The following is a 57671-nucleotide window of genomic DNA, read 5'->3' on the forward strand; positions in this document are numbered from 1 at the left end:
TCCCCCCCCCTTACCCCAGCGCCGCACACCCCGCCCGAAGGTGGCCTGCGCGAAGCCGTCGACGCCTACCAGCGCCAGGTGATCGACGCCTGCCTGCAGCGTCATCAGGACAACTGGGCAGCCGCCGCCCGCGAGCTGGGCCTGGACCGCGCCAACCTCAGCCGCCTGGCCCGGCGCCTGGGCCTTCGCTAGTACTTTCGTACCAAAGGATTAACCCATAAAGCCTCTGGTTGCTTCCCACCGGGCTGCTATATCTCCCTAAACACCGGTAGCAGGGCCGTTACACGGCCAAGCTGCGCGCACCCAGCCCCACTCGCAGGGCAGGGTGCGCCAGCCGGGGTCGCAGAAGCGATCCGTACCGCACACCAGCAGGGAGCATCCATGGACAACATCGTCGTCGCCGACAAGCAATCCGCCGTCGCCACCCAGAGCGCCTGGGGCAACATCACACTGAAAAGCCCAGGTGTCGTGCAGATGCCGGTGGCCCCCGACCAGGTGGCCACCGTCACCCGGCATGGCCAGGACCTGATCGTCACGCTCAAGTCCGGGGAAAAAATCACCGTCGGCAACTTCTTCGCCGTGGACCAGGCGGGCGTGGGCAGCGACATGGTGTTCGTCGGCGAAGACGGCACCCTGTGGCACGCCAACTATGACGCCACCGCCTTCACCGGTTTCACCTTCGACGAAGTGTCCTCGCTCGATGAGCTGGTGGCCGGTATCGGTGTCGCCGGCAGTGCCACGCCCACCTGGGCCATTGCCGGCCTCAGCCTGCTTGGCGTCGGCGGTGCGGCCGCGGCGGCCGACCACAGCGGTGGCGGCGGTGGCGGTGGCTCTGGCGATACCTCGCCGCCGGCCAGCGCCATCGACCTGCTGGTTTCAGCCGATGGCCTGCGCATCACCGGGCGCGGCGAAGCAGGCTCCACGGTCACGGTGCGCGATGCAGCGGGCAATGTGATCGGCACCGGCACGGTGGGTGCCGATGGCACCTTCAACGTGCCGTTGAGCACGCCCCAGCTCAATGGCGAAAACCTTGGCGTCACCCTCACCGATGGCGCCGGCAACAGCTCGCAGGTGGGCGTCATCACTGCGCCGGACACCACACCACCACAACCGCCCAGTGACCTGACGATCAACCCGCAAGGCACCACCCTCACCGGGCGCACCGAACCCGGCGCCAGCGTGCAAGTGCGCGGCCCCGACGGCACGCTGCTGGGCACCGGCGTTGCCGGCGCCGACGGCACCTTCAGCGTCACCTTGCAGCCACCCCAGACCGATGGCCAGGCCCTGCAGGTCACCGCCCAGGACCCCGCCGGCAACACCTCGGCGCCAGCAGGGGTCAACGCACCGGATGACGGGATCGGCAACCCTCCCGATACCACCGCGCCCGATGCGCCGACCGGCCTTGCGGTCAGCGCCGATGGTCGCGTGCTCACCGGGCGCGCCGAACCTGGCAGCACCGTGCGCATCATCGCTGCCGACGGCACCACCGTGCTGGGCACCGCCGTGGCGGGTGCCAACGGTGAGTTCAGCGTCACCCTCGACCCGCCTCAGGTCAGCGGCGAACAGCTGCAAGTGACCGCAACCGACGCTGCCGGCAATACCTCGGTGCCAGGCAACGTCACCGCCCCAGATGTCGACGGTGGCGACACCACGCCCCCCGATGCCCCCAGCAACCTGGTGCTCGGCCTGGCCGGTGCACAACTGAGCGGGCGCGGCGAAGCCGGCAGCACGGTGCAGGTACGCGACGCCGCCGGCAACGTGATTGCCACCGGCACGGTCGGTGCCGACGGCACGTTCCAGCTCACCCTTGCTCCACCTGTGAACAACGGCAGCACGCTGCAGGTAGTGCTCGTCGATGCGGCGGGCAACGTGTCGCCGCCCACCCCGATTACGTCGAGCGACCTGCAGCCGCCCGCGCAACCGACCGACCTGGCACTGGCCGGTGGCATCACCCTCACCGGCCATGGCGAGCCGGGCTCGACCGTGCAGGTGCGCGATGCCAATGGCACCTTGATCGGCACTGGCCAGGTCGCTGCCGACGGCACCTTCAGCCTCACCCTCAACCCCGCCCAGGCCAACGGCGAAACCCTCGACATTCGCCTGGTGGATGCCGCCGGCAACCGCTCCGCCGTACTTGAATTCCAAGCCCCGGACACCACCCCGCCGGGCCTGGTCAGCAATATCGTGGTTGGCAGCGGCGGCCTGCAACTGGCCGGCCGTGGCGAAGCCGGCGCCACCGTCGAGGTGCGCGATGCCAACGGCAACCTAATCGGCAGTGGCGTGGTCGGTGCCAACGGCACCTTCCTGATCGACCTCGACCCGGCCGTGCAGCCGGGCGCGCAACTGGACCTGGTGCAGATCGACAGCGCCGGCAACAGCTCCCCCGTGCTGGACTACCAGGTGCCGCTGACGGCAACCCCCGACAGCCCGAGCAACCTGGTCATCGCCGGCGACGGCAGCAGCATCAGCGGCACTGCCCCGGCCGGTAGCCGGGTGGAAGTGCACGACGCCAACGGTACCCTGGTGGGCACCATCGTAGTGGGCGCCGATGGCACCTTCACCGTTGCCCTGGTACCCCCGCAAGCTAATGGCCAGGTGCTCGACGTGATCGCGGTCGAAGGCAATGCCTCGTCGCTGCCGGTGCCGGTGTCCGCACCGGACATCACCGCCCCGGCCACCCCCGCCGAGCTGACCATCAGCGCCGATGGCAGCGTCGTCAGCGGCCGCGCCGAACCGGGCAGCACCGTGCGCATTCTCGCCGCCGATGGCACCACCGTGCTCGGTAGCGCGGTGGTAGGTGCCAGCGGCGCCTTCAGCATCACCCTGACGCCGCCGCAGGTCGACGGCGAACACCTGCAAGTGACCGCCACCGACCCCGCCGGCAATATCTCCACGGCCGGCAACGTCACCGCACCGGACATCGACGGCGGCGACACCACCCCGCCCGATGCCGCCAGCAATTTGGTGATCGGCTTGGCTGGCGCGCAACTCAGCGGCCGCGGCGAAGTGGGCAGCACCGTGCAGGTGCGCGATGCCGGCGGCAACCTGATCGCCACCGGCACAGTGGGCGCCGACGGCACCTTCCAGCTCACCCTTGCCCCGCCGGTGAACGACGGCAGCACCTTGCAGGTGGTGCTCGTCGATGCGGCGGGCAACGTGTCGCCGCCCGCCCCGGTGACCTCCAGCGACCTGCAGCCGCCTGCGCAACCGAGCGACCTGGCACTGGTCGACGGGATCACCCTCAGCGGCCGTGGCGAACCCGGCGCAACCGTGCAGGTGCATGATGCCAATGGCGCCCTGATCGGCACCGGCCAGGTCGGTGCCGACGGAACCTTCAGCCTCACCCTCACCCCCGCCCAGGCCAATGGCGAAACCCTCGACATCCGCCTGGTCGATGCCGCCGGTAACCGCTCTGCCGCGCTCGACTTCCAAGCCCCGGACATCACCGCGCCGGGCCTGGTCAGCAATATCGTGGTCGGCAGCGGCGGCCTGCAGCTGGCCGGCCGTGGCGAAGCCGGTGCCACGGTCGAGGTGCGCGATGCCGATGGCAACCTGATCGGCAGTGGCGTGGTCGCGGCCAACGGCACCTTCCTGATCAACCTCGACCCGGCCGTGCAGCCGGGCGCGCAACTGGACCTGGTGCAGATCGACAGCGCCGGCAACAGCTCCTCCGTGCTGGACTTCCAGGTGCCGCTGGCGGCAACCCCCGACAGCCCGAGCAACCTGGTGATCGCCGCTGACGGCAGCAGCATCAGCGGCAATGCCCCGGTCGGCAGCCGGGTCGAAGTGCATGATGCCAGCGGCAACGTGGTCGGCAGCATCGTAGTGGGTGCCGACGGCACCTTCACCGTTGCGCTGAACCCGGCGCAAGCCAACGGCCAACTGCTCGATGTGGTCGCGGTCGAAGGCAACGCCACCTCGCTGCCGGTGCCGGTGTCCGCACCCGACATCACCGCCCCCGCCGCCCCGGCCGACCTGACCGTCAGCGCCGACGGCAGCATGGTCAGTGGCCGTGCCGAGCCGGGCAGCACCGTGCGCGTGCTGGCTGCCGACGGCACCACCGTGCTGGGCAGTACCGTAGTGGGCGCCAATGGCGCCTTCAGCATCACCCTCACCCCGCCGCAGGTCGATGGCGAGCAGTTGCAGGTGACCGCTACCGATGGCGCCGGCAATACCTCCACGGCCGGCAACGTCACCGCGCCGGACATCGACGCTGGCGGTGGCGACACCACCCCGCCTGCGCCGGCCAGCAACCTGGTGATCAGCGCCGATGGGCGTACCGTGTCGGGCCGGGGCGAAATCGGCGCCACGGTCAAGGTGCTCGACGACCAGGGCCAGGTGATAGGCACCGGTACCGTGCAGGCAGATGGCAGCTTCAACCTGCAACTGACTGCCCCGGTGGTGAATGGCTCGTCGCTGCAAGTGACCCTGACCGACGCCGCCGGCAATGTCTCGCTCCCCAGCCCGCTGACCGCCCCGGACCTGATAGCCCCTGGCCAACCCAGCGGCCTCAGCCTGACCGACGGCCTGACCTTGGCGGGCAACGCCGAAGGCAACGCCCGTGTCGAAGTACGTGACGCCAACGGCACCCTGATCGGCAGCGCCATCGTTGCCGCGGACGGCACTTTCAGCCTCACCCTCAACCCGGCCCAGGCCAATGGCGAGATCCTGGACATCCGCGTGATCGATGCGGCGGGCAACAGCTCGGCGCCGCTGAGCTACACCGCCCCGGACATCACCCCGCCAGGGCTGGTCACCGATGTGCTGGTCGGCGCCGGCAGCGTGGCGCTTGCCGGCCGTGGCGAAGCGGGGGCCAAGGTTGAAGTGCGCGATGCCGACGGCAACCTCCTCGGCACCGGCACGGTAAATGCCAACGGCACCTTCCACATCGACCTCGACGGCCCTGTCAGTGCCGGTGAGGTCCTGGTCCTGGTGCAAACCGACGCCGCTGGCAACAGCTCCGTGGGCGCCAGCGTCATCGTGCCGCTCACCCCGCTGCCGCAAAGCCCTGCCGACCTCACCGTGGCCGCCGACGGCTCCAGCATCAGCGGCAGCGCCCCGGCCAACAGCCTGGTAGAAGTACACGATGCCGCCGGCAACCTGCTGGGCAGCGTCCAGGCGGGCGCCGATGGCCGCTTCAGCATCGTGCTCAACCCACCCCAGGCCAACGGCGAAGTGCTCGATGTAGTCGCCATCGTCGGCGGCAGCACCTCGTTGCCGACCCCGACCACGGCGCCCGACATCACCCCGCCCAACGCCGCCACCAACCTGCAGCTTGCCGCCGATGGGGTAACCCTCACCGGCCGCGGCGAACCCGGCGCCACCGTGCACGTCAGCAATGCCCAGGGCGACTTCCTGGGCGTCGCCGTGGTCGGCACCAACGGCGTATTCACCCTCACCCTGACGACGCCGCAGACCGACGGCCAGGTGCTGGACATTGTCCTCACCGACGGCGCCGGCAACAGCTCCACCGCCAACCTCACCGCCCCCGACCTGGACGGCCCGCTGCAACCCTCGGCGCTGGCCATCGACACGGCCGGCCTGCACCTCACAGGCGTTGGCCAGGTGGGCTCGACCATCACCGTGCGCGCTGCCGATGGCAGCGTGCTGGGCACCGCCGTGGTGGGCGCCGACGGGCGCTTCGACGTGACCCTCAACCAACCCCAGCGCAATGGCGAAAGCCTGAGCGTGGATGCCACCGACAGCCTCGGCAACAGCGCCGGCCCGGTCAGCTTCACGGCGCCGGACAGCACCCCGCCGCAAGCCGTGGTCGATCCACTCATCAATGCCAGCGGCACCACCGTCACCGGCACCGGCGAGCCAAACGCCACCGTCACCGTGCGCGGCCCGGACGGCAGCGTGCTGGGCACGGCGCAGGTCGCAGGCGACGGCAGCTTCAGCGTTACCCTTGCTACGCCACAGACCAACGGCCAGGCATTGACCGTTGAACAGAAAGACCCTACCGGCAACGTCTCTGCGTCTACCGCGCTGACCGCGCCGGACAGCGTGGCGCCCGGCACCCCTGGCGGCCTGAGCCTGTCGGCCGATGGCACGGTCGTTTCCGGTAGCGGCGAACCCGGCGCCCGGGTGCAAGTCACCGGCACCGGCGGCGTGCTGCTGGGCACTGCCGTGGTGGCGGCCGATGGCAGCTTCCACGTCACCCTCACCCCTGCGCAGCTGAACGGCCAGACCTTGTCGGTTACCCAGGCAGACGCCGCCGGCAACCTCTCCGGTGCCGGCACCCTGACCGCCAACGACCTGCAGGCACCCGAAATTGCCCATGACCTGGCCCTGAGCGCTGGCGGCTCTGTGCTCGGCGGCCAGGGTGAAGCCGGCGCCACGGTGACCGTTCGCAACGCCGCCGGGCAAGTGCTGGGAAGCGGCACGGTCGATCCGGACGGCACCTTCAGCATTATCCTGACGCCGGCCCAGGCCAACGGCCAAGCGCTGTCGGTGGTGCTGCAGGATGCCGCTGGCAACAACTCGCCATCCGCCACCATCACCGCCGCCGACACCACCGCGCCCACCACCCCGACCGGCCTGCAGGTCAGCGCCGATGGCACCCAGCTGCACGGTACCGGCGAAGTCGGCTCGACCGTGCAGGTGCGCAATGCCAATGGCGATTTGCTGGGCACCGTGGTGGTGCCTGCCGGTGGCAACTTCACCGTGACACTGGCGCCTGCACAGGTGGATGGCCAGCAACTGCAGGTCACCCTGACCGATGCGGCCAACAATGTTTCCACCGCTGGCCAAGCCACTGCCCCCGATCACACACCGCCGGCCCTGGTGGATGTGACCGTCAGCCCGGACGGCACCACCGTCAGCGGCAGCGCACCGGGTGCAAGCACGGTGACCATCACCAGCCCCAACGGCACCACCGCCGATGTACCGGTGGACGCCGATGGCAGCTTCAGCGTGACGCTCACGCCGCCACTCACCAATGGCCAGAGCGTCACCGTGGTGGTTTCGGATGCCGCCGGTAACGACACCACCACAACTATCAATGCCCCCGACACCACCCCACCTGCCCCTGCCAGCAACCTCACCGTGAGTGCAGATGGCAAGACCGTCGGCGGCACCGCCGAGCCCGGTAGCACCGTCACCGTGGAGAAGGGCGGCGTCGTGCTGGGCACTGCCACGGCAGGCCCGGACGGCACCTTCGTGATCGCCGTCGATCCGCCGCTGGTCACCAGCGATACCGTGCAGGTCGTGGTCACCGATAAGGCCGGCCTGGACTCCTCTACCGATCTCAACGGCCCTGCTGGCAACGAAGTGGCCACGCCAAGCGACCTGCAGATCAGTGCCGACGGCTTCCTGCTCACTGGCGAAGGTACCGTGGGCTCGCTGATCACCGTGACCTCTGGTGGCACCACGCTGGGTACCGCCGTGGTCGGCAGCGATGGCTTCTTCCGCGTGTTCTTCAGCAACGCCCAGCTCAACGCGCAAACCCTGCAGGTCACCGCCCGCGACGCACTCAGCGGCAAGCCCTCGGTGCCCGCCACCGTGGTGGCAGCGGACACCACCGCACCAGACGCACCGACCCAGCTGACCATCGACCGCGTCGGCAGCACCCTCACCGGCCATGGCGAAGTAGGCGCCACCGTGCGCGTGGTGGATGCCCAGGGCACAGTGCTGGGGACCGCGACCGTGGGCAGCAACGGGCTGTTCAGCGTCAGCCTGGTGCCCCCGCAGGCCAATGGCCAGACCCTCACCGTGACCCAGGCCGACGCGGCCGGCAACGTCTCACTCGCCGCAACCCAGCAAGCATTCGACCTGCAGGCGCCAAACGCGGCCACAGGCCTTAGCCTGAACAACGCCGCCACCGTGGTCAGCGGCCAGGGTGAAGCCGGCGCTACGGTCACCATCCGCGATGCCAGCGGCGCGATCCTGGCCACCGGCACGGTCAACCAGAGCGGCCAGTTCCAGATCACCCTGCCCAATGCACAAACCACCGGCAGCGCGCTGCAAGTCACCCTGACCGATGCCGCCGGCAACACCTCCGGCCCGGCCAGCGTGGCGACTCCCGACCGCACGCCTCCGGCAGCGGTCAGCGACGTTGCCCTCAGCGCCGATGGCAAGCAGTTGTCCGGCAGCGGCGAAGTGGGCGCCACCGTGCAAGTGCGCGATGCCGCCGGCAATGTGGTCGGCAGCGCCAGTGTGGGCGCCGACGGGCGCTTCACGGTGAGCTTCGACCCACCACAGAACAGCGGCCAGGCAATTGGCGTGAGCCAGGTGGACGCCGCCGGCAACACCTCGCCTGCCTTCACCCTGAGCACCCCGGACCTGACGCCGCCAGCGGCGCTGACGAACGTGGCGCTCAACAACAACGGCCTGACCATGACCGGCCTGGGCGAAGCCGGTGCCACCGTGACCGTGCGCGGCCCGGACGGCACCATCATCGGCACCGGCCTGGTGGCCGCCAACGGCAGCTTCACCCTGACCCTCACCAGTGCCCAGCTCAATGCCCAGCACCTGAGCGTGACCCAGACCGACGCCGGCAACAACACCTCGGCCGCCGTCGCCGTCACCGCGCCGGACCTCACCCCACCGGCCGCGCCAACCGCGCTGACCCTGGCCGGCAGCGGCCTGCAACTGAGCGGCCAGGCCGAAGCGGGCAGCACGGTCAATGTGCGCGACGCCGCAGGCAACCTGCTGGGCAGCGCCGTGGCCAACGCCAACGGCACCTTCCAGGTCACCCTCAACAGTGCCCAGACCAACGGCCAGACCTTGCAGGTGACCGCCACCGATGCCGCCGGCAACGTATCGGCCAGCGCACCCTACACCGCTGCCGACACCACCCCGCCCGCCGCAGTCGCCAACCTGGCCGTAGCGGCCAATGGCACGACCCTGACCGGTACCGGTGAAGCCGGTGCCACGGTCACCGTGCGCGCGCCCGATGGCAGCTCCCTGGGCACCGCCACGGTCGGCAGCGATGGCCGCTTCAGCGTCAACCTCTCGCCGGCCGCGTCTGCCGGTGAAAACCTCAGCGTGACCCAGACCGATGCGGCCCAGAACGTGTCGCCGCCGCAATCGGTCACCGCGCCCGGCAACCTGGCGCCGGATGCCCCTGACAACCTGGTGCTGTCGGCCAACGGCCTGGTGGTCACCGGCAGCGCGGCGCCGGGCAGCACGGTGAGTGTCTATGGCCCTGGCGGCGTGTTGCTGGGCATGGCGCCGGTCGGTAACGGCGGCACCTTCAGCGTCACCCTCGGCAGCGCCCAGGCCAACGGCGAAGTGCTCTCCGTCAGTGCCACCGGCCCTGACGGCAGCGCCTCGCTGCCGGCCACCTTGCAGGCACCGGACATCACCCCACCGCAACCGCTCACCAACCTGGTGCTGGGCAGCGACGGCCTGACCCTCAGCGGGCGCGGCGAAGCAGGCGCCACCGTCACCGTGATCGGTGAGGGCGGGACCGACCTGGGCACCGCCGTGGTCGATGCCAACGGCAATTTCAGCATTACCTTGAGCACCCCGCAGATCAACGGCGAGCGGCTCAGCGCCAGCCAGACGGACGCCGCGGGCAACGAGTCGAACAGCATCAGCCTCATCGCCCCTGACCACGTGCCACCCGCACCCGCCGCCAACCTTGCCTTCAGCGCCGGCGGCAGCCTGCTCAACGGCACCGGCGAAGCCGGCAGCACGGTGAAAGTGCTGGCCGCCGATGGCAGCGTGCTGGGCACGGCGGTGGTCCGTGGCGACGGCACCTTCCAGGTCAGCCTCGGCTCGCCCCAGGCCAACGGCCAGCAAGTGCAGGTGGTGTTGACCGACGCCGCCGGCAATCAGTCGCTGCCAAGCCCGATCACCGCGGCAGACACCACGCCACCCGCCGCCGTAACGGCGCTGGCGATTTCCAGCGACGGCGTTACCCTCACCGGCCGCGGCGAAGTGGGCGCGCTGGTGACCGTGCGCGATCCAGCCGGCAACCCCATCGGCACGGCGCTGGTCGATGCCAGCGGCCACTTCACCATCACCCTCAGCCCGGCGCTGGGCAACGCGGAGATCCTGAGCTTTACCCAGACCGACGCGGCCGGCAACGTGTCGGCCGTAGCGACCTTGCAGACCCCAGACTTCACCCCGCCGGCCCTGCTCACCAATGTGGCGATCAACGCCGATGGCAGCGTGGTCACCGGGCGCGGTGAAGTGGGTGCGACCGTCACCGTGACCAATGCCGCAGGCGCGGTACTGGGCACTACCGTGGTGCTCGCCGATGGCAGCTTCAGCGTCCAGCTGACGCCGCCGCAGATCAACCAGCAGGTGCTGTCGGTGCAGCAGGCCGACCCACCCGGCAACATCAGCCTGCCGGTCACGGTCGATGCCCCGGACCTGACGCCGCCTGCCGCGGCAGTGGGGCTGCACCTGAACGCTGGCGGCGACCAGCTCAGCGGTACCGGCGAAGCCGGCAGCACCGTGCGTGTCTACCTCGGCGCCGTGGAAGTCGGCACCGCCACGGTTGGCGCCAATGGCACCTTCGTCGTCAACCTCAACACACCGAAGCTCAATGGCGAACTGCTGCAAGTGAGCCTGACCGACGCCAGTGGCAACGTCTCGACGATCAGCACCATCACGGCGGTCGATATCACCCCACCGGCGGCCGTGGTTGCCTCGCTCAATGCCAGCGGCACGCAGCTTGTCGGCACTGGCGAAGCCGGCACTCGCGTCACCGTGATGAACAATCAGGGCGACCTGGTCGGCCAAGGTGTGGTCGATGCCAACGGCACCTTGGTGATTCACCTCAGCACGCCGCAGATCAACGGCCAAGTGCTGACCGTGATTGCCCAGGATGCCACCGGCAACCCTTCCCTGCCGCTGCAACTGACCGCGCCCGACCTGACCCCGCCGGTAGCACCCGGCAACCTCACCCTGACCGGCAATGGCACGTTGCTCAGCGGCACGGCAGAAGCGGGCACCGTCATCACCGTGCGCAACCCTGCCGGCACCGTAGTCGGTAGCATCACGGTAGGAGCAGAAGGTGAGTTCAACGTCGTACTGAGCCCGGCGCAGAACAACGGCCAGCTGCTGACGGTGATTTCCACCGACACGGCAGGCAATATCTCGCTGCCAGCCGAATACCAGACCATCGACACCTCCCCGCCCGCCGCCGTCACCAACCTTGCCATCAGCAATACCTATGACACCCTCACCGGGCGTGGCGAAGTGGGCGCGACCGTGACGGTCAGCTTCGGCGGCGCAGTGATTGGCACCGGCCGCGTCGACGGCGGCGGCAATTTCTCGATCAGCCTGCAACCGTCACCGGGCTCGGCTGCGACCCTGGCCGTTACCCAGACCGATGCCGCCAGCAACACCTCGGCGGTGGCCAGCTATGTCACGCCACTGGTGCCGCCACCGGAACCACCGATCAATGTGCTGCTGGCCGCCAACGGCCTGACCCTGACCGGTACTGCCGCCGCTGGCGCGTCGATCCGCGTCTACGATGCTGGCGGCAACCTGCTTGGCACTGGCCTGGCAAACCTCATCAACGGCGGCTTCTCGTTGACCCTCAACAGCGCCCAGCTCAACGGGCAACACTTGACCGTGACTGCCGTATCGCTGCTCGGTGGTGAGTCGCAGCCGGTGTTCGTCACCGCGACCGACACCACGCCGCCCCTCAACCCACTGGTTACTGCGCTGTCGGCCAACGGCCTGCTGCTCAGCGGTACCGGTGAGGCCGGCGCGACTGTCACCGTGCGCGATGCCTCCGGCAACGTGCTCGGCACTGGCCTGGTCAACGGCGCAGGGGCGTTCAGCATCAACCTCAACAGCGCCCAGCTCAACGGCCAGGTACTGAGCGTGAGCCAGGCCGATGCCGCGCAGAACGTGTCCGGCAGCACCAGCTTCACGGCACCGGATGTGCAGGCACCGATCCCGCCGAGCAACCTCATCCTCACCGGCGGCGGCGCCGTACTGACCGGTACTGGTGAGCCGGGCGCGACCGTCACCGTAACCGGCCCGGGTGGCTCGCTCGGCACTGCCGTGGTGCAAGCCAACGGCAGCTTCAGCATCACCCTCAGCAGCCCGCAGAACGATGGCCAACTGCTCACCGTGCTCCAGGCCGACGCCACTGGCAACAAGTCCGGCAGCGTCTCCATCACCGCGCCGGACACCACCCCGCCCGCCGCCCCCGTGGCAGCGATCAACGCCAACGGCACCACGGTGACCGGCTCCGGCCAGATCGGCAGCACGGTCACCGTGCGCAACAGTGCCGGCACCGTGCTCGGTACCGCCATCGTGGGCAGCAACGGCCTGTTCGTGGTCAGCCTGGCCGCGGCGCAGATCGACAACCAGGCGCTGAGCGTCACCCTCACCGACGGTGCGGGGAACGTCTCGACCGGCACGGCCCTGACCGCACCCGACCTCACCCCGCCTGCAGTCGCCGGCAACCTGGTGATCAGCGCCGACGGCAGCACCCTCACCGGCACCGGCGAGCCGGGTGCCACCGTCACCGTGCGCAGCGCCAGCGGCACCGTGCTGCAGACCGCGACCGTGCAGGGCAACGGCACCTTCACCGTGACCCTGAGCCCAGCCCAGGACAACGGCCAGGTGCTGTCGATCACCCTCACCGACCCACGCAACAACGTCTCCGGCAACGTCAACATCACCGCGCCCGACGTCGATGCCAACCTGCCGGTGATCGCCAGCGACAACCTGGCCACCGCCACGGTCAACCTGGCACCGGTGGTCGGTCACCAGACCTACAACGACAGCTTCACCACCTTGCTGTCCGGCTTCACCAAGACCTACACCTGGACGGTGGGTGCGGGCACCACGGTGGACCCGACCCTGACCCTGACCACCAACAGCGCCCTGGCGCTGCTCAATAACGCCACCTTCACCTTGCAGGTGAAAAATGCCGCCGGCGTCTGGGTGACCCTGGCCACCGGCAACAGCCAGGGCCTGCTGGACCTGATCCTGCTGCCGCTGGGCCAGGGCATCCGCGTCGATATCGGCGTGCTGCAGGCCGGCGACTACCGCCTCACCGTCGGCAGCGGCGGCATTGGCCTGGTGACCAACGTCACCACCACGCTGGACATCGATACCACCAGCCTGACGCAGTTCACCGGCACCGGCACGCCGCTGACCGGCAACGTCATCAGCGACCCTGGCGTGGATGGCAGCACCGACTCCCGTGGGCCGGACAACGGCGCCGTGCTGCAGGTATTGAAGAACGGCAGCTACGTCAACGCCGGCAGCGCCACCGAAGTGCAAGGCCTGTACGGCACCCTGGTGATCCGCGCCGACGGCACCTACACCTATACCCCCAACGGCACGCCATCGAGTGTCGGCAAGGTGGATGTGTTCAGCTACCAGCTGGTGCACAGCAACGGCCTGTCCGATAGCGCAACCCTCTATGTGCGCATCGACAGCCCGCAAGCCACGGAGATCTGGAACAGCAACAACCTTGGCGCGCCGGCCACGGTGGTGGATGCGGTCAACGATGTCGACAGCACCCACATCACCCTGGCCAACCGGGTCGACAGCAGCAGCAGCACCCTGGGTACGCTCAGCCTGCCGCTGATCGGCGGGCGCCAGGCCAACTACGACACCACGATCGCCGCCAACACCAGCGCCGACCTGCAAGTGGTGGTCAACTCCACCAACCTGCTGACCCTGCTCGGCAGTACCACCATCGCCCTGTACAAGCTCAACGCCAGCGGCCAGTACGTGCTGGTGCAGTCGGTACCGGGCAGCTCGCTGCTGACCCTGCTCGGCGGTGGCGCTGGCTACACCTTCACCGGCCAGGGCGCCGGCAGCTACCAGGTGCGCGTCAGCGCCAGCGGTATCGGGCTGCTCAGCTCGATCACCACCAGCCTCAACACCACCACCACGCACCTCACCGAGTTCGTGGTCAGCAACTACACCGCCGTCAGTGGCAACCTGATCACCGACCCCAACGGGGCCGACAACCTCGGCTCGTCGCTCACCGTGCTGAGCGTGCTGGTGGCCGGCAACACCTACGCCATCCCGGGCTACAACGGCATCACCGTGGCCGGCACCTATGGCTCGCTGCTGGTGCATGCCGACGGCAGCTACACCTACACCCTCAACAGTGGGCTCACCTCGGCGGTGGTCGGCCAGCACGACACCTTCACCTATGAGCTGACCCACCCCAACGGCACCAGCGACACCGCCACCCTGACCATCAACCTGGACAACGCGGCCGGCTTCACCGCTACCACCTCGATGCTCGCCGACAGCCTCGACGACGGCGTGGCCCTGGCCGCGGCGGCCGCAGCCAGCGACGTCATCGCCGGTACCGACGGCAACGACCACCTGGTGGGCAGCCAGGGTGGCCACATCACCCTGCAAGGCGGGGCCGGCGACGACACCCTGGTGGTGGTCGACCAGCAGTTCGCCAGCGTCGATGGCGGCACCGGCACCGATACCCTGCTGTGGGGCGGCGGCGATACCAGCATCGACCTGGGCAACCTGGTCGGGCGGGTGCACAACATCGAAGTCATCGACCTCAACGACACCAGCTCGGTCGCGCTGACCCTCAACCTGGCTGACGTGGTGGCCATCACCGAAACCGGCAAGGACACGCTGATCATCAAGGGCGATGACAAGGATTCGGTGCACCTCACGGACAACTGGGCGCTTACCGGCAACCAGGTCGCCGACGGCATCGACTATAACCAATACACGGCCCAGGAGGACCCAAGCCACCACCTGTGGGTACAAAACGGCATCCATGTCGTCTGAGGCCGCAGTAACCCGCCGGGCGCCACGCCCGGCGGCAAGGACGAACAGGCAGTAAGGGAATTTCGTGAAGCGACGCAGTCTGCTGTCTCCACTGATGACGGGAGCCTTCGGGCTCCTGGTACTGAACCTGCACCCGGTTGCCCACGCAGCCGATGATATAGACCCCGCACTGCGCAGCATCGGCCCGTCGCTGTTGCGCGATGCCCCCGACGCCATCCCTGCCCGCCCGCCGTCGGGCCTTGCTGCCAGCCCGGGCGACCGGCTGGGGCTGGCCGAGGCGGTGCTGGCCGCCGCGCAGTGGCACCCAAGCATCGCCGAGGCCATCGGCAACCTGTACAAGCAGGGCGAAGGCATCAACGTTGCCAAGGCCGGTTACTACCCGCAGATATCCGGCGGCATCCGCACCGGTTACGACACCGGGTACGGCGGTGATCGCAACAGCCAGGCGCTGAACCTCTCGCTCAAACAGATGCTCTACGATTTCGGCAAGGTCGACAGCGCCGTCGACGCCGCCCACGCCGCCGCTGCCCGGGCCCAGGCCAACATCCTGCTGGTGGTCGACGACCTGGCGCGTGACACCGCCTACGCCTGGATCGAAACCCGCCGCTACGAGCAGCTGATGGTCATCGCCCGCGATCAGATCCGCGGCGTCGACGACATCGCCGGCATGGCCCGCCAGCGCAGCGACATGGGCGCCAGCACCCGCTCCGATGTGGTCCAGGCCGAATCGCGGGTGGAAGGCGCCCGGGCCACCCTGGAGGAATACCAGGCGCAGTACCAGCGCTGGCGCTCGATCCTCGCCGCCCTGCTGGGGCGCGTGTCGCCACCGGCCCTGGCCGAAGAAACCCCGCCCGAGCTGAACCAGGCCTGCAAGCGCCCAGGCGCCGGCGACGACCGCCTGCCCGCGGTGCTCATGGCCCTGGCCCTGCGCGCGCAGTCCAAGGCTGAGCTGGCCCAGGCCAAGGCCGAGGCCTACCCGACCCTGTCGCTGCAACCGCAGGTCAACCATTACCTGGACAACGACTACGACCGCGACAACCGCAGCCTCGACCGCACCCAGGCGGGCATCTACCTGAACCTGGAAGTGCCGATCTACCAGGGCGGCGCCATCAGTGCCCGCAGCCGCGCCGCAGGCTATGCCCTGACCGCAGCCGACTCGGCCGAAGACGCCGCCCGCCTGCAGGCGCGCCGCGGCCTGGCCGAAGCCATGGCGCAGACCTCCGGGCTGGGCCGCCGGCTCAATTCGCTGGAAGCGCGCCAGGTCAGCATCCAGGAGGCGCGCATGCTCTACGGCCGGCAGTACCTGGACCTGGGCACGCGGCCGCTGCTCGACCTGCTCAACGCCGAGCAGGAAATCTACCAGTCACGCTTCGAACTCGCCGGCACGCGCTCCGACCTGCTGCGCCTGGATGTCGACTGCCTGTACAACACGGGCGCCCTGCGCAGCGCCCTGGGCCTGGAAGGGCGCAACCTGCAAGGGGTGGAAATCGAGCCATGAACGATACCGTCAATCTGAGCCAGGCCAGTCAGCAGCAGCCCCCCGAACAGGCGGTGGCCCATCGGCCCGACCTCGGGCCGTGGCTCGAAGTCATGCTGCAGGTCGCCCATCACTACCGCCTCGACGTCTCGCCCCAGCGCATTCGCCTGGCGGCCGTGGAAGATGCCCGCCCGCTGGACGAGATCCTGCGCCATATGGCGCGCCAGGCGGGCCTGGCGCTGCGCTTCGTGCGCTTCGACGCCAAGGCCCTGAAGCAATGGCGCACGCCGCTGGTGCTGGAGCTCGACGACGGCCAGCTGGCCGTGGTCGAAGCGGTGACCGAGGAAAACGAGCTGGCCGTGGTGTTCGCCGGCGACCAGCGGCTGACCTCGCGCCTGCCCCGCTCGGCACTCGAAGGGCGTATCAACCGGGTGGCCTTGATGCGCCCGGCGCGGCCGCTGCGCGATGTGCGCACCGACGACTACACCGCCCCCTACGACCGCCACTGGTTCGCCCGCATCGTGCTGCGCGACCTGCGCCCTTACGGCCAGGTGATGGTCGCCTCGCTGGTGGCCAACGTGCTGGCCCTGGCGGGCGTGCTGTTTTCCATGCAGGTGTACGACCGGGTGATCCCGGCCGAATCGCTGCCCACCTTGTATGTGCTGTTCGGCGGGGTAGTGCTGGCGCTGGTGTTCGATTTCAGCATGCGCCTGCTGCGCCTGAAGGTCACCGACCTGCTCGGCAAGCGCGCCGACCTGCGTGTGTCGGACCTGGTCTACGGCCATGCCCTGCGCCTGCGCAACTCGGCGCGGCCGAAATCCACCGGCTCGTTCATCTCGCAGTTGCGCGAGCTGGAGTCGATCCGCGACCTGATCACCTCCAGCACCGCCACGGCCCTGGCCGACCTGCCGTTCTTCCTGCTGTTCCTGTTCGTGTTCTGGCTGATTGGCGGGGTGCTGGTGCTGATCCCGCTGGTGGCACTGCTGGCGATGGTGCTGCCGGGGCTGCTCGCGCAACGCCGGCTGGCGCGCCTGGCCAACGCCTCGATGCGCGAGTCGTCGCTGCGCAATGCCATGCTGGTGGAAAGCATCCAGGGCCTGGACGAGATCAAGGCGCTGCAGGCCGAAGCGCGTTTCGAGCGGCAGTGGAACCAGTACAACGCCGCCTGTGCCCACACCAACCTGCGCCTGCGCACCCTGACCAACGGCCTGGTGACCTGGACCCAGAACGTACAGGGCGCGGTGTTCGCCGTGGTGATCGTTATCGGTGCGCCCATGGTGATCGCCGGCGACCTCACCACCGGTAGCCTGGTGGCCGCCTCGATGCTGTCGTCGCGGATGATGGCGCCGCTGGCCCAGCTCACCCATGTGCTGACCCGCTGGCAGCAGGCCAAGGTGGCGCTGCAGGGCCTGGACAAGCTGATGCAGTCGCCGGTCGACCACCCCGAGGGCGAAGCCCGCGTGCACCTGCCGGCCATCCGCGGCGAGTACAGCCTGCGCCAGGCCAACTTCCGCTACGACGCCGAAGCGCCACCGGTGCTGAACATCGGCCAGCTCGACATCCAGCCGGGCGAACGCATCGCCGTGCTGGGGCGCAACGGCGCCGGCAAGTCGACCTTGCTGCAGGCCCTGGGCGGGGCCATGGACCTGGTCGAAGGCGAAGTCACCCTCGACGGCATTGCCCTGGCCCACCTCGACCCGGCCGACCTGCGCCGCGACGTCGGCCTGCTGCCCCAGTACGCACGGCTGTTCCACGGCACCCTGCGGGAAAACCTCACCCTCGGCGCCGGCCAGGCCAGCGACCAGGAGCTGGTGGCAGCGCTGGCCGCCACTGGCGCCCTGGACTTCGTCCGGCGCCTGCCCAAGGGCCTGGACCACCTGATCCTCGAAGGTGGCATAGGCCTGTCGGGCGGGCAGCGCCAGGCCCTGGTGCTGTCACGCCTGCTGGTGCGCCAGCCGCAGGTATTGCTGCTGGACGAGCCCACCGCCTCGCTGGACGACATGACCGAACGCAAGCTGCTCGACAACCTCGACCGCTTCTGCCAAGGCCGTACCCTGGTGATCGCCACCCACCGCTTGAGCGTGCTGCAGCGGGTCGATCGGATCATCGTGCTGGATGGCGGGCGCATCGTCATCGACGACAGCCGCGAAGCCGCCCTGGCAAAACTGCAAGGAGGCCAGGCATGAGCAACCACGAACTCCCCGCGTCCTACCTGGACGGCCAGGATGACCAGGCGGTGCTGCGCGCCGGGCGGGTCATCCTGCTCTGCGCGCTGATGCTGGCGGCGTTCCTCGGCTGGGCCGCCTGGTTCGAGGTGACCGAGGTGTCCACCGGCACCGGCAAGGTGATCCCCAGCTCGCGCGAGCAGGTGATCCAGTCGTTCGAGGGCGGCATCGTCGCCGAGATGAACGTGGCCGAGGGCGATCTGGTCGAGCGCGGCCAGGTGCTGGCCCAGCTCGACCCGACCAAGACCGCCTCCAGTGTCGGCGAGAGCGAGGCCAAGTACCGCGCGGCCAAGGCCAGCGTGGCGCGGCTGCGCGCCGAGGTCACCGGCAAGCCGCTGAGCTTCCCCGAGAGCCTGCGTGATTCCCCCGAGCTGATCGACGCCGAAACCGCCCTCTACGAAACCCGCAGGCGTGGCCTGGAGCAGACCCTGGCAGGTATCGAGGACTCGCTGCGGCTGGTGCGCAGCGAACTGAAGATCACCGAGAACCTGGCCAAGATGGGCGCTTCCAGCCGGGTCGAGGTGATCCGCCTGAACCGCCAGCGCTCGGAGCTGGAGCTCAAGGCCAACGAAGCCCGCTCCGACTACCTGGTGCGCGCCCGCGAAGAGCTGGCCAAGGCCAGCGCCGAGGCCGACAGCCTGTCGGAGGTGATCCGCGGGCGCAGCGATTCGCTGTCGCGCCTGACCTTGCGCTCGCCGGTGCGCGGCATCGTCAAGGACATCGAGGTCAACACCTTGGGCGGCGTGGTGCAGCCGGGTGGGCAGGTGATGAAGATCGTGCCGATGGACGAGCGGCTGCTGATCGAAACCCGCATCGCGCCACGGGACATCGCCTTCATCCACCCCGACCAGGCGGCCAAGGTGAAGATCAGTGCCTATGACTATTCGGTGTATGGCGGGCTGGACGGCAAGGTGGTGGGGATATCGCCCGACACCCTGCAAGATGAGGTGAAACCGGAAATCTACTATTACCGGGTGTTCATCCGCACCGAGCAGGACAGCCTGCAGAACAAGGCCGGCAAGCGCTTTGCCATCGTCCCGGGGATGATTGCCACGGTGGATATCCGCACCGGCGAGAAGACCATCCTCGACTACCTGATCAAACCGCTGAACCGCGCCCGCGAGGCCCTGCGCGAGCGCTGAGGGCCGCTGCGCGGCCATCGCCGGCAAGCTGGCTCCCACAGGGATTGGGGTGTGCTCGGTACCTGTGGGAGCCGGCTTGCCGGCGATAGGGCCCTCAACGGCTCGACCACGCTAAAGCCCCAGGCAAACAGGCCGATAACCCGTTATCCCCTGTTTCCCACCACGAAGGTCCCCATGGCCACGCAAAACGCTCGCGCGGACTCGCTGTCGCTGCTGCTGTTCACCCTGCGCAGCGGCAAGCTGATGGCAATCAACCTGCTCAAGGTCAGCGAGATCATCCCCTGCCCGCCATTGACCAAGCTGCCCGAATCGCACCCGCATGTGAAAGGCGTGGCCACCCTGCGCGGCAACTCGCTGTCGGTGATCGACCTGTCACGCGCCATCGGCGAACGCCCGCTGGCCGACCCCGACGGCGGCTGCCTGATCGTCACCGAGATCAGCCGCTCGCGCCAAGGCCTGCACGTGCAGGCGGTGAGCCGCATCGTCCACTGCCTGAGCACCGACATCAAACCGCCGCCCTTTGGCTCGGGCAACCGCTCGTACATCACCGGTGTGACCCGGGTGGACGACAACCTGGTGCAGGTGCTGGACATCGAGAAAGTCATCCACGCCATCGCCCCGCCCCAGCCCGTGGCGCACCCTGGCGAACTCGGCGAGGAAGACGCCAGCCTGCTGGCTGCCGCCAATATCCTGGTGGTGGACGACAGCCAGGTGGCCCTGCAGCAGTCGGTGCACACCCTGCGCAACCTCGGCATCGAGTGCCACACCGCGCGCAGTGCCAAGGATGCGATCAACGTGCTGCTGGAGCTGCAAGGCACCGCGCAGGAAATCAACATCATCGTCTCCGACATCGAAATGTCGGAAATGGATGGCTACGCCTTCACCCGCACCCTGCGCGAGACGCCGGACTTCCAGCACCTGTACATTCTCCTGCACACCTCGCTGGACAGCGTGATGAGCGGCGAGAAGGCCCGCCTGGCCGGGGCCAATGCCATCCTCACCAAGTTCTCCTCGCCCGAGCTCACCGACTGCCTGGTGGTCGCCGCGCGCACCGTGGTGTTTGCCGAGCGCTGAACAACCGTGTTGTTATATTCAGCGACAAACTCCTCGGCCCACGGCCGGGGATGACTCGGGCATAATTCGCGCCCCTCGGATCATTCGTCGGAACCGCGTCATGAAGTCCTACAGCTCCCTCCTCATCGCTTGCGCACTGTTCAGCGGCATTGCCCAGGCCTCCACCAGCCAGGCCTGGAACGAGCAGCGCCAGCAGATGCTCAAAGCCTGCCTGGCCGCCAGCCAGTTCAAGGATGCCCACGCTCGTGGCAAGCCGGCCGAATTCGATGACCAGGTCGGCTTCAGTGCCCTGCTGGTCGAAGGCGTCTACCCACAGAAGCACATGCAGCAGCGCACCGGCACCGAGCTGTGCCTGTACGACCGCCGCCAGCAACGCGCCTTCGTCAGCGAATGGAACCCTGACGCCAAGTGAACGAAAACCTGCGTTTTGCCTGTACCGGCTGCGGCAAGTGCTGCACCGGCCACCACGTGCCGCTGACCCTGGCTGAGTCGCGCCAATGGGCAGCTGCCGGCGGCCAGGTGGTGGTGTTGATCGAAGGGTTCGTGGCCGATGGCCCGGGCATGCCGGCCGACCAGCGCGAGCATGTGCTGCGCCGCTCGCACCCGGTGCCTTGCGGTGCGGGCGAGGTGCGCGTGGCGGTGACCTTCGCCGCGTTCAACCCCGGGCGTTGCCGCAACCTCGATGACAACGACCTGTGCACCATCTACGAAAACCGGCCACTGGTCTGCCGTATCTACCCGGTGGAAATCAACCCGCACATTCCACTGCGGCCCGAGAACAAGGACTGCCCGCCCGAAGCCTGGGAACAAGGCCCTGAGCTGATCCACGGCACGCAGCCGGTCGACCCGCAGCTGGCCGCCCTGGTGCAGGCCTCGCGCCAGGCCGACCGTGACGATATCGCGGCCAAGGTGGCGGTGTGCCAGGCGTTGGGGATGACCTGCAGTGCGCTCAAGGGCAATGGGTTTACCGCTTATTTGCCAGAGATGGCGGCGTTCGCGGCGGCGTTGCAGCAGGTGGCGGTGGCCGACGGTGCAGTGTGGACTTTGCATGTGAGCGATGGAGGTTTGGCAGCGGAGCTGCATGCGCTGGGCCTGCAGACCACCAGCGAAACACCGGTGTACTACGCCTTCATTGGGTTCTAGGTAGTCAGTACCGGCCCTATCGCCGGCAAGCCGGCTCCCACAGGTAACGCCGCAGATGTCGAGAACTGCGCTGTACCTGTGGGAGCCGGCTTGCCGGCGATAGGGCCGGTGCTGACACCCCACCCTGCGAAACTGTCAGCGCTGTCAGCCAGACGTCACGCTCCCGACCCGGTTCAGGGGCTATAAGCTTCAGTACAGACAACCATTTCCCCCCTCTTGGCCAAGGTGCCCGCGCCGATGCGACGTCCTTCCCGCTCTCTCCTCCTGGCCACCACGGCACTGCTCGCCCTGGCCGCATTGGGCATCTGGTACGGCCAACGGCACGAAGTGCCTGCCAGCCGTGCGCAAGCCGCCATCCCGGTCCGCGTGGTCAGCGTTGCCCAGCAGGACGTGCCGCGCTATGCCAGTGCCATCGGTTCGGTGCTGTCGCTGCACAGCGTCGAGGTGCGCCCGCAGGTCGAGGGCATCCTGACCCAGGTGCTGGTCAAGGAAGGCCAATGGGTCAAGGAAGGCGACCTGCTCGCCACCCTCGACGATCGCAGCATCAGCGCCTCGCTCGACCAGGCCCGCGCCCAGCTCGGCCAGAGCCAGGCACAGATCCAGGTGGCCGGGGTCGACCTCAAGCGCTACAAGCTGCTGAGCACCGATGACGGGGTGTCCAAGCAGACCCTCGACCAGCAACAGGCGCTGGTCAACCAGCTGCAGGCCACGGTCAAGGGCAACCAGGCGGCCATTGCCAACGCACAGGTGCAGCTTTCCTACACGCAGATCCGCTCGCCAGTTACAGGCCGCGTCGGCATCCGCAACGTCGACCCCGGCAACCTGGTGCGCACCAGCGATGCCCAGGGCCTGTTCAGCGTGACCCAGATCGACCCGATCGCCGTGGAATTCTCCCTGCCGCAACAAATGCTGCCGACCTTGCAAACCCTGCTCAAGGCGCCGACACCTGCGCACGTCGAGGCCTACATGGATGCCGACGGCGAGCGCAGCCTGCTGGGCGAAGGCCGCCTGGCACTGATCGACAACCAGATTTCCGCCAACACCGGCACGGTGCGGGTGAAGGCCGAGTTCGACAACAAGGACGGCCGCCTGTGGCCGGGTCAGCTGGTCACCGTGCGCCTGCGCACGGCGCTGGACGAAAACGCACTGGTGGTGCCGCCGCCGGTGGTGCAGCGCAGCATCGATGGCCACTTCGTCTACCGCGTGGAGGGCGACAAGGTCACCAGCGTGCCGGTCAAGGTGCTGTACCAGGACAGCACGCTGAACATCGTCGCCGGGGTCAAGGCCGGTGACCGCCTGGTGCTCGACGGCCAGTCGCGGCTCAAGCCCGGCGCCCGAGTCGAGATCACCCCAGACGCCCCGGCACCGGCCGAGATGGCCGACCGCAGGAGCCAGCCATGAACACCCGCAATGGCGTCTCGGCCTGGTGCATCGACCACCCCATCGCCACCCTGCTGCTGACCTTCGCCCTGGTGCTGCTGGGTGCCATCGCCTTCCCCCGCCTGCCGGTGGCGCCGCTGCCCGAGGCCGATTTCCCGACCATCCAGGTCACCGCCCAGTTGCCCGGTGCCAGCCCCGAGACCATGGCCTCGTCGGTGGCAACGCCGCTGGAAGTGCAGTTCAGCGCCATCCCCGGCATGACCCAGATGACCAGCAGCAGTGCCCTGGGCTCGACCACGCTGATCCTGCAGTTCACCCTGGACAAGAACATCGACACCGCCGCCCAGGAAGTGCAGGCAGCGATCAACACCGCCACCGCGCGCCTGCCCCAGGACCTGCCGAGCCCGCCGACCTGGCGCAAGGTCAACCCGGCCGACAGCCCGGTGCTGATCCTCACCGTCAGCTCCGCGCAGATGCCCGGCAACGAGCTCAGCGACTACGCCGAAACCCTGCTGGCCCGCCAGCTCAGCCAGATCGACGGGGTCGGCCTGATCAACATCACCGGGCAGCTGCGCCCGGCGATCCGGGTGCAGGCGCAGCCGGAGAAACTCGCGGCCATCGGCCTGACCCTGGCCGACGTGCGCCTGGCCATCCAGCAAACCAGCCTGAACCTGGCCAAGGGCGCGCTGTACGGCGAGCACAGCGTGTCGACCATCGCCGCCAACGACCAGCTGTTCCACCCCGAGGACTACGCCAAGCTGATCGTCAGCTACCGCAATGGCGCGCCGGTGCACCTGGCCGACGTGGCCAAGGTGATCAACGGCGCCGAGAACGCCTACGTCAAGGCCTGGTCCGGCGACCAGCCGGGGCTGAACCTGGTGATCTTCCGCCAGCCGGGGGCCAACATCGTCGACACCGTGGACCGGGTGCTCGACGCCCTGCCCCGGCTGCAGGAGATGCTGCCGGCCTCGGTCGAGGTATCGGTGCTGCAGGACCGCACCCAGACCATCCGCGCATCGCTGCATGAAGTGGAACTGACGCTGATGATCGCCGTGGCGCTGGTGATCGGGGTGATGGCGCTGTTCCTGCGCCAGTGGTCGGCCACCTTCATCGTCTCCAGCGTGCTCGGGGTGTCGCTGATCGCCAGCTGCGCGCTGATGTACGTGCTGGGCTTCAGCCTCAACAACCTGACCCTGGTGGCCATCGTCATCGCCGTGGGCTTCGTGGTCGATGACGCCATCGTCGTGGTGGAGAACATCCACCGTCACCTGGAGGCCGGCGACGACAGCCGCACGGCGGCGCTCAGGGGCGCCGGCGAGATCGGCTTCACCGTGGTGTCGATCAGCTTCTCGCTGATCGCCGCGTTCATTCCGCTGCTGTTCATGGGCGGCGTGGTCGGGCGCCTGTTCAAGGAGTTCGCCCTGACCGCCACGGCCACCATCCTGATCTCGGTAGTGGTGTCGCTGACCCTGGCGCCGACCCTCGCCGCCCTGTTCATGCGCCGCCCGCCCAGCGAGCACGGCGGCGGTTTCGGTGCGCGCCTGCTGGGCTGGTACGAAAGGGGCCTGGACCGCGCCCTGGCCCACCGGCGCCTGACCCTCGGTGTGTTCGGCATCACCCTGGCGCTGGCGGTGGCCGGCTATATCGGCATCCCCAAGGGCTTCTTCCCGCTGCAGGACACCGGCTTCATCCTCGGCACCACCGAGGCAGCGGCAGACGTTTCCTACCCCTCGATGATCGAAAAACACCTGGCGGTGGCGAAGATCATCGGTGATGACCCGGCCGTGCGCGCCTATTCGCACTCGGTCGGGGTCACCGGCAGCAACCAGACCATCGCCAACGGCCGCTTCTGGATTTCGCTCAAGCCCCGCGGCGAGCGCGACGTGTCGGCCAGCGAGTGGATCGACCGCATTCGCCCGAAACTCGCCCAGGTACCCGGCATCGTCCTGTACCTGCGCGCCGGCCAGGACATCAACCTCAGCTCCGGGCCATCGCGCACCCAGTACCAGTACGTGCTCAAGAGCAACGACGGCGTGGCCCTGAACCTGTGGACCCAGCGCCTGACCGAGCGCCTGAAGGAAAACCCGGCGTTTCGCGACCTGTCCAACGACCTGCAGCTGGGCGCCAGCGTCACGCGCATCGACATCGACCGCCAGGCCGCAGCGCGCTTCGGCCTGACCACCACCGACGTCGACCAGGCGCTGTACGACGCCTTCGGCCAGCGGCAGATCAGCGAATTCCAGACCGAAACCAACCAGTACAAGGTGATTCTCGAGCTCGATGCGCGCCAGCGCGGCAAGGCCGAAAGCCTCAACTTCTTCTACCTGCGCTCGCCGCTGACCAACGAGATGGTGCCGTTGTCGGCCCTGGCCCACGTGGCAGCGCCCAGCACCGGGCCGCTGTCGATCAGCCACGACGGCCTGTTCCCGGCCGCCAACCTGTCGTTCAACCTGGCGCCCGGCGTGGCCCTGGGCGATGCGGTGCAGATCCTCGAACGCACCCAGCGCGAACTGGGCATGCCCGACTCCATCGCCGGCAACTTCCAGGGCGCCGCCCAGGCCTTCCAGAGCTCGCTGTCGAGCCAGCCGTACCTGATCCTCGCCGCGCTGGTGGCGGTGTACATCATCCTCGGCGTGCTGTACGAAAGCTTCGTCCACCCGCTGACCATCATCTCGACGCTGCCCTCGGCGGGCCTGGGCGCGATCATCCTGCTCTGGGCCAGCGGGCAGGACTTCAGCATCATGGGCCTGATCGGCGTGGTGCTGCTGATCGGCATCGTCAAGAAGAACGGCATCCTGCTCATCGACTTCGCCCTCGAAGCCCAGCGCCACCAGGGCATGACACCCGAGCAGGCGATCCGCCAGGCGTGCCTGGTGCGCTTTCGCCCGATCATCATGACCACCCTGGCCGCGCTGCTCGGCGCGGTGCCGCTGATGTTCGGCTTCGGCACCGGCGCCGAACTGCGCCAGCCGCTGGGCATCGCCGTGGTCGGCGGCCTGTTGGTGAGCCAGGCGCTGACGCTGTTCACCACCCCGGTCATATACTTGGCCCTGGAGCGCCTGTTCCATCGCCGCCAGGCGGCCGCTGCGGCCGCGCCAAGTGCCAGCTGAGACAAGACCATGCGTGTGCTGATCATCGAAGACGAAGAAAAAACCGCCGACTACCTGCATCGCGGCCTGAGCGAGCAAGGCTTCACCGTCGACCTTGCACGCGACGGCATCGACGGGCTGCACATGGCCCTTGAAGGCGACTACGCAGTGATCGTGCTCGACGTGATGCTGCCGGGCCTGGATGGCTACGGCGTGCTGCGCGCCCTGCGCGCGCGCAAGCAGACGCCGGTGATCATGCTCACCGCCCGCGAGCGCGTCGAAGACCGCATCCATGGCCTGCGCGAAGGTGCCGACGACTACCTGGGCAAACCGTTCTCGTTCCTCGAACTGGTTGCCCGCCTGCAGGCCCTGACCCGCCGCAGCAGCAGCCACGAGCCGCTGCAGGTGCAGGTTGGCGACCTGTGGATCGACCTCATGGCGCGCAAGGCCAGCCGCGCCGGCACCCGCCTGGACCTGACCGCCAAGGAGTTCTCGCTGCTCAGCGTGCTGGCCCGGCGCCAGGGCGAGATCCTGTCCAAGACCGCCATCGCCGAGCTGGTCTGGGACATCAACTTCGACAGCGACGCGAATGTCGTCGAGGTCGCCATCAAACGCCTGCGCGCCAAGCTCGACGGGCCATTCGACAACAAGCTGCTGCACACCATCCGAGGCATGGGCTATGTCCTGGAAAACCGTGCCGGTTAACTCCATCGCCCTGCGCCTGTCGGCGCTGTTCATCCTGGTGGCGCTGGGGGTGTTCGTGCTGATCGGCTCGGCGCTGTATCGCCAGGTCGACCGCAGCCTCGACCTGCTGCCGGCGGCCGAGCTCGATGCGCGCTACAGCGTGCTCGAATCCACCCTCAACCGCTTCGGCACGCCCGAGCACTGGGCCAAGATCAGCAACAAGCTCAACTTGCTCAGCGAAGAAGACAAGCGCATCCGCTTCTGGGTGGTGAGCAGCAACCCGGCCTTCGAATACGGCCACCCCAGCGAGCTGGTGCGCGCGTTCGCCGAAGGCCCGCAAGGCATGCGCGACCTGCGCCTGCCCGAGCGCCCCTACGCGTACAAGGTGCTGGTCAGCGAACTGCCGGCCGTGGCCGAGCGCCCGCCGCTGCGCTTTCTGATCGGTATCGACACGGAAACCTTCTGGCAGGCGCAGCACAGCTTGCTGGTGGCCATCGTCGGGCTGGCGGTGCTGGGTGTGTTGCTGGCTTCGGTGCTGGGGTACTGGGTCGCCCGGATCGGCCTGCGCCCGCTGCTGGCGTTGTCCAACGAAGCCCAGGCGCTGGCCCCGCCGCGCCTGGACGGCCGCCTGCAAACCCACGACCTGGCGCCGGAGCTGGCGCAGTTCGCCGGCGCCTTCAACGCCGCCCTCGACCGGGTCAGCCAGGCCTATTCGCGGCTGGAGGCGTTCAACGCCGACGTCGCCCACGAATTGCGCTCGCCGCTGACCAACCTGATCGGCCAGACCCAGGTCGCGCTCACCCGCGGGCGCAGCGCCGAGCACTACTTCGAAGTGCTGCAATCGAACCTCGAAGAGCTCGAACGGCTGCGCAGCATCATCAACGACATGCTGTTCCTCGCCAGCGCCGACCAGGGCAGCAAGGCCACCGCCCTGACCCAGGTGTCACTGGCCGAGGAAGTCGCCACCACCCTCGACTACCTGGACTACATCCTCGAAGACGCCCAGGTCAGCGTGTCGGTCAGCGGCGACGCCCAGGCGCCGATCGAAAAAGCCCAGCTGCGCCGGGCGCTGATCAACCTGCTGAACAATGCCGTGCAACACACCGCGCCCAACCAGGTGATCCGCGTGCATATCGATGCCGGGGCGCAACAGGCCAGCATCGCCGTGAGCAACCCGGGGCCGGCCATCGACGATGCCCACCTGCCGCTGCTGTTCGAGCGTTTCTACCGGGTGGATGCGGCGCGCAGCAACAGTGGCGGCGGCAACCATGGCTTGGGCCTGGCCATCGTCAAAGCCATTGCGCTGATGCATGGGGGCGATGTTTTCGTTCAGAGCGAAGCCGGCGCCAATACCTTTGGCATTCGCCTGCCAAGCGCTCAAACACGCGGGTTTGGGGCGAAAGTCTAATTGCTTTTCCAGATGATCGTTACCTTTTGCGCAACAGTGCTTATCACCACGGACGCTGTTTCCAGGGCCATTAAACGACTAACTTTAGCCCTGTCCTCATTAGCACTTGCACCGCAAGAAGGTAGTTTCAAAATGTCCAACAGTATGGGTATTGCCAGCGTTTTCGTTCTGTCTTCCCTGTTGTTGTCGCCCCTGGCCATGGCTGAAGAGTCGCCGGCCTTCGTCGCCCGTAATGCTGAGCTTGCCGCTGTTCACCAAGATGCCCGCGAAGCTGTCGCCCACCAGGCAGACGCCGTAAAAGCCTCGGAACAGACCGCTTCCAAAGTTCAAAGCGATGCCAACGCGGACAGCTGATTGCTGTTCGCCGCTGCTCCAGATTTCCCTCGGCTACGCCATGGGCACCACCGGTGCCGATATGTTAGCCTTTTAAAGCCGCTGCCAATCAGCGGCTTTTTTTATGTGCTTTAACGATCAGCCCGGTTGTTACGTCTCTAACAAGAAAGTTGCACATTCAAAAAATAAAAACTGCCCCACCGCCCGACCAAAGGAGCTAGTACCGGTGCCTTCCGCGTTTCGTTTTACCCCGTTGTTCATTGCATTGACTGCAACGATGCCGTTCGCCGCCCAGGCAGATGAAGACAAGGCTGATGGCTTTATCGAAGGCTCGACGTTCAACCTGCATTTGCGTAATGCCTACTTCAACCGCAACAACCTCAACAGTGGCGTGCGCGACAAGCGCGAGTGGGGCCAGGGCGCAGTCGCCCGTTTCGAGTCCGGCTACACCCCTGGGGTGGTGGGTTTCGGCCTCGACGCCCATGCCATGCTGGGCCTGAAGCTCGACGGCGGTGGCGGCCATGCCGGCACCAGCATCCTGCCGTCGCACTACAAGGACGACGGTGAACTGGGCGCCGCCCCGCACTCGTTCTCCACGGCCGGCGCTGCGGTCAAGCTCAAGGCGTTCGACACCGAGCTCAAGGCCGGTGACCTGTTCCTCACCAACCCGGTGATCGCCGGCGGTGAAACCCGCATGCTGCCGCAGACCTTCCGCGGCGTGAGCCTGACCAATACCAGCATCGACGGGCTGCTGCTCGAAGGCGGCCAGGTCAGCTTCACCCACCCGTACAACCAGAGCGGCCACCGCCGCATCGACACCTACTACGGTGCGCTGGACGAACACGACAAGAGCAAGCACCTGAACTGGGCCGGCGCGTCCTGGAGCGGCACCGAGAACATCACCGCCAACCTGTATGCCGCTGAGCTGAAGGACATCTGGAACCAGTACTACGCCGACTTCGACTACACCTACGTGGTCAACGACCTGGTCAGCCTGAACCCGGGCGTGCACTTCTACCACACCCAGGACACCGGCCAGGCGCTGCTGGGCAAGATCGACAACAACACCTACAGCCTGCACTTCACGGTCAATGCCGGTTACCACAGCGTCACCGCCGCCTACCAGCGGGTCAACGGCAACACGCCGTTCGACTACATCAACCTGGGCGACAGCGTGTACCTGGACAACTCGCGCATGTACTCGGACTTCAACGCCCCGAACGAGCGTTCGTGGAAGCTGCAGTACGGCTACAACTTCGCCGGCGTCGGCATCCCAGGCCTGAGCACCACCGTATCGTACTCGCGCGGCGAGGCGGACCTGACCAAGGCCAGCCGCGACACCAGCCACTACGACTACTACCGCGCCGATGGCAAGAACGCCATGCACTGGGAGCGCGACCTGGACGTGAAATACGTGTTCCAGGAAGGCGACTTCAAGGACCTGTCGGTCCTGCTGCGCTATGCCACCCACCGCGGCAGCCAGGGCTATGCGTCGATCGACAGCAACAGCGACAACGACGAACTGCGGGTGATCGTCGATTATCCGGTGAACATCTTCTGACCCTTGCGGGAGCGGGTTCGCCCGCTCCCACGCACGATTCCGTCGGACAAATCTTGTTCGACAATCCCTGCACCCCTAGAATGTCGCCGCCGCAAATGGCCCTGCCTCAGCAGTAGCGCGCATGCCCACTCGATTACCGCGTCTCGCACTCTACAGGTCGCACCCCGAGCTGATCCTCAACCTGGGCAGTTGCCTTGCCGTGCTCGCGATCGTGGCCATCGTCAGCTACCTGCTGGCCCGCGAGCGTGACAGCGTCGAGCAATCGGCCATCCGCGCCTCGAACAACATCGTGCAACTGATCGAAAGCGACATCCTGCGCAATGCCGAACTCTACGATCAGTCCCTGCAGGGCCTGATCTGGGCGGTCAACCGCAAGGAGCTGCCCGAGATCCCCGGTGCGCTGCGCCAACGCCTGCTGTTCAACGAAGCCTTCGTCGACAAGAAACGCGGCGATGTGCTGTGGCTGGACAAGGCCGGCAATGTGGTGGGCGACTCCACCAGCATCGTGCCGCGCAAGGCCAACTTCGCCGACACCGGCGTGTTCAAAGCGCACCTGAACGACCCCAACCTCGGTTTGCTGGTGGGCCCGCCGTTCAAGGCGCGGCTGGGCGACCTGGACTGGTGCATCAGCTTCAGCCGGCGCATTTCCGGCCCCAACGGCGAGTTCGCAGGCTTGGCCGCAGGCGCCTTGCGCCTTTCCTATTTCAACGAACTGTTCCAGCGCCTGGACATCGGCGACGACAGCAGCATCAACCTGTTCAACGCCAATGGCCAGCTGCTCGCCCGGCAACCTACCCGGCCAGACGACCCGCTGATCGGCAGCAACTACCGCGAGCGGCCCAACTTCAAGCGCATGCTCGGCGAGCGCAGCGGCAGCTTCACGGCACGTTCGAGCACCACCGGGGACCAGCGCATGTTCACCTTCGCCCGGGTGGCCGACCTGCCGCTGATCGTGATGGTGGTGCACTCGGCCGACGAGGTGTTCGAGTCGTGGCGGCGCACCGCGATACTGGTCAGCGTGGCCACCGGCGTACTGTGCGTGGGCATCCTCTGGCTGACCTTGCTGCTGGGCCGTGAGCTACAGCGCCGTCACGAAGCCGAACAGAGCCTGGCGACCCTGGCCGCCACCGACAGCCTCACCGGCCTTGCCAACCGCCGCCGGCTGGACCAGGTGCTGCGCCTGGAATGGGCACGCGCCCAGCGCAACCGCAAGCCGCTGGCGGTGATGATGGTGGATGTGGATCATTTCAAGGCGTTCAACCAGCGCCATGGGCATGCCGGTGGCGACCATGCGCTGCGCGAGGTGGCCAAGGCCATCGAACAGTGCCTGCGCCGGCCTGCCGACCTGGCGGCGCGCTATGGGGGGGAGGAGTTTCAGGTGATCTTGCCGGAGACCGAGCTGCCGGGTGCGCTGCTGCTGGCAGAACGCATTCGCGCCAGCGTGGAAGGCTTGGCGCCGTTTGCCGATGATGCCCGTGCGGTGACGGTCAGCATCGGCATCGGCGTGTTCATCCCCGGCACCCAGCACGACCTGACCCGGGTGCTGGGTGATGCGGACGAAGCCCTCTACCGGGCCAAGGCCAAAGGCCGCAACCGAGTAGAGGGGCCAGCCGCTTAGGAGCGGGCGCGGGCAGCGTTGCGCAGCGCCTTTACCTGGTCGTGGTTGCGTTGCACGCCTTGCAGTTGCTTCTCGACCAGTGCGTAGCTCTGGTCGCTGGCAGCGCGGCCCAGCTTGACCAGCTTCTCGCGGGCTTCCTTGTAGGCCTTGAGGGCGTGGTCCTCGCCGCGCTCGACTTCGTTGAGCACCGCTTCTTCGTCCTTGCCGGTGACCATCGACTTGAGGTTGACCCAGCCGCGGTGCATGTCGCCGCTGATGCTGGTGGAGGTTTCCGGGTCACCGCCCAGGCGGCGCACTTCGCTTTGCAGCTCGGCGGCGGCACTGGAGCATTCGCCGGCGCGCTGCACGAAGAAGGCCTTGAGTTCCGGGTTCTTCACATCATCGGCCGAAGTCTTGAAACCCTTTTCGCCGTCCTTGCTGTACTCGATCAGGTCGTTGAGTACGTCGATCACGTCTTTGTTGGGGTTGCTCATGGTTTAACTCCTTGGCAGGTGATAGTCATGTAATCAGGAGCAGCCTTCGTGCCAAGCCTCACCCAAAAATAAAACTCTTTAAAATCAATTATTTACCATCAAAGGCAGGAATGTGTGAAACGGCGTTATGCATGATTGCCGCTTGGGCGCTCGTGCAGATTGCAGTATGGTCGGCGCTCTTCCCCTGCAGGCCTTACCCATGAAACCGGAAACCCTCGAACTGCTGGTCACGCGCACGATGCCTTTTGGCAAATACCAGGGGCGGATCATTGCCGACCTGCCGGGTGACTACCTGGCCTGGTTTGCGCGCAAGGGCTTTCCGGCGGGGGAACTGGGTGGGTTGCTGGCGTTGATGCACGAGGTCGACCATAACGGCCTGGGGGATTTGCTGGTGCCATTGCGGCAGAAGCATCGCAAATGAGGGGGCCAGTTTTGGCCCTATCGCCGGCAAGCCGGCTCCCACAGGGTAAACACAGGCCTTGAAGCCTGTGCTGTACCTGTGGGAGCCGGCTTGCCGGCGATGAGGCCCTCAACCCTTCACGGGCGCCACTGCCAGCTCCACCCGCTCGCTCTTCTTGATCACGGCATACACCACCGCCGTCAGCAAACTCCCCGCCACGATCGCCAGCAGGTACAGCAACGCGTGGTTGATCGCATTGGGTATCAGCAACACGAACAGCCCACCATGCGGCGCCATCAGCTTGCAGCCAAAGTACATCGACAGCGCCCCGGTCAACGCCCCGCCGGCAATGCTCGCCGGGATCACCCGCAATGGGTCCTTGGCCGCGAACGGAATCGCCCCCTCCGAGATGAAGCACAAGCCCAGCGCCAACGCCGCCTTGCCCGCCTCGCGCTCGCTCTGGGCGAACTTGCGCCGGGCCAGGAAGGTGGCGATGCCCAGGCCGATCGGCGGCACCATGCCGGCGGCCATGGTCGCCGCCATCGGCGCATAGCTCGACGACGCCAGCAGCCCCACCGAGAAGGCATAGGCCGCCTTGTTGATCGGCCCGCCCAGGTCGACGCACATCATGCCGCCCAGCAGCAGGCCGAGCAGAATGGCGTTGGTGGTGCCCATGCTGTCGAGAAAATGCGTGAGCCCTTCGAGCATCGCCGCCACCGGCTGGCCGACCACGTAGATCATCACCAGGCCGGTGAACAGGCTGGCCAGCAGCGGAATGATCAGAATCGGCTTGAGCGCGTCGAGGCTGCTGGGCAGGCGCGCCCAGCGGGCGATCGCCTTGGCGCTGTAGCCGGCGAGAAAACCGGCGACGATGCCGCCGATGAAACCGGCGCCCAGGGTGCTCGCCAGCAAACCGCCGATCATGCCCGGCGCCAGGCCCGGGCGGTCGGCGATGGACCAGGCGATATAGCCCGCCAGCAGCGGCACCATCAGCTTGAACGCCGCCTCGCCGCCAATCTGCATCAGCGCGGCGGGCAAGGTGCCTGGCTCCTTGTAGGCCTCGATACCGAACACGAATGACAAGGCGATCAGCAGGCCGCCGGCCACCACCATCGGCAGCATGAACGACACGCCGGTGAGCAGGTGCTTGTAGACCCCGGCCTTCTCGGCCTTGGCCGCAGCCGGCGCGGCATCGCCTGCGCTTTCGACCTGGGCTTCGGCCAACGCCTTGTCCAGGGTTGCCCGCGCCTGCTTGAGCGCGATGCCGGTGCCGCAGCGGTAGATGCGCTTGCCGGCGAAGCGGGCTGTGGGCACTTCGATATCGGCGGCCAGCAGCACCACGTCGGCCTCGGCGATGGCCTGGGCCGAGAGTGGGTTGCGTGCACCGACCGAGCCTTGGGTTTCCACGGTCAGCGCATAGCCCAGTTGCTGCGCGGCCTGTTGCAGGGCCTCGGCGGCCATGAAGGTGTGCGCCACGCCGGTCGGGCAGGCGGTGACGGCAACCAGGCGCACGGCCGCCGCCGGTTGGGCGCTAGTGGGCGCGCCGGCGAGCACCTGCGCATTGACTGCCGCGCGGTCGAGAAACCCTTCGCGGTCGGCCAGCGCTTCGGCCGGCGTGCTCTGGTACACGCGCTTGCCGCTGAAGCGGCCCAGGTCGACCTGGCCGGTGCTGACCACCAGCACCCAGTCGGCCTCGGCAATTTGCGCGGCGCTGAGCTGGCGCTCGGGATGCTCGGCATCCACCACTTCGACGCAGGTTTTCCAGCCGCGGCGCTGGGCGGCGGCGGCCAGCAGGCGTGCACTGAGCACGCTGGACACCTGGCCGTTGGGGCAGGCGGTGACAATGGCAATGTTCATCGGCAACCCTCTTGTTGTTCTGTCAGTTGCACGGCGCCTTGCAGGCGCGCCAGGTGGTGCGGGTCGGCAATGCCGAAGCCGACCTGGGTCACCGCCAGCGCGGCGATGGCGGTGGCGCGGCGCAGGGTCTGGGACGCGGGTTCGCCCAACAGCAGGCCGTGGACCATGCCCGCCACCAGCGAATCGCCGGCGCCCACGGTACTGGCCACGCGTACCTGCGGTGGCCGCGCGTGCAGCGCCTGGCCTGCGGCAAACCAGCTGACCCCCTGCTCGCCCGCCGACACCACCACATGCTCCACGCCACTGGCCAGCAGCCGCTCGGCCGCGGCGCGCTGTTCGGCGCCGCTGCTCACGGTCAGGCCCAGTACCTCGCCCAGCTCTTCGGTGTTCGGCTTGACCAGCCACGGCGCGCTCTGCAGGCCGGCGCGCAGCGCTTCGCCGCTGCTGTCCAGGGCAACTTTCAGGCCCAGCGCCTTCAGTTGCTCGAGCAACTGGCGGAACCACTCCGGGCTGATGCCACGCGGCAGGCTGCCGGCCACCACCACCGCGTCATGCCCCGGCGCCATCGCTTGCAAGCGCCGCAGCAGCGCTGCGCAGGCAGCGTCATCGACCTGCGGGCCTTGCCCATTGATATCGGTGACGCGGCCATCGGCCTCCACCAGCTTGAGGTTGCTGCGGGTTTCGCCCGGCACGCGGACGAAGCAGTCGACGAACCCGCGCTGCTCGATCAACGCCTCGAATGGCTGCAGGTTGCCCTGGCCAAGGAAACCACCGACGGTCACGCTGTGCCCCAGGTCGGCCAGCACCTGGGCCACGTTCAGGCCCTTGCCGGCAGCATGGGTCTGCTGCTCGTGGGCGCGGTTGACCAGCCCGGGGCGCAGGGTGTCGAGGCTGACGGTGATGTCCAGGGCCGGGTTCAGGGTCAGGGTCAGGATCTTGGCCATTCAATAACGCTCCACCAGCGCGCGAACCGCCGCGGCGCTGTCTTGTTGCAGGGCCTCGCGCGCCAGGGCGCGGGCCGTCTGGTGATCGGCCTGGCGTACCAGTGCCTTGACTTCGGCAATGCTGCGCGCCGCCACGCTCAACTCGTCCACCTCCAGCCCCAGCAGCACCGCCACCGCCTGCGGGTCGGCGGCCAGCTCGCCGCACACGCCCACCCACTTGCCCTGGGCATGGGCGGCGCGCACGGTCATGTCGATCAGGCTCAGCACCGCCGGGTGCAGGCCGTCGGCCTGGGCCGAAAGGCTCGGGTGGCCACGGTCGATGGCCAGGGTGTACTGGGTCAGGTCGTTGGTGCCGATGCTGAAGAAGTCCACCTCGCGCGCAAGCTGTGGCGCCAGCAACGCCGCGGACGGCACCTCGACCATGATGCCCAGTTGCAGGTCGGCGACCGGGGTTTCCACGCGCAGGCGTTCGACCATCGCCCGCGCCTCGCGCCACTCATGCACCTGGCCGACCATGGGGAACATGATCCGCAGCGGGCGCTGGTCGGCGGCGCGCAGCAGGGCGCGCAACTGGTCTTCCATGATCTGCGGCCGCTGCAGGGTCAGGCGTACCCCACGCACGCCGAGGAACGGGTTGTCCTCGGCGGCGATCGGCCAATAGGGCAAGGGTTTGTCACCGCCCACATCGAGGGTGCGCACCACCAGCGGCCGCCCGCCCAGGCCATCGAGCACGCGGCGGTACTCGGCCTCCTGGGTGGCCACATCCGGCGCCTGGGGGTGGGCCATGAACAACAGTTCGGTGCGCAGCAGGCCAACACCTTCGGCGCCCTGCTCCACCACCTTGTCGATGCCGCTGCTCTGGCCGATGTTGGCGAACACTTCGACGGCGTGGCCGTCGCGGGTGACGGCCGGCGCGTGGCGCTCGGCCCAGGCGGCTTGCAGGCGTTGCTCACGCTGGTCGCGTTCGGCCAGCGCACGCTGCAATTCAGCGGCCGGCGGTGCGACGCTGAGCGTTCCGCGCTGGCCATCGAGCAGCAACGGGGTGCCGGCAGCAAGCTGCAGCACCGCCGCCCCCGCGCCGACCACCGCCGGAATGCCCAGGGCCCTGGCGACGATCGCGCTGTGGGCCGTGGCGCCGCCATGGGCGGTGACGATGCCGGCGACCCGCGCCGGGTCCAGCCGGGCCACATCGGAGGGGCCCACCTCGGCCATCACCAGCACATAAGGTTGCTCGGGCTCGGCCTGGGCCTGCACGCCACACAACTGCGCCAGCACGCGACGGCCGACATCGCGCAGGTCGGCGGCACGCTCGGCCAGCAACGCATCATGCAACGCCTCCTGCTGGCGCGCGGCCGTCTCGATCACTGCCATCCACGCCGCCGGCGCGCTCTCGCCCTGGGCCAGGCGCAGCTCGACATCGTCGCTCAGGGCCGGGTCGGCGAGCATTTCCTGGTGGGTGACGAAGATCTCGCCAATGGCCTTGTCGCTGCGCTGCACCAGCGCTTGCAGGTCGCTACCGACCACGGCCATGGCCTGCTGCAGCTTGTGCCGCTCCTGCGTGGGCGATTCGCCGCGCAGGGGGTAGTCGATTTCACGTTGCACGCAGACATGCGCCGGCCCGCTGGCAATGCCCGGTGCCGCGCCTACCGCCTGGATGCGGCTGCCTGCGGCCGGGGCCTGCAGGGCTTCGGCCGGCAGCGGCGCTGCCAGGCTTGCGGTGGCCGGCAGTGGCTCGACCTCCTCGCCCAAACCTTGCTCGATGGCCGCCAGCAGCGCCGGCAAGGCATCGCTGGCGATGGACGGCTCGGCGCTCAGCTCCAGCACTTGCCCGCGCCTGGCCCCCAGGCTGAGCAGCTTGCTCAGGCTCTTGACCGACACCGCCGGCTGCGCGCTGTCCACCAGGCGCAGGCGAATCTCGCCCTCGAAGCCCTTGGCCAGTTGCGCCAGGATCTTCGCCGGGCGGGCATGCAGGCCGTGGGGGTTGGCCAGGGCGATGCGCGCACTGGGCCAGTCAGCCGGCGCCTCGCCGCCCAGCACTTCGAGCACGGCGCGGCTGCTGGTGGCCTGGTACAGCGTCTGCCCGCGGCCTTCGATCAGCACTTCGCACAGGCGCTCGAGCAGCGCCTGATGCGCAGCGCCGAGGCTGGCCAGGCAGAACAGCCCGTTCAGCGGCTGGTCGCGGTAGCGCAGGGGCTGCTGCGGGGTGACGAAGGCCAGGCCCGGCTGGCGTACCTGGCGCTCGCTGTGCAACCACCACAGGCCCTCGCCCAGGGGCAGCGGCTCGGCCTGCTGGAGCACGGCGGCAAAGCCGCTGTCGACGCAACCGGCGCGTTGCAGCAGGCGTGCGCCGCGCCAGGCCAGTTCGTCGAAGTCCTCGGCGGGCAGGTTCAGGCCGACCAGCTGCGCGTCCAGGGCCAGTTCCTGCGGTGCGCTTTGCAGCAGTTTGAGCAACGCCTCGGCGGAGCTTGCCCGGCGCAAGGCTTCGGCCAGGTCGGTTTCGCCCAGGGCGCGGGTGAGCAGTTGCAGCAGGCGCAGGTGCTCGTCTGAGCGGGCGGCGATGCCGATGGCCAGGTACACCCGCTGGCCGTCACCCCAGTCGACGCCCTCGGGGAACTGCAGCAGGCGTACCCCGGTGGCGAACACCAGGTCGCGGGTCTGCGGGGTGCCATGGGGGATGGCGATGCCCTGGCCAAGGAAGGTGGAACCCTGCGCCTCGCGGGCTTGCAGGCCTTGCAGATAGCCATCGGCGACCAGGCCGTCGGCCACCAGCCGCTGCGCCAGCAGGCGCAGGGCCTCGGCTTTGTCGACAGCCGTCTGGCCCATGGCTATCTGCTCTTTGGCGAGCTCGAGCATGACCTTCTCCTTTTGCAGCCCCTTGGCGATAAATGCCGGGTACTGAGGTATTGTTGTGAAATTCGCGATTTCAGCCAGTTCAACGGCTGCGCATGAACGGCAGCGGCGGCAGAAAATTTTTAGCTGAAACGTTTAACCTGACCAAGCGGACACGTTACTCGATAATCTTCCGGGGAAAAAGCCCCATCCTGTCGGACAATTGCGACAATGGTCGTCTGCGCGTGGCAGCCTGGCCGGGTCAAACTACTCGGTCCTGTCCCACGATCAGCCCCGGTAATAACAAGGAAAATTCGGTGAAACTCAGCGATATCGCCCGTCTGGCCGGTGTGTCCGTGACCACTGCCAGTTACGTCATCAATGGCAAGGCTGAACAGCAGCGCATCAGCAACAGCACTGTCGAGCGCGTGCGCGCGGTGGTCGAGGCCCACGGCTTCACGCCCAACCCGCAGGCCGCTGGCCTGCGCAGCCGGCACACCCGCACCCTGGGCTTCATTCTCCCGGATCTGGAGAACCCCAGCTACGCCCGCATCGCCAAGCAGCTGGAACAGGGCGCCCGCGCCCGTGGCTACCAGTTGCTGATTGCCAGCAGTGACGACCAGCCAGACAGCGAGCGCCAATTGCAGCAACTGTTCCGCGCCCGTCGCTGCGATGCGCTGTTCGTCGCCAGCTGCCTGCCGCCCGAAGACGACAGCTACCGCGACCTGCAGGACAAAGGCCTGCCGGTGATCGCCATCGACCGGCGCCTGGACCCAGCGCACTTCTGCTCGGTCATCAGCGACGACCGCGATGCCAGCCGCCAGCTGGCCGACAGCTTGCTCGCCACCGCCCCACGCAGCATCGCCCTGATCGGCGCACGCCCGGAGCTGTCGGTCAGCCAGGCCCGCGCCGGTGGTTTCGACGAGGCCCTGCAAGGGTTTGCCGGTGACGTGCGGCGCTACCAGGGCGAAGCGTTCAGCCGCGAATGCGGCCAGCGCCTGATGCAGCAACTGATCGACGAGCTAGGCGGGCTGCCGGATGCCCTGGTGACCACCTCCTACGTGCTGCTGCAAGGGGTGTTCGACACCTTGCAGGCGCACCCTGCCGATTCGCGCCAGCTGCAACTGGGCACCTTCGGCGACAACCAGCTGCTCGACTTCCTGCCGCTGCCGGTCAACGCCATGGCCCAGCAGCATGGCCTGATCGCCGCCACCGCACTGGAGCTGGCCCTGGCCGCGATCGAGGAAAAACGCTACGAGCCCGGCGTGCACGCCATTGGCCGCACCTTCAAGCAACGCATCACTGCAGGCTGAACATGCGCCTGATCGACACCCACACCCACCTGGACTTCCCCGACTTCGACGCCGACCGCCCGCGCCTCTTGGCCAACGCGGCGGCGCGCGGGGTGCAGCGAATGGTGGTGCTGGGGGTGCATGAGGCCAATTTCCAGCGCGTGTGGGACCTGGCCTGCGCCGAGCCGAGCGTACAGGCGGCGCTGGGCTTGCACCCGGTGTACCTGGAGCAGCATCGTCCCGAGCACCTGGTGCAACTGCGCCAATGGCTGGAACGCCTGCACGGCGACCCGCGGCTGTGCGCCGTGGGCGAGTTCGGCCTGGACTACTACCTCGAAGGCCTCGACAAGCAGCGCCAGCAGGCGCTGTTCGAGGCGCAGTTGCAGATGGCCTGCGACTTCGCCTTGCCGGCGCTGCTGCATGTACGCCGCAGCCATGCCCAGGTGATCGCCACGCTCAAGCGTTACAAGCCGGCGCGGGCGGGGGTCATCCATGCCTTTGCCGGCAGTTACGAAGAGGCTCGCGAGTACATCAAGCTGGGCTTTCGGCTAGGGCTGGGCGGCGCGGCGACCTGGCCGCAGGCGCTGCGGTTGCGCAAGACCCTGGCGCGCTTGCCGCTTGAGAGCGTGGTGCTGGAGACCGACTCGCCGGACATGGCCCCGGCGATGTTTGCCGGGCAGCGCAACAGCCCGGAGCACTTGCCGGAAATTGCCGGGGCGTTGGCCGAGTTGATGGGGGTCGAGGTAGAGGCCCTGGCTGAAGCCAGCAGCAAGAATGCCTGCGAGCTGTTTGGTTGGTAGATGCTCCCACCTGACCCTGTAGGAGCCGGCTTGCCGGCGATAGGGCCGGCACTGCCCCCACCTAGACCTTGAACGCCCCGATCATCCGCTTCAATTCCACCACCTGCTGCGACAGCGCCCGGCTGGCATCCTCGGTCTGGCAGGCGCCTTGGGTGGTGTCCTGGGCCGCCCGGTTGATCGCCACGATGTTGCGGTCGATATCATGGGCCACCGCCGTCTGCTGCTCGACTGCCGCCGCAATCTGCTGGTTCTGCTCGACGATCCCCCCCACCGCCCCCAGGATGTTGCCCAGTGCCTGCTGCACCTGGCGCGCTTCATCCACCGTTGCCGCCGCCATCTGATGGCTGCTGCCCATCGCCCGCACAGCGGCACTAACCCCCTCCTGCAGGCGCTGGATCATCTGCGCGATCTGCGCCGTCGAGTCCTGGGTACGCCGGGCCAGGGTGCGTACCTCGTCGGCGACCACGGCAAAGCCACGGCCCTGTTCACCCGCCCTGGCTGCCTCGATCGCGGCATTGAGGGCCAACAGGTTGGTTTGCTCGGCAATGCTGCGGATCACCTCCAGCACCTGGCCGATCGCCTGGCTGTCGGTGGCCAGCTGGTTGATCGCCAGCACGGTCTGGTCGATTTCACCGGCCAGGCGGCCAATGCTGCCCTGCTGGCTTTCCACCAGGCTGCGGCCATTGGCGCTTTCATGGTTGACCTGCTGCGCGCCGTCGGCGGCCAGCGCCGCGCTGCGCGCCACCTCCTGGGCCGTGGCGCTCATCTGGTTCATCGCCGTGGCCACCTGCTCGATCTGCTCACGCTGGCCGCTGACCGCCTGGTTGCTGCGCGTCGACACCGACAGCACCTGGCCGGCCTGCTCCTCGACCGCCACCACGGTGCGGCCGACCTGGTCGATCAGGCCGCGGATACGCTGCACCGCTTCACTGAAATCCCGGCCCAGCTCGCCCAGTTCATCACGGCTGTGGGCGTGGAAACTGACCGTCATATCCCCCGCCGCCACCTTGCCCATGGCCCCGCCCAGCTTGCGCAGGGTGGCTCGGGTGGAGACGTAGAAGCCGCTGTAGAGGTAGACGATCAGGGCAAACACACCCGCCAGCAGCGTGACCAGGGCAATCATGCGCCAGCGCTGCTCGCCCAGGCGCTGTTGCAGTTGCCCCTGCAGATGGCCAACCACTGCCTCATTGAGGCGGTAGGTCTGGGCCATCAGCTCGCTCACCTGCTGGTAGAAGGCGGGCCAGGGCGCGTCCAGGGTTTCAGCCACCACCACGCGGTCCTCGAACAAGGCCGCCGCTTGCTTGACGGTCGCCTCGCTGGCCTGCGCCGCGGTGCCCAGGGCAGCCTTGGCGGCCGGGTCGGCGGCCAGCGCGTCGTCCACGCGCATGGCGTAATCCACGGCCAGGCGCTCCAGGCGTTGCAGCAAATCTTCGAAGCGGGCACTGCCGGAGGAGTCGATGAACCCCCGGCCCAACGCCGCAGCCCCCAGCGCACGCCCCTCGCCCAGGCTCTGGGTGACTTGCGCCGTTGCCACGCCAATCAACTCGCTCAACTGGCGCACCGAGGCCTGGCTGTCCTGGCTCAGCCCCGACTGGTTGGCGACCTGCCTGCTCAATACCTGGGCCTGGGCCAGCAGCTTGTCGAACAGCGCCGCCTTGCTCAGCAGGGAAGTTTCGCTGCGTGCGGCGACGAATGCGCCCGCCAGTTCTTCGAGCTTGGCCTGCGGCACGGCCTCGCCGCCCTTCAACGCGGCAAGCTGTGCCTGGACCTTGTCCTGCAGGGCCGCGATGCGCAATTCCAGGTCGACTGCCTGGCCGGACTGGCCGAGCACCACATTGATCTGCACCAGGTTGCCGAGGGTTTCCAGGTCGCCGCGCAGGGCCAGGCTGCTGCTCAGCGGGCCGATGCCCTGCAGTTCGGCGCGGGTGAACTGGAATTGGCGATAGGCATCGAGGACCAGGTAGGTGCTGGTGCCAAGCATGGGCAGGAAGAACAGGACGCTGACAAGGCTGAACTTCTGGCCGAAGCTCAGCCGGTTCATCAGTGCAATGGCCGGGTAGAGCGAACGCTTCACGGGCACCTCCAAGGATTCTTGTTGTTCTACAAGGGGTAGCACTAGGCCACCCTGTATAGCGCAGTTCGAACCGGAGGTTTGTAACTTAAGGTTAAGCGCCCCTCGCGGGAGGGCTCAGACCAGTACCGTCCACAAGGCAAAGCCGGCGTACCACAGCACGGCGCAGCGCAGCAGCAGGTCCCACAGGCTGTCCAGCCGGCCCAGGCCGCGCTGGCTGTCTTCCTGCTCGGGAATGTCGTCGGCAATTCGCCCGACCCTGGCCACCAGGTGCGCGGCGCTGATATGCCAGTTGAGCAGCTCGTGCAGCATGACCCGGGTGACCGCCAGGAAGTTGCCCACCAGGGCGAAGCTCAGGGCCAGCACCCGCACCGGCAGCCAGTCCAGCACATGCCGCAGCTGTTCGGCGCGGGCCTTGAGCGCCGGTTGGCCGCTGTGCTCGGCGGTCAACGCCAGCAGGCGGTAGGCCAGTGCAGCGCCCGGGCCCAGCACGAAGTACCAGAAGATCACCGCGAAAAAGCCCTGGTAGGCCTGCCACAAGAGGTTGCCCTGTACCCGCACCAGCAAGCTGTGCGGCTCGTCGGCCGCCAGCCCCAGGTCGCGCTCGGCCACGTGCAGCGCGCCCTGCTCGTCACCGCGCCGCCAGGCATCGCGAAACGGCCCGAGCGAGGCCTTGAAGTCGCCACGGCCGAGGCTGTAGATCAGCACCAGCAGGTGCACCGGCAGGGCCAGCAAGCCATAGGCAACCGGGTCGAGCACGTGCAGCAGCAATGCCAGCAGCGCCACCGGGGCCAGCACCAGAATGGCCAGGGTCCACCAGGGGTGCACCTTGCCGCTGCGCTCCAGGCGCACCAGTTCACCCAGGAAGAAGCCATCGCGTTGTACCTGATGGCGCAGGGCCGAGAACTTCTCGACCCACAGCGCCAGCATCAACACCAGAAAACTCATGCCTTGTCCTCGTTGTCCGTCACGGCGGCGCGGTAGCGCGGCCAATCGAATGCCGGGCCGGGGTCGGTCTTGCGCACCGGGGCGATGTCGCTGTGGCCCTGGATGCGGCGCTGGTCGATGGCCGGCCAGGCCGCCTGGATGTGCTGCGTCAGTTGCGCCAGCACGGCGTACTGGGCATCGGTGTAAGGCAGGTCATCGGTGCCTTCGAGCTCGATGCCGATGGAAAAGTCGTTGCAGCCCTCGCGCCCGTCGAAGCGTGAGACCCCGGCATGCCAGGCACGTTCGAGCAGCGACACGAACTGGGTGACGCCGCCGTCGCGCTCGACGAACAGGTGCGCCGAAACCGTCAGGTGGCTGATGCTGGCAAAGTAGGGATGTTCGTCGGGGTCGAGGCGGTTCTGGAAGAATTCCTGGACCTTGCCGCTGCCGAAGCAGGCGGGCGGCAGGCTGATGTTGTGGATCACCAGCAGAGAGATCGCTTCGCCTTCGGGGCGCGCATTGAAGTTCGGCGAGGGGCAGTGGGTGATTCCGTTTCCGTGAAACCAGCCAGTGGCACGGTCCAATAGCATGGGGCAGATCCTGAAAAGCGCCGGTACAGAACGGCAGTATGCCCTGCGCAGGCGACGCTTTGCATGTGAATCATTGTAATGCCGGTGGGCTACCAGCCTTCAGTGCACCTGCTGCTGACGCAGGCCATCGAGCACGGCCTCCAGCGCCCGTTCGAACAGCAGCCCGTCATCCAGCAGGCGCACTTCACCCAGGCGCAGGGCCTGGGCCAGGCCGGCGCTATTCCATTCGCGCACCTTCATGCCGGTGCGGTTGGCGAATACCAGGCGGTCGCTGCTGTCGATGCGGGCCACCAGCTTGCAGCGCAGCGGCTCGTCATCATCCAGCACCTCGACCCAGGCGCCGATACGCAGGCGCCGCACCATGCGCGATTGCGCGGCCTGTTCGTCGAGCGGGCGCAGCGGTGCACAGGCCGGCTCCTCGGCGATGGCCAGGACGATTTCCTCGGCCACCCGCACCTCTGCCAATGCAGGCTCGGCATCGCCCGCCGGCCAGGGCGAAGGCGTGCACGCACGCAGGTGCAGTTGCTCCAGTTGCAGGAAGAATTCGCGCGTGGCCGCCGAATCCAGCGCCACCCCGGCCAGGCCTTCGCGCAGCGCCTTGAGCAGGCCGGGCACCTGTTGCAGCAGGGCCTGGGGCTCGGGGTGCGGGGTGATGCTGGCGAGCAGCGTATCCATGGTCGCCAGGGCGTTGCGCCACTCCTGGGAGGCTTCGCCCTGCTTGAGCAGGGCCAGCAGCAACACCTGGCTCCAGGCCTGCACCAGCATCTGCACTACCGCCTGGGGCAGCACACGCCCGTGCAGGCGCTGGTTGAGCGCCTGCTGCACCTGCTGGCGGGCCTGCAAGGTGCGGGCGCGGCCCTCTTCGGCATCGCGGGTGCGTTGCTCGAGCAGTTCGTTGCGCCGGCGCTCGTCGTGGCTGAAGGCGAGGAAGTCTTCCAGCAGCTCGGCGAACAATGCCGGGGCTTGCGAGCCGTCATCGAGCAGGCGCTGGACGATGCGCTCGACGCGCACGTGCAGGCTGTCGCGCAGGCCTTCGCCAGCGGTGTCCCAGCCGATCGCCACGGCGGCGATCTCGTTGAGCAGGCGCCGCGCCGGGTGGCTGGCGCGGCTGAACAGGCCGTGGTCGACCAGCGCCACCTTGAGCAGCGGAATGTGCAGGCGCGCGAGCAGCGTGCGCAGGCTCTGCGGCAGGTTGTCGTCGGCCTGGATGTACTCGAACAGCAGGCCGACCAGGTTGATCATGTCTTCATCGGCGCCAGCGATGCGCCGGCGCGTGCCGCTGCGCACGCTGACCCGCAGCAGCAACTGCTCGAGCTGCTGGCCCAGCTCGAAATCATCCTCTTCGAGCGTGGCAGGCACGTAGCGCTGCAGGTGCGAGAGCAGGCGCAGGAGGTCGGCGGTATTGATCGGCTGGGCGCTGGCATGGGCTTGCAGGCGCGGCGCGATGCGCCCGCGTGTCGGCGCCAGGAGCACCTGCATCGAGGCGATGAAGGCCTGCCCGGCGCTATCTGCCCCAATGGCCTCGTCGGCCGGCAGATTGTCGGCGATGCGCCGCGTGCCCAGGCGGCGGTCGTCGGCACGCCGGCGCGGCGCCGGCTTGAGTTCGGGCAGCACGCCGGCGGCGGCCAGCAACTGGTTGGCCTCGCCATACAGCACGTCGATGTCGCGCAGCACATAACGCTCGAACAGCTTGAGCAGGATCAGCTTGACCCGCAGGCCAACGCCCAGGTTGCGCCCGGCATCGAGAAAGTAGCCGCACAGCGCGGCAGGCCCCAGCGGGTTGCGGCGCTCGCCGAAGGGCCGCTCGAGCAGGCTCTGCAAGCGCAGGCCCAGTTGCTCGAGGGCCAGCCCGTCACGCGACAGCACGCGCGCGACCATGCCTTCGACGGCCGCTTCACGTTCGCGTTGCGCCTTGTTGCCCAGGCTGTCGGCTTCGCCCAGCGGGTCGGCCTGGCCGATACGTGCGAAGGTGTCGTAGAAGGTGTCGAGAAAGCCGCGCTCGATGCTCTTGCGCTTCAGGCGCAGGTCGCGCATGGCTTCGAAGTAGAGGTTCTGGTCGTAGCGGTCGAGCGCCTTGTCGGCCATCTCGAAGAGGGTGTCGTCGGCGTTGTCGAACAAGGCTTGCAGGCCCTGGCGCAATTGCAGGGCAGCCTTGTCGCGCACCTGCAGGAGCAGCACCGGAAGGCAAGGCAGAGGCGTGCGTGCCCCTCGATCGATGGCGGCCGCCAAGGGCACCACCTTGCCTTCTTTCTGCATCCCGAACTCCTTGCTGGGTAATGTGCGATGGGGCGAAGCATCGTCAAAGCTATGACGCCAAATAGTAGGCGCCATTATCGGTAAAAAAGCTGACAGCTGCCAGCACCACTTGGTAGGCGGGGTTAAAGACCTGCATTTGCCGCAAATGCTCAGACGGCCTGACCAAAGGTCAGTGGCAAGGCCGCTGTACACGCCGGCCCCCTGCCCTATAATCGCCGGCATCTTGCTTGTGGAGCCGACCATGCCGAACCTACGCCTTGCCGACCTGACCGCCGAGATCGAAGCCAACGTGCGCCGCGCGCTGCTGGAGGACATTGGCAGTGGCGACATCACCGCGCAGCTGATCCCCGCCGAGCGCCTGGCCAAGGCCAGCATCATTACCCGCGAAGACTGCGTGATTGCCGGCACTGCCTGGGTCGATGCGGTGTTCCGCCAACTCGACCCGCGGGTGGCGGTGCATTGGCAGGTGGCCGACGGCGACCGTGCCCGCGCCAACCAGGCGCTGTTCCACCTCGAAGGGCCGGCCCGCTCGCTGCTCAGCGGCGAGCGCAGTGCGCTGAACTTCCTGCAGATGTTGTCGGGCGTGGCCACCCGGGCGCGGTTTCTAGCCGACATGGTGGACGGCACCCAGGTGCGCCTGCTCGACACCCGCAAGACCCTGCCGGGCCTGCGCCTGGCGCAGAAGTACGCAGTCACCTGCGGCGGTTGCGACAACCACCGCATCGGCCTGTTCGATGCCTTCCTGATCAAGGAAAACCACATCGCCGCCAGCGGTGGCGTGGCCGAGGCCGTGACCGCAGCGCACCGCATCGCGCCGGGCAAGCCGGTGGAAATCGAGGTGGAAAGCCTGGACGAACTGCGCCAGGCGCTGGCTGCCGGGGCCGACATCATCATGCTCGATGAGCTGAGCCTGGATGAAATGCGCGAGGCAGTGCGCATCACGGCGGGCAAGGCCAAGCTCGAAGCCAGTGGCGGGGTGACCGAGAGCACCCTGCGGGTGATTGCCGAGACCGGAGTGGACTACATCTCCATCGGTGCCATGACCAAGGATGTGAAAGCAGTGGACCTGTCGATGCGCTTGAGCCTTTGAACGGGCACGGCATAATCCACGCATGAAAAAACCGGCCAGAGGGCCGGTTTTTTCATGGGGCTTGGATCAGAACGAGGCGTTGGCCAGGCCGTCCAGGTAGCGCTCCACATCCAGCGCCGCCATGCAGCCGGCGCCTGCCGAGGTGATCGCCTGGCGGTAAACGTGGTCAGCCACGTCGCCTGCGGCGAACACGCCTTCGACGTTGGTGGCGGTGGCGTTGCCTTCACGGCCGCCGTTGACCACCAGGTAGCCGTCCTTCAGGGTCAGCTGGCCTTCGAACAGCGAGGTGTTCGGGGTGTGGCCGATGGCGATGAACACGCCGTCGACCTTGATTTCGTCGCTGCTGCCGTCGTTGTTTTTCAGGCGCGCACCGGTCACGCCCATGTTGTCACCCAGCACTTCGTCCAGGGTGGCGTTGAGCTTGAGCTCGATCTTGCCTTCGGCCACACGGGCGTGCAGCTTGTCGACCAGGATCTTCTCGGCGCGGAAGCTGTCGCGGCGGTGCACCAGGGTCACTTTGCTGGCGATGTTGGCCAGGTACAGCGCCTCTTCCACGGCAGTGTTGCCGCCGCCGATCACGGCCACCGGCTTGTTGCGGTAGAAGAAGCCGTCGCAGGTGGCGCAGGCGGAAACGCCCTTGCCCATGAACGCTTCTTCCGACGGCAGGCCCAGGTAGCGGGCGCTGGCGCCGGTGGCGATGATCAGCGCGTCGCAGGTGTAGCTGCCGCTGTCACCCTGCAGGGTGTAGGGCTTGTTGGCCAGGTCGACGGCGTTAATGTGGTCGAAGACGATCTCGGTCTCGAAACGCTCGGCGTGTTCCTGCATGCGCTGCATCAGTGCCGGGCCGGTCAGGCCATGGGGGTCGCCCGGCCAGTTGTCGACTTCGGTGGTGGTGGTCAGCTGGCCGCCCGCCTGCATGCCGGTGATCAGCAGCGGCTTGAGGTTGGCGCGGGCAGCATAGACCGCGGCGCTGTAACCGGCAGGGCCGGAACCGAGGATGATGACGCGCGAATGACGTACTTCAGACATGTCGAACTCCTGTCGAGCGGGCCGCAGAGGCCGGCATCGGGATACCGGGTGCGCCAGCAGGAAATTTAAAAAGGACCCACGCAGCACTTGGGGAAGGCTACAACGCGCAGGCCCAGAAAGCGGAAAGTTGAGCGCACTGTAGCGAGGTGGCAGAGATTAAGGAAATATCCTTCGACAATCCACCTCATAGGCATCCTCTATACACGGATTTCATCAGGGTAAAACTGCTCTATGGCATTTGTTACAGGTGGTTTCTTCATGATCACCTGCCTTTCGTCGGCGCGGCAAACTCGGTAAGGTCAGCGCGTTTTCCCTTCTGTTCGGAGCGTGTCGATGCAAGCCCCTGTCCTCTCTGGCCCCCAGTACCTGCGCGAAGGCCTGAAACTGGTGCTCAGCCCCGGTCTGCGGTTGTTCGTGCTGCTGCCGCTGGCGATCAACCTGCTGCTGTTCGGCGGCCTGGTGTACTTCGCCGGGCACCAGTTCAGCCTGTGGCTCGACGCCCTGATGCCGACCCTGCCCAGCTGGCTGAGCTTTCTCAGCTATATCCTCTGGCCGCTGTTCGTCGCCTTGCTGGTGCTGATGGTGTTCTTCACTTTCACCCTGGTGGCCAACGTCATCGCCGCGCCGTTCAACGGCTTTTTGGCGGAAAAGGTCGAGGTGGTGGTGCGTGGCCAGGACAACTTCCCGGCCTTCAGCTGGGCTGAACTGGCAGCCATGGTGCCGCGCACCCTCAGCCGCGAGATGCGCAAGCTCGGCTACTTCCTGCCACGGGCCATCGGCCTGTTCATCCTGTCGTTCATCCCGGTGGTCAATGTGATCGCCGCGCCGCTGTGGCTGATGTTCGGGGTGTGGATGATGGCCATCCAGTACATCGACTACCCGGCGGACAACAACAAGATGAGCTGGCAGGACATGCTCGCCTGGCTGCGCAGCAAGCGCTGGCAGAGCTTGGGCTTTGGCGGCATCACCTACCTGGCGCTGATGATTCCGGGGGTGAACGTGCTGATGATGCCGGCAGCGGTCGCCGGGGCTACGTTGTTCTGGGTGCGGGAACGCACGTGATAACTCCGTTTCATTGGGTAGATAGTTACATCACCCAACGCCATGGCGCCGGTTTCAATCGCCTCTGAACGCAATGGAGCGTTCGCCATCAGGAGGTTGCACAGATGATTGAAGACGACGACAAGGTACTTCCAGAAGCAGAAGTTGAAGAGGCAGTTGCAGAGTTGCCAGAAGAACCCGAGGCGGTCAGCGAGCCTGATGAGCCCAAGGGCCCCATTGACCTGCAGGGCCCATTGGCCGCGCTGACGCGCGATGCCCAGGACATGACCCGCGAACAACATGAAGCCTTCGACAAGGTTCAGATCAAAGCCTTCCATGCCCTCGACCAAGCGCTCTCGGAGCGAGGCCTCGGCGGTGCCCAGGCCAATCTGATTCTCGCTGACGATGAACAGTTTCCGGTGGCGATCTACCTGACCTGGGCGCTGATCACGGGGGAGTTGAACAAACCTGAGCCATTCGCCTATCAGGACCAAGACAGCCAGGACGCCAACGAAGACAGCGATGGCGCCTTCTGGAATGCCGTCGAAGCGGCCTTCGAGGCAATGCTGCAAATGCCGCCGATCGCCTGATACGCCCGGGCAAGGTCAGCCTTGATGACCTTGCCCCTCTTCGATGGCCGGTCAGTGATTCAACTGATTGGAAAACTGCCCCACCGCATCCACCACCTTCTTCGCCCCTTCCTGGATCTCGACGATCACCCCACCGGTATCCGCCGCCAGCGCCAGCCCTTGTTCGGCCTGGCGCTTGCTGGTGTCGATGATGTCCACCGCGGCCTGGGCCAGCTGCTCGTTCTGCTGCACCACCTTGGCGATTTCCTCGGTGGCGCTGCTGGTGCGAGACGCCAGCTGGCGCACTTCGTCGGCGACCACGGCAAAGCCACGGCCCTGCTCGCCGGCGCGGGCGGCCTCGATGGCGGCGTTGAGCGCCAGCAGGTTGGTCTGGCCGGCGATGTCGCTGATGGTCTTGATGATCGCGCCAATCACTTTCGACTGCTTGTCCAGCGCCTGGATGCCTTCGGCGGCGTCCTGCATCGAACCTTCCAGGCCGCGCATCACTTCGACGGTCTGGGTCACCACATCGGTGGCCTTGCGCGCGCTGTCGTCGGTTTCCAGCGAGGTGGTGTAGGCGATGTCGGCCGCCTGGGCCACGGCCTGTTCCTGGTTGACCTGGTCGGTGATGACGGTGGCGAACTTGACCACCTTGTACAGCACGTCATGGGCATCGAAGATCGGGTTGTAGGACGCTTCCAGCCACACCGTGCGGCCATGGGCATCGACGCGCTTGAAACGGTCGGCCACGTACTCGCCGCGGCGCAGCTTGTCCCAGAACGCCTGGTAGGCCATCGAATTGGCTTCTTCCGGTTCGCAGAATAGGCGGTGGTGCTTGCCGCGCACCTGCTCCAGGCTGTAGCCCACCGACTGCAGGAAGCGCTCGTTGGCAGTCAGCACCTGGCCTTCGAGGTTGAACTCGATCACCGCGGTGGAGCGCATCAGCGCCTTGATCAGGCTCTCGTGCTCGCGCGAGGTTTCGATGGTGCGGGTCAGGTCGCTGGAGTGCATGGAAAAGTGCTTGATGCGCCCGTCACTGGTCTTCACCGGTTGCAGGATCGAGCGCAGCCAGGCCTCTTCGCCATTGCCGCGCAGCAGGCGAAACGCGCCATTGAGGTGCTCGCCACGGGTGATGGCGCTTTTCATGCGCTGGTAGAAGTCGAGCTTCTTCACGTGCGCGGGCACGATGTCTTCGATGTTGCGCCCGATCAGCTGCTCGGCACGGTACAGCATCTCTTTCTCGAAATTGCCGTTGACCTCCTCGATACGCCCCTGCGGATCGAGCTGCAGCACCAGCATTTCGCTGTCCAGGCTGCTCTTGACCTGTTCCACGGACCACAGGTCTTCACGCAGTTGCTGGATTTCTTTCTTGAGCTTGCTGTTGAACATTACCGCTCTCCCGGAGCGCATCACCTGATCGAATGCATCTTCATCGGCTGCCTGGCGGCACTTCTTGAGCGGCTTGAAAGGAAATATTCACACCGCTGAAACTGCCGGAAAGCAGGCGTCATCTGCCCGTCACATGGCTGTCACTTGGGCGCAATGCAGCCGGCGGAAACTTTTTGTCATGAATACACCTGCCCTACGCATCACCCTGGTCAGCGAGACCTTCCCACCCGAGATCAATGGGGTGGCCAATACCCTTGGCCGCCTCAGCGAGGGGCTGCGCCAGCGTGGCCATCACGTGGAGATCGTGCGGCCGCGCCAGGCGGGCGAGGCGCCTGTGGATAACGACCAGCAGCTGCTGCTCTGCCGTGGCTGGGCGCTGCCCGGCTACCCCGGCCTGCAGTGGGGCGAGGTGTCGATGCACAGTTTGCTGCGACGCTGGCGCAAGCAGCGCCCGGATGTGCTGTACATCGCCACCGAAGGCCCGCTGGGGCTCAGCGCGCTGCGCGCAGCAAGGCGCCTGGGGGTGGCGGTGGTCAGCGGTTTCCACACCAACTTCCCACAGTATTCCGGCCAATATGGCCTGGGGCTGCTGGCGCGGCTGCTCACCCACTACTTGCGCTGGTTCCACCGGCGCACCGCCGCCACGCTGGTGCCCAGTGCCAGCCAACGCCTGGAGCTGGAACGGCGCGGCTTCGAGCGCCTGGCCCTGATGGCCCGCGGCGTCGATGCCTGCCTGTTCAGCCCGGCGCGGCGCAGCCAGGCGCTGCGCGAAGCCTGGGGGCTGGGCGCGGATGACATTGCCGTGGTGCATGTCGGGCGGCTGGCTGCGGAGAAGAACCTGGCGCTGCTGCGCCCGTGCCTGGCGGCACTGCAGAAAACTTATCCACAGCAGCGCATGCGCTTGATCGTGGTGGGTGACGGGCCGCAACGCGCGGCCCTCGAGCAGCAACTGCCAGAGGCGATTTTCTGTGGTGTGCAGCGGGGTGAGGCACTGGCTGAGCATTACGCCAGTGGCGACCTGTTCCTGTTCCCGAGCCTGACCGAAACCTTCGGCAACGTGGTGCTCGAAGCCATGGCCTCAGGCCTGGCGGTGGTCGCCTACGACGAAGCCGCCGCCGCCCAGCATATCCGCCATGGCCACAGCGGTGCCCTGGCCATGCCGGGCGACCAGGCCGCCTTCATCGATGCGGCCTGCTGGTTGCTCGAAGAAGGCGAAACCTTGCGCCGGGTGCGCCTGAACGCGCGCCAGCACGCCAGCCGCCAAGGCTGGCCGGCGATCGTCGAGCAGTTCGAAATGCACCTGAGCCATGCCTGCCACGCGTTGCCCACCGGCAACCAGGTGGCAGACCCTGCGCTGGCCATCAAGCCAGGGTCGCCAGCGCCTCGCGGCTGAACGGCAGCACGTCGGCCTCGCGGCCCTGGCGCACCTTCTGCGCCCATTCGGCGTCCACCAGCAAGGCCCGGCCAACGGCCACCAGGTCGAACTCCTCATCGCCCAGTCGGCGCAACAGGCCTTCCAGGCTGGCCGGCTTGGCCACCTTGTCGGTGTCGACCATGAACTGCAGGAACTCGCCATCGAGGCCCACGCTGCCCACGGTGATGGTCGGCTTGCCGGTCAATTGGCGGGTCCAGCCGGCCAGGTTCAATGGCGAACCCTCGAACTCCGGTTCCCAGAAGCGCCGGGTGGAGCAGTGGAAGATATCCACACCCGCGTCGGCCAGCGGCTTGAGGAACGCAGCCAGGTCTTCCGGAGTTTCAACCAGACGGGCGCTGTAGTCCTGCTGCTTCCACTGCGAGAAGCGCAAGATGATCGGGAAGTCCGGCCCTACCGCCGCCCGCACCGCCTGGATCAGCTCGATGGCGAAGCGCGAGCGGCCGGCCAGGTCGCCGCCGTATTCATCGTCGCGGCGGTTGCTGGCCGCCCAGAAGAACTGGTCGATCAGGTAGCCATGGGCGCCGTGGATTTCCACGCCGTCCATGCCGATGGCCTGGGCATCGCGGGCGGCCTGGGCGAAGGCGGCGATCACTTCGCGGATATCGTCGTGGCTCATGCCGTGCACCATGACCTGGCCGTCCTTGACCTTTTCGCTCGGCCCGTAGCCCGGCACGCTGGCGTCCGGCTCAGTGCCCAGGCGGCGCACCGCGCCCACATGCCACAGCTGCGGCACGATGCGCCCGCCTTCGGCATGCACCGCGTCGACCACCTGCTTCCAGCCGGCCAGGGCATCTTCGCCGTGGAAGCGCGGGACATTGGGGTAACCGTTGGCGGCCTTGTGCGCGACCGTGGTGCCTTCGGTGATGATCAGGCCCACGCCGGCAGCGGCGCGGCGGCGGTAGTAATCGACCACGCCTGCGTGGGGCACGCCACCGGGGCAGAAGGTACGGGTCATCGGCGCCATGACGACGCGGGTCGGCAGCTGGAGTGCGCCGAGGGTGAAGGGCTGGAACAGCGGATTGGTGGACATGGGCGCTTCCGTCTGGGGAGGAAATGCGCCTGAGGTTAGGGGCAGCGGGTGGCTGAGCCCAGCATCATTGATTTGAGTGATTCTGCTGTATCGCCGGCAAGCCGGCTCCGTGCGGGAGCCGGCTTGCCGGCGACTGGGGCGCGAAGCGGCCCCGGATGCTCAGCCCAGGGCCTTCTCGATGGCCTGCACCACCGTCGGGTCATCCGGCGCAGTGCGCGGGGCAAAGCGCGCCAGCACCCGCCCATCCTTGCCTACCAGGAACTTCTCGAAGTTCCAGCTGATATCCCCCGGGAATTCCGCCCCCTCGCCTGCCAGCAAGCGGTAAAGCGCATGGCGCTGCGGGCCGTTGACCTCGAGCTTGGCGCCCAGCGGGAAGCTCACCCCGTAATTGAGGCTGCAGAATTCCTGGATGTCCTTTTCGCTGCCAGGCTCCTGGCCGGCGAACTGGTTGCAGGGCAGGCCCAGCACATTGAAGCCCTTGCCCTTGAACTGCTGCTGGAGTTTCTCCAGCGAGGCGTATTGCGGCGTCAGGCCACACTTGGAGGCGACATTGACCACCAGCACCACCTGGCCCTTGAACGGTGCCAGGGGCAGGTCCTGGCCATTCAGCGCCTTCAATGTCAGGTCGTGGAATGCACTCATGTTGAAATCCCCTCTCAGGTTCCCGGTTGCCGCAAGGGCGAATCGCGCCCACTAAAAAGGCGCTCATCCAAGCCGTGCACCTCCCTGGGGGAGGCAAGCCGGCTTGTCCGAGCGCCTGGCGACTTTCTGAGCTTAGCGCAGAAAATCAGTGGTGATGGCCACCTTCGCCATGGATGTGCTTGTGAGCGATTTCTTCTTCGCTGGCATCACGCACGTCGACGACCTTGACCTTGAAGTTCAGGCGCTGGCCAGCCAGTGGGTGGTTGCCGTCAACGGTGACGTCGTCGCCGTCGATGTCGCGGATGGTGACGATCTGCATCTGGCCGTCCGGCGCCGAGGCGTGGAACTGCATGCCGACTTCCAGCTCGTCGACACCTTCGAACAGGCTGCGGTTGAGGGTGCTGACCAGCTCGGCCAGGTATTCGCCGTAAGCCTCTTCCGGCTCGATGGCAACTTCCAGTTCGTCACCGGCTTGCTTGCCTTCCAGCGCCTTTTCCAGGCCCGGGATGATGTTGGCGGCACCGTGCAGGTATACCAGCGGCGCACCGCCGGAGGAGCTGTCAATCACCTCCCCGGCGTCGTTGGTCAGGGTATAGTCGATGGAGACAGCCTTGTTGGCGGCGATCAGCATGGGGTAAGACCTTTTGCATAAGAATGTAGAACGCACAAGTGTAACCAAGGCATCGCCTGATTGCGAACGCACCTCGGACGAGGGGCGACCCACCAGTCGGATCACCGGCTTCCACCAGGACCAAGAGGGCCACTGGGTGGTCGAGCTGTCCTGCGGCCACACCCAGCACCTGCGCCACCAGCCGCCGTGGCAGGCACGCCCGTGGGTGCTCGACCCGGCGCAACGCGCGCAGCGCATCGGCCAGGCTTTCGCCTGTGGCTGGTGTGCACAGGGGGCCGATAGCGCTACCCTTGGCCGTTGATTCCTTGCAACGCTTATTTCGAGAAGCACATGCAGACATTTTTCATCGCGCCGACCGACTTTGGTGTCGGCCTGACCTCCATCAGCCTGGGCCTGGTGCGCACCCTGGAGCGCGCCGGGCTGAAGGTCGGCTTCTTCAAGCCGATTGCCCAGCCGCACCCTGGCGACACCGGCCCGGAGCGCTCCACCGAGCTGGTCGCCCGCACCCACGGCATCAAGCCGCCCATGCCTCTGAGCCTGGCCCAGGTCGAGCGCATGCTCGGCGATGGCCAGCTCGACGAACTGCTCGAAGCGATCATCCGCCTCTACCAGCAAGCCTGCGTCGGCAACGACGTGGTGGTGGTCGAAGGCATGGTGCCCACGCGCCATGCCAGCTATGCGGCGCGGGTCAACCTGCACCTGGCCAAGAGCCTGGATGCCGAGGTGATCCTGGTGTCGGCACCGGAAAACGAAGTGCTCAGCGAGCTGTCCGGGCGCGTCGAGCTGCAGGCCCAGCTGTTCGGTGGCCCGCGTGACCCGAAAGTGCTCGGCGTGATCCTCAACAAGGTGCGCACCGACGAAAGCATGGCCGACTTCGCCACGCGCCTGCGCGAGCATTCGCCGCTGCTGCGCGGCAACGACTTCCGCCTGCTCGGCTGCATCCCCTACCAGCCCGAGCTGAACGCCCCGCGCACCCGCGATGTGGCCGAACTGCTCGGTGCCCAGGTGCTCAATGCCGGCGACTACGAGCAGCGCCGCATGAACAAGATCATCATCTGCGCACGCACCGTGGCCAATACCGTGCCGCTGCTCACCCCAGGCACCCTGGTGGTCACCCCGGGCGATCGCGACGACATCATCCTCGCCGTGAGCCTGGCGGCGATCAACGGCGTGCCGCTGGCCGGCCTGCTGCTGACCAGCGACAGCAAGCCCGATGCGCGCATTCTGGGTTTGTGCCGTGGCGCCCTGCAGGCGGGGCTGCCGATCCTGTCGGTCAGCACCGGCTCTTACGACACCGCCAACCAGCTCAATTCGCTGAACCGGGAAATTCCGGTGGATGACCGCGAGCGCGCCGAGTTCATCACCGATTTCGTCGCCAGCCACCTCGATGCCGCCTGGCTGCACCAGCGTTGCGGCACCCCGCGCGAGCTGCGCCTGTCGCCGGCGGTGTTCCGCTATCAGTTGATCCAGCGCGCCCAACAGGCCAACAAGCGCATCGTCCTGCCCGAAGGGGCCGAGCCTTTGCTGGTGCAGGCTGCGGCGATCTGCCAGGCGCGCGGCATCGCCCGCTGCGTGCTGCTGGCCAAGCCCGAGGAAGTCGAGGCGGTGGCCCGGGCCCAGGGCATCACCCTGCCGGCCGACCTTGAGGTGCTCGACCCGGAGCTGATTCGCGGGCGCTACGTGGAACCGATGGTCGAGTTGCGCAAGAGCAAGAACCTCAACGCGCCCATGGCCGAACAGCAGCTCGAGGACCCGGTGGTGATCGGCACCATGATGCTGGCACTGGATGAGGTCGACGGGCTGGTCTCGGGCCTGGTGCACTCCACCGCCAATACCATTCGCCCTGCCCTGCAGCTGATCAAGACCGCACCGGGCGCCAGCCTGGTGTCGTCGGTGTACTTCATGCTGTTCCCCGAGCAGGTGCTGGTGTACGGCGACTGCGTGATGAACCCGCACCCCAGTGCCGACGAGCTGGCGGAAATCGCCCGGCAGAGCGCCGAATCGGCACTTGCCTTCGGCATCGCGCCGCGGGTGGCGATGATCAGTTACTCAAGCGACTCGGCAAGCGACGAGGAAGTGGAGAAGGTGCGCGAAGCCACGCGCCTGGCGCAAACCACGGACCAGGGCCTGCTGATCGACGGGCCGCTGCAGTACGACGCTGCCGCCAACCCGGACATTGCCCGCCAGCTGGCGCCGCAAAGCCCGGTAGCCGGGCGTGCGACGGTGTTCGTGTTCCCCGACCTGAATACCGGCAACACCACCCACAAGGCAGTGCAGCGCAGCACCGACGGGGTCAGCCTGGGGCCGATGCTGCAAGGCTTGCGCAAGCCGGTGAACGACTTGCCCCGAGGGGCGCAGGTGGACGATATCGTGCATACCATCGCCCTGACCGCGATTCAGGCCAGCACCCGGCAGTAAAAGCAATGGGGCCGCGATGCGGCCCCATTGGGTTCGGTCAGGGGTACTGCTGTACCTGCCCTTGCTGGTCGTACTGAGCGCCCGGGATCGGCTTCAGGTTGACCTCGACGCGGCGGTTCTGCGCCCG

38 protein-coding genes and 2 pseudogenes (1 of these 40 running past the window's edge) are annotated in these 57671 nt (G+C 67.2%); 24 read left to right on the forward strand and 16 right to left on the reverse strand.

The window, feature by feature from the left end:
- The 15 genes from L6D75_RS09015 to L6D75_RS09085 all read left to right on the forward strand — a co-directional run.
- Window positions 1–192 (forward strand): helix-turn-helix domain-containing protein (locus tag L6D75_RS09015; protein ID WP_276574730.1); only part of this gene is annotated, 192 nt, incomplete at its 5' end.
- Window positions 193–381: 189 nt separating this feature from the next.
- A complete protein-coding gene (locus L6D75_RS09020; RefSeq protein WP_176516898.1) occupies window positions 382–14697 on the forward strand; it encodes a BapA/Bap/LapF family large adhesin in 14316 nt (4771 codons plus the stop codon).
- Between the two features lie 64 nt (window positions 14698–14761).
- Window positions 14762–16195: a TolC family outer membrane protein gene (locus L6D75_RS09025; protein WP_176516896.1), complete on the forward strand. Its 1434-nt coding sequence runs from the start codon at window positions 14762–14764 to the stop codon at window positions 16193–16195.
- Window positions 16192–18360 carry a type I secretion system permease/ATPase gene (locus tag L6D75_RS09030; protein ID WP_176516894.1) on the forward strand — a complete coding sequence of 723 codons (2169 nt, stop codon included), beginning with the start codon at window positions 16192–16194 and terminating at the stop codon, window positions 18358–18360. The genes L6D75_RS09025 and L6D75_RS09030 overlap by 4 nt, the downstream gene beginning before the upstream one ends.
- Window positions 18357–19541, forward strand: coding sequence for an HlyD family type I secretion periplasmic adaptor subunit (locus tag L6D75_RS09035; RefSeq protein WP_176516892.1), 1185 nt, complete (start codon window positions 18357–18359; stop codon window positions 19539–19541). Before L6D75_RS09030 ends, L6D75_RS09035 begins: the two co-directional genes overlap by 4 nt.
- A gap of 174 nt (window positions 19542–19715) precedes the next feature.
- A complete protein-coding gene (locus L6D75_RS09040; protein WP_176516890.1) occupies window positions 19716–20615 on the forward strand; it encodes a chemotaxis protein in 900 nt (299 codons plus the stop codon).
- 100 nt (window positions 20616–20715) lie between these two features.
- Complete coding sequence (locus L6D75_RS09045; protein WP_176516888.1) at window positions 20716–21027, forward strand: hypothetical protein; 312 nt, start codon at window positions 20716–20718, stop codon at window positions 21025–21027.
- The gene (locus L6D75_RS09050; protein ID WP_176516885.1) at window positions 21024–21758 is read left to right on the forward strand and encodes a YkgJ family cysteine cluster protein; all 735 of its coding nucleotides are present in this window, start codon (window positions 21024–21026) and stop codon (window positions 21756–21758) included. Before L6D75_RS09045 ends, L6D75_RS09050 begins: the two co-directional genes overlap by 4 nt.
- Before the next feature lie 237 nt (window positions 21759–21995).
- The gene (locus L6D75_RS09055; protein ID WP_176516883.1) at window positions 21996–23159 is read left to right on the forward strand and encodes an efflux RND transporter periplasmic adaptor subunit; all 1164 of its coding nucleotides are present in this window, start codon (window positions 21996–21998) and stop codon (window positions 23157–23159) included.
- Complete coding sequence (locus L6D75_RS09060) at window positions 23156–26248, forward strand: multidrug efflux RND transporter permease subunit (RefSeq protein ID WP_176516881.1); 3093 nt, start codon at window positions 23156–23158, stop codon at window positions 26246–26248. The genes L6D75_RS09055 and L6D75_RS09060 overlap by 4 nt, the downstream gene beginning before the upstream one ends.
- A gap of 9 nt (window positions 26249–26257) precedes the next feature.
- Window positions 26258–26932 (forward strand): heavy metal response regulator transcription factor, encoded by a 675-nt coding sequence (locus tag L6D75_RS09065; protein WP_176516880.1) that lies wholly within the window; start codon window positions 26258–26260, stop codon window positions 26930–26932.
- The gene (locus L6D75_RS09070; RefSeq protein WP_176516877.1) at window positions 26907–28319 is read left to right on the forward strand and encodes a heavy metal sensor histidine kinase; all 1413 of its coding nucleotides are present in this window, start codon (window positions 26907–26909) and stop codon (window positions 28317–28319) included. Before L6D75_RS09065 ends, L6D75_RS09070 begins: the two co-directional genes overlap by 26 nt.
- A gap of 132 nt (window positions 28320–28451) precedes the next feature.
- Window positions 28452–28673 carry a hypothetical protein gene (locus L6D75_RS09075; protein WP_176516902.1) on the forward strand — a complete coding sequence of 74 codons (222 nt, stop codon included), beginning with the start codon at window positions 28452–28454 and terminating at the stop codon, window positions 28671–28673.
- A 205-nt stretch (window positions 28674–28878) separates the two neighbouring features.
- Window positions 28879–30213 carry an OprD family porin gene (locus tag L6D75_RS09080; protein WP_176516875.1) on the forward strand — a complete coding sequence of 445 codons (1335 nt, stop codon included), beginning with the start codon at window positions 28879–28881 and terminating at the stop codon, window positions 30211–30213.
- 121 nt (window positions 30214–30334) lie between these two features.
- On the forward strand, window positions 30335–31831 hold the full coding sequence (locus tag L6D75_RS09085; protein ID WP_176516873.1) for a sensor domain-containing diguanylate cyclase: 1497 nt from the start codon (window positions 30335–30337) through the stop codon (window positions 31829–31831).
- Here the strand turns inward: L6D75_RS09085 and L6D75_RS09090 are convergent.
- Complete coding sequence (locus L6D75_RS09090; RefSeq protein ID WP_176516871.1) at window positions 31828–32304, reverse strand: ferritin-like domain-containing protein; 477 nt, start codon at window positions 32302–32304, stop codon at window positions 31828–31830. The two genes, L6D75_RS09085 and L6D75_RS09090, sit on opposite strands and share 4 nt — an antisense overlap.
- 199 nt (window positions 32305–32503) lie before the next feature.
- Between L6D75_RS09090 and L6D75_RS09095 the strand changes: the two genes are divergently transcribed.
- Complete coding sequence (locus tag L6D75_RS09095; protein ID WP_176516870.1) at window positions 32504–32725, forward strand: DUF3820 family protein; 222 nt, start codon at window positions 32504–32506, stop codon at window positions 32723–32725.
- Window positions 32726–32833: 108 nt separating this feature from the next.
- Here L6D75_RS09095 and L6D75_RS09100 read toward each other — a convergent pair whose 3' ends face one another.
- Genes L6D75_RS09100 through ptsP form a run of 3 tightly spaced genes read right to left on the reverse strand, consistent with a single transcriptional unit; the run spans window position 32834 to window position 38358 of the window.
- Entirely contained in the window at window positions 32834–34561 is a 1728-nt protein-coding gene (locus L6D75_RS09100; protein ID WP_176516868.1) for a PTS fructose-like transporter subunit IIB, read from the reverse strand.
- Complete coding sequence (gene pfkB, locus L6D75_RS09105) at window positions 34558–35505, reverse strand: 1-phosphofructokinase (protein WP_176516866.1); 948 nt, start codon at window positions 35503–35505, stop codon at window positions 34558–34560. The genes L6D75_RS09100 and pfkB overlap by 4 nt, the downstream gene beginning before the upstream one ends.
- Window positions 35506–38358 carry a phosphoenolpyruvate--protein phosphotransferase gene (gene ptsP, locus L6D75_RS09110; protein WP_176516865.1) on the reverse strand — a complete coding sequence of 951 codons (2853 nt, stop codon included), beginning with the start codon at window positions 38356–38358 and terminating at the stop codon, window positions 35506–35508.
- A gap of 293 nt (window positions 38359–38651) precedes the next feature.
- On the opposite strand from ptsP, the gene cra reads away from it, so the two are divergent.
- The gene (gene cra, locus L6D75_RS09115) at window positions 38652–39647 is read left to right on the forward strand and encodes a catabolite repressor/activator (protein ID WP_176516863.1); all 996 of its coding nucleotides are present in this window, start codon (window positions 38652–38654) and stop codon (window positions 39645–39647) included.
- 2 nt (window positions 39648–39649) lie between these two features.
- A complete protein-coding gene (locus L6D75_RS09120) occupies window positions 39650–40426 on the forward strand; it encodes a TatD family hydrolase (RefSeq protein ID WP_176516861.1) in 777 nt (258 codons plus the stop codon).
- Between the two features lie 61 nt (window positions 40427–40487).
- Here L6D75_RS09120 and L6D75_RS27445 read toward each other — a convergent pair whose 3' ends face one another.
- The 5 genes and pseudogenes from L6D75_RS27445 to L6D75_RS09140 form a co-directional block, all read right to left on the reverse strand.
- Window positions 40488–41201 carry a methyl-accepting chemotaxis protein gene (locus tag L6D75_RS27445; protein ID WP_373876240.1) on the reverse strand — a complete coding sequence of 238 codons (714 nt, stop codon included), beginning with the start codon at window positions 41199–41201 and terminating at the stop codon, window positions 40488–40490.
- A 144-nt stretch (window positions 41202–41345) separates the two neighbouring features.
- A pseudogene (locus L6D75_RS27450) lies at window positions 41346–42467 on the reverse strand (HAMP domain-containing protein); the annotation flags it as partial.
- A gap of 147 nt (window positions 42468–42614) precedes the next feature.
- A complete protein-coding gene (ampE, locus tag L6D75_RS09130) occupies window positions 42615–43445 on the reverse strand; it encodes a regulatory signaling modulator protein AmpE (RefSeq protein ID WP_176516857.1) in 831 nt (276 codons plus the stop codon).
- Window positions 43442–44014, reverse strand: a complete 573-nt coding sequence (gene ampD / locus L6D75_RS09135; RefSeq protein ID WP_176516855.1) for a 1,6-anhydro-N-acetylmuramyl-L-alanine amidase AmpD — start codon at window positions 44012–44014, stop codon at window positions 43442–43444. Before ampD ends, ampE begins: the two co-directional genes overlap by 4 nt.
- 99 nt (window positions 44015–44113) lie before the next feature.
- A complete protein-coding gene (locus L6D75_RS09140) occupies window positions 44114–46270 on the reverse strand; it encodes a DUF1631 domain-containing protein (protein WP_176516854.1) in 2157 nt (718 codons plus the stop codon).
- Between the two features lie 241 nt (window positions 46271–46511).
- On the opposite strand from L6D75_RS09140, the gene nadC reads away from it, so the two are divergent.
- Complete coding sequence (gene nadC, locus L6D75_RS09145) at window positions 46512–47360, forward strand: carboxylating nicotinate-nucleotide diphosphorylase (protein ID WP_176516852.1); 849 nt, start codon at window positions 46512–46514, stop codon at window positions 47358–47360.
- A gap of 66 nt (window positions 47361–47426) precedes the next feature.
- Here the strand turns inward: nadC and trxB are convergent, their stop codons facing one another.
- Window positions 47427–48389, reverse strand: a complete 963-nt coding sequence (gene trxB, locus L6D75_RS09150) for a thioredoxin-disulfide reductase (protein ID WP_176516850.1) — start codon at window positions 48387–48389, stop codon at window positions 47427–47429.
- 333 nt (window positions 48390–48722) lie between these two features.
- Here trxB and cysZ point away from each other — a divergent pair, with 333 nt between their 5' ends.
- The gene (cysZ, locus tag L6D75_RS09155) at window positions 48723–49451 is read left to right on the forward strand and encodes a sulfate transporter CysZ (RefSeq protein ID WP_176516847.1); all 729 of its coding nucleotides are present in this window, start codon (window positions 48723–48725) and stop codon (window positions 49449–49451) included.
- Between the two features lie 104 nt (window positions 49452–49555).
- The gene (locus tag L6D75_RS09160) at window positions 49556–50020 is read left to right on the forward strand and encodes a hypothetical protein (RefSeq protein ID WP_176516845.1); all 465 of its coding nucleotides are present in this window, start codon (window positions 49556–49558) and stop codon (window positions 50018–50020) included.
- 51 nt (window positions 50021–50071) lie between these two features.
- Here the strand turns inward: L6D75_RS09160 and L6D75_RS27605 are convergent, their stop codons facing one another.
- Complete coding sequence (locus tag L6D75_RS27605) at window positions 50072–50503, reverse strand: methyl-accepting chemotaxis protein (protein ID WP_445009185.1); 432 nt, start codon at window positions 50501–50503, stop codon at window positions 50072–50074.
- A 156-nt stretch (window positions 50504–50659) separates the two neighbouring features.
- Window positions 50660–51409 (reverse strand): annotated as a pseudogene (locus L6D75_RS27610) (PAS domain-containing protein); the annotation flags it as partial.
- A 157-nt stretch (window positions 51410–51566) separates the two neighbouring features.
- Here L6D75_RS27610 and L6D75_RS09175 point away from each other — a divergent pair.
- On the forward strand, window positions 51567–52781 hold the full coding sequence (locus L6D75_RS09175; RefSeq protein ID WP_176516841.1) for a glycosyltransferase family 4 protein: 1215 nt from the start codon (window positions 51567–51569) through the stop codon (window positions 52779–52781).
- Here the strand turns inward: L6D75_RS09175 and L6D75_RS09180 are convergent.
- The 3 genes from L6D75_RS09180 to L6D75_RS09190 form a co-directional block, all read right to left on the reverse strand.
- Complete coding sequence (locus L6D75_RS09180) at window positions 52750–53853, reverse strand: NADH:flavin oxidoreductase (protein ID WP_176516839.1); 1104 nt, start codon at window positions 53851–53853, stop codon at window positions 52750–52752. The two genes, L6D75_RS09175 and L6D75_RS09180, sit on opposite strands and share 32 nt — an antisense overlap.
- 159 nt (window positions 53854–54012) lie before the next feature.
- Window positions 54013–54495, reverse strand: coding sequence for a glutathione peroxidase (locus L6D75_RS09185; RefSeq protein WP_176516837.1), 483 nt, complete (start codon window positions 54493–54495; stop codon window positions 54013–54015).
- A gap of 145 nt (window positions 54496–54640) precedes the next feature.
- Entirely contained in the window at window positions 54641–55126 is a 486-nt protein-coding gene (locus L6D75_RS09190; protein ID WP_176516835.1) for an FKBP-type peptidyl-prolyl cis-trans isomerase, read from the reverse strand.
- A gap of 13 nt (window positions 55127–55139) precedes the next feature.
- Here L6D75_RS09190 and L6D75_RS09195 point away from each other — a divergent pair, with 13 nt between their 5' ends.
- On the forward strand, window positions 55140–55427 hold the full coding sequence (locus L6D75_RS09195) for a DUF3565 domain-containing protein (protein WP_236193512.1): 288 nt from the start codon (window positions 55140–55142) through the stop codon (window positions 55425–55427).
- Between the two features lie 29 nt (window positions 55428–55456).
- Window positions 55457–57544 carry a phosphate acetyltransferase gene (gene pta, locus L6D75_RS09200; protein WP_176516833.1) on the forward strand — a complete coding sequence of 696 codons (2088 nt, stop codon included), beginning with the start codon at window positions 55457–55459 and terminating at the stop codon, window positions 57542–57544.
- A 37-nt stretch (window positions 57545–57581) separates the two neighbouring features.
- Here pta and L6D75_RS09205 read toward each other — a convergent pair whose 3' ends face one another.
- Window positions 57582–57671, reverse strand: the final stretch of a protein-coding gene (locus L6D75_RS09205) for a YiaD family glycine zipper/OmpA-like lipoprotein (protein WP_176516831.1). 633 nt of this gene lie beyond the right edge of the window; 90 of the gene's 723 nt are visible here — the last part of the coding sequence; its start codon lies beyond the right edge, outside the window — the gene reads right to left on this strand; it ends in the stop codon at window positions 57582–57584.

Origin of the sequence: Pseudomonas faucium, from assembly GCF_021602585.1 — a bacterium.
Classification (GTDB): Bacteria; Pseudomonadota; Gammaproteobacteria; order Pseudomonadales; family Pseudomonadaceae; genus Aquipseudomonas; species Aquipseudomonas faucium.

Coding starts and splice junctions, on each gene's coding strand:
- L6D75_RS09020 (WP_176516898.1), top strand. CDS start 382: ATGGACAACATCGTCGTCGCCGACAAGCAATCCGCCGTCGCCACCCAG.
- L6D75_RS09030 (WP_176516894.1), top strand. CDS start 16,192: ATGAACGATACCGTCAATCTGAGCCAGGCCAGTCAGCAGCAGCCCCCC.
- L6D75_RS09035 (WP_176516892.1), top strand. CDS start 18,357: ATGAGCAACCACGAACTCCCCGCGTCCTACCTGGACGGCCAGGATGAC.
- L6D75_RS09040 (WP_176516890.1), top strand. CDS start 19,716: ATGGCCACGCAAAACGCTCGCGCGGACTCGCTGTCGCTGCTGCTGTTC.
- L6D75_RS09045 (WP_176516888.1), top strand. CDS start 20,716: ATGAAGTCCTACAGCTCCCTCCTCATCGCTTGCGCACTGTTCAGCGGC.
- L6D75_RS09055 (WP_176516883.1), top strand. CDS start 21,996: ATGCGACGTCCTTCCCGCTCTCTCCTCCTGGCCACCACGGCACTGCTC.
- L6D75_RS09060 (WP_176516881.1), top strand. CDS start 23,156: ATGAACACCCGCAATGGCGTCTCGGCCTGGTGCATCGACCACCCCATC.
- L6D75_RS09065 (WP_176516880.1), top strand. CDS start 26,258: ATGCGTGTGCTGATCATCGAAGACGAAGAAAAAACCGCCGACTACCTG.
- L6D75_RS09070 (WP_176516877.1), top strand. CDS start 26,907: ATGTCCTGGAAAACCGTGCCGGTTAACTCCATCGCCCTGCGCCTGTCG.
- L6D75_RS09075 (WP_176516902.1), top strand. CDS start 28,452: ATGTCCAACAGTATGGGTATTGCCAGCGTTTTCGTTCTGTCTTCCCTG.
- L6D75_RS09085 (WP_176516873.1), top strand. CDS start 30,335: ATGCCCACTCGATTACCGCGTCTCGCACTCTACAGGTCGCACCCCGAG.
- L6D75_RS09090 (WP_176516871.1), bottom strand. CDS start 32,304: ATGAGCAACCCCAACAAAGACGTGATCGACGTACTCAACGACCTGATC.
- L6D75_RS09095 (WP_176516870.1), top strand. CDS start 32,504: ATGAAACCGGAAACCCTCGAACTGCTGGTCACGCGCACGATGCCTTTT.
- L6D75_RS09100 (WP_176516868.1), bottom strand. CDS start 34,561: ATGAACATTGCCATTGTCACCGCCTGCCCCAACGGCCAGGTGTCCAGC.
- pfkB (WP_176516866.1), bottom strand. CDS start 35,505: ATGGCCAAGATCCTGACCCTGACCCTGAACCCGGCCCTGGACATCACC.
- ptsP (WP_176516865.1), bottom strand. CDS start 38,358: ATGCTCGAGCTCGCCAAAGAGCAGATAGCCATGGGCCAGACGGCTGTC.
- L6D75_RS09120 (WP_176516861.1), top strand. CDS start 39,650: ATGCGCCTGATCGACACCCACACCCACCTGGACTTCCCCGACTTCGAC.
- L6D75_RS27445 (WP_373876240.1), bottom strand. CDS start 41,201: ATGAACCAGATGAGCGCCACGGCCCAGGAGGTGGCGCGCAGCGCGGCG.
- ampE (WP_176516857.1), bottom strand. CDS start 43,445: ATGAGTTTTCTGGTGTTGATGCTGGCGCTGTGGGTCGAGAAGTTCTCG.
- ampD (WP_176516855.1), bottom strand. CDS start 44,014: ATGCTATTGGACCGTGCCACTGGCTGGTTTCACGGAAACGGAATCACC.
- L6D75_RS09140 (WP_176516854.1), bottom strand. CDS start 46,270: ATGCAGAAAGAAGGCAAGGTGGTGCCCTTGGCGGCCGCCATCGATCGA.
- nadC (WP_176516852.1), top strand. CDS start 46,512: ATGCCGAACCTACGCCTTGCCGACCTGACCGCCGAGATCGAAGCCAAC.
- trxB (WP_176516850.1), bottom strand. CDS start 48,389: ATGTCTGAAGTACGTCATTCGCGCGTCATCATCCTCGGTTCCGGCCCT.
- cysZ (WP_176516847.1), top strand. CDS start 48,723: ATGCAAGCCCCTGTCCTCTCTGGCCCCCAGTACCTGCGCGAAGGCCTG.
- L6D75_RS09160 (WP_176516845.1), top strand. CDS start 49,556: ATGATTGAAGACGACGACAAGGTACTTCCAGAAGCAGAAGTTGAAGAG.
- L6D75_RS27605 (WP_445009185.1), bottom strand. CDS start 50,503: ATGCGCGGCCTGGAAGGTTCGATGCAGGACGCCGCCGAAGGCATCCAG.
- L6D75_RS09175 (WP_176516841.1), top strand. CDS start 51,567: ATGAATACACCTGCCCTACGCATCACCCTGGTCAGCGAGACCTTCCCA.
- L6D75_RS09180 (WP_176516839.1), bottom strand. CDS start 53,853: ATGTCCACCAATCCGCTGTTCCAGCCCTTCACCCTCGGCGCACTCCAG.
- L6D75_RS09185 (WP_176516837.1), bottom strand. CDS start 54,495: ATGAGTGCATTCCACGACCTGACATTGAAGGCGCTGAATGGCCAGGAC.
- L6D75_RS09190 (WP_176516835.1), bottom strand. CDS start 55,126: ATGCTGATCGCCGCCAACAAGGCTGTCTCCATCGACTATACCCTGACC.
- pta (WP_176516833.1), top strand. CDS start 55,457: ATGCAGACATTTTTCATCGCGCCGACCGACTTTGGTGTCGGCCTGACC.